Below are 57,671 nucleotides of genomic sequence, written 5' to 3' on the forward strand. Positions count from 1 at the left end.
GGCCCCGGCGCGCCCCTGCCGCCGCCCGGTCCCGGCATGCCTCCCGGCGCCCCCGGTGCTCCCGGCATGCCCGGCGCCCCGCAGCCGATGCCGCCGGGTGCGGTACCGCCGGGTGCGGTGCCGCCGCAGGGCGGGCCGATGCCGGGGCAGCCGCAGGCGTACGGCTATCCGCAGCCGGGGCAGCCGACGGTGGGGCCGGGTTATCAGGCCGTGCTGCGCTACCGCGCGCAGGACGGTTCGGAGCAGCAGCTGATCCGGCGTTCGGCGCCGGGGACGCCGCACCCGGAGTGGCAGATCTTCCACGAGCTGCGGGCGATGAACGTGCCGCCGGACCAGGTGCTGGAGCTGCACACCGAGCTGGAGTCGTGCGAGCTGCCGGGTGCGTACTGCGCGCGGATGATCCGGGAGCAGTGGCCGCAGGCGCGGATCGCGAGCATCGCGCCGTACGGCACGGACCACGCGAGCCGGCAGCAGGGCATGCAGCAGTTGCTGGCGCACCAGGGAGAGCTGCACCAGGTGGCGGACGGTCCCGCTCGGCCGGCGCCGGTGCGGGCTCCGTTGGCGCCGGTGCAGGCCGCCCCGCCGGTACCGCCGGAGACCGTCGCGCAGGAGCTGGCGGCGGCGTTCGGGCCGGGGGTCTTCCGGTTCGAGCAGCAGGCGGTGTCGCGTCAGGGGGTGCCGCCGGTCGTGGCGCACACGCTGGTGGTGGCCGGTCTGCCGGTCGACATGGGTCCGTTCTTCTGGGCGCAGGCCCAGCCGGGCCGTCCGGTGCCGACGCTGGCGGAGCTGGCGGCCGAGCGCGGGGTGCAGCCGGCCGCGGACGCGGGCTCGTACCTGGTGATGGGTACGGACTTCGGTAAGGCGCTCTGTGTGCAGTACGGGACGGCGCACATCGTCGCGGTGCCCGTGGAGGCGGGTCCGGGCGGTGCGCCGGTGCCGCCGCAGTTCGTGAACACGGGGCTGCCGGAGTTCGCGCGGTGCCTGGCGCTGCTGGGCCGGATGTGGCGGCTGAGGTTCGGTCTCAACCAGGAGCAGGCGGGCCGCTGGACGGTGGACTTCCAGGCGCAGCTGGCCGCCCTGGACCCGGCGGCGCTGGGTTCGCCGGAGAGCTGGTGGTCGGTGCTGCTGGAGCAGATGTGGGACGGCCTGCTGTAGCGGGCGCGACCGGAGCCTGATCGCGGCCCGCGTCCGGCCGGGCGCGTCCGATCGCCTCATGCCCTTCACGCCTGAGCGTGAAGGGCATGAGTTTTTTGTCGGGGGTGCGCGGCCCGCTCCGACCGGAGTTGCCGCATGTCGGAGGTTCGCGACCGCGACTTGCGCACGGAGTGTCGCGTTATGACCGCTTGTGCCAGATCCCTCAGGATGTGCGCCACATGACGTGGTGTGCAGGTCCGGCGGAGAGGGGTCCCCAGGGTGAGCAGCGCAGTGACGCCGCACCGTTTCGCGACGGTCCGGGGGCGTGCCTACCGTCCCGCCCAGGTGGACGCGTACCTGGCGGCGCTGGGGCGGGACCGGGACGCCTCCTGGGAGCGGGCCGCGCGGCTGACCGTGCTGGCCAAGGACATGGAGGCGGAGGCCGCGCGGCTGCGTGAGGCGGTCGCGCGGCTGGAGCCGCAGACGTACGAGACGCTCGGCGAGCAGGCGCGGGAGCTCTTCGGGCTCGTGCTGCGGGAGGCGGCGGCCGTCCGCGAACGTGCCCGGCGCGAGGCGGGGGAGTGGCGCGCGCGGGCCGAGTCGTACGCCCAGGAAGTCGGCGAGGCGGCCCGGGAGGACGCGCGGGTGCTGCGCGCGGAGGCCGAGGAGCATGCCCGCCGATGCCTGCTCGCGGCGCGTGCCGAGGCCGACGAACTGCGGGTCGGCGCCCGGCGCGAGGTGAAGGAGGGGCGCGGGGAGACGCTCGGCGCGCTGCGCGAGGTGCGGCAGCGCACCGCGGGCGTACTCACGGGAATGACCCGGGAGCACGCCGAGCGGTGGGCCGCGGCGGAACGGGAGGAGGCCGGACGGCTGGCCGCGTTCGAGGCGGCCCACGCCGAGCGGACGGCCCGGGCCGAGGCCGCCCTGGCCGCGGCGGAACGCGAACTCGCCGGGGCCCGGGAGTCGGCGCGCTCCCGCGAGGAGGAGGCGCGGGCGCACGCCGCCGTGCTGCTCGCCGAGGCGCGGGCCCGCGAGGAGCGGATCTCCCGGGACACCGAGCGGGTGCTGCGTGAGCACGGCGAGACCTGGGACGTCGTGCAGACGCAGATGGACTCGGTGCGCGACAGCCTCGTCTCGCTGACCGGCCGGGCGGTCGTGGAGTAGCGGCGGCGCCCGCGGTCGTGCCGCTCATTCGCCCTCGTGTACCGCCCCCGCCAGGATCCTGCCCTCCACGGCCTCGTACTGGTTCCGTTGCTCCTCCGCCCTGCGGCGGCCGGAGGCGACCGTGCCGAGCCAGCCGAAGAAGAAGCCGGCCGGGATGGAGACGATCCCGGTGGTGGTGAACGGGAACCAGTTGAAGTCGGCGTCCGGGAAGGCGGAGACGGGCGAGCCGGAGACGAGGTTGGTGCCCGGCATGAGCAGCAGCACGGTCAGCGAGCCGCCGATCAGGGTGCCCATCAGCCCGGCGCGGGTGTAGCGGCGCCAGAAGAGGCCGTAGACCAGGGCGGGTGCGAGGGCGGAGGCGCCCAGGCAGAAGGAGAGGGTCACCAGCGGCTGCAGGCTGTGGTGCTGCGCCAGGGTGGCCAGCAGGATCGTCGGCGCTCCGATGGCGAGGGCGGAGAAGCGGGCCAGGAGCATCTCCCGACGGGCGGGCATCCGCCGCACCCAGCTCGCGAACACGTCGTGGGCGAGGGAGTTGGCGCAGGCGAGGATCATCCCGGCCACCGAGGCGAGCAGGGTGAGGAAGATCGCCGTGGTCACCAGGGTGAAGAGGAAGGTCTCGCCCGCCGACACGTCGGTGCCGAACGCGGCCCGTGAGCCGATCAGGTAGGCGGTGTTGCCCTGCGGATCGGCGGCGCCGATCGCCGCTCGGCCGACGAGGGCGGTGGCGCCGAACCCGACGACGGTGAGGACCAGGACGAACAGGGCGACGAGGGAGACCGCCCAGGACAGTGAGCGGCGCACCTGGCGGGCGCTGGAGGCGGTGTACATGCGCATGGTGATGTGCGGCAGGCAGGCACCGCCGAGCACGATGGTCAGCTCCGAGCTGATCATGTCCAGGCGGGCGCCGGAGTGCCCGGTGAACTGGAGCCCGGAGTGCAGGAAGGCGGGTCCGGCGCCGCTCTGTCGCGCGGCCGCGGTGAACAGGGCGCCCGGGTCCCAGTCGAAGCGGCTCAGGATCAGTACGGCGACGGCGGCGCCGGATCCGACCAGCAGCACGATCTTCGCGATCTGGATGAGGGCGGTGCCCTTCATGCCGCCGATGGCCGCGTAGCTGATCATCAGAGCGCCGACGCCGATGACGCAGCCGGTCTTCAGCGACTCGTTGGAGAAGCCGAGGATGAACGCCATGAGCTGCCCGGCGCCCGCCAGTTGGACGAGCATCATCGGCAGCAGCGAGGCGATCGTCACCGCGCAGGCGGTGATCCGTACGGACCGGCCCGGCATCCGGCGGGCCAGCGCGTCGCCCATGGTGAACCGGCCCGCGTTGCGCAGCGGTTCGGCGAGCAGGAACATCAGCAGGAGCAGCGAGAGGGCCGTGCTGAGGGCGAGGACGACCCCGTCGTAGCCGCACAGGGCGATCACTCCGCCGGTACCGAGGACGGTGGCGGCGGAGATGTAGTCACCCGCGATGGCCAGGCCGTTGCGCAGCGGGGACAGGGAGCCGTAGCCGGTGTAGAACTCGTCGAGGTCGTCGCCGTCGGGGCCCGTCATCACGCACAGCAGCAAGGTGAGGGTGGCCACGGCGCAGAAGGCGACCAGGGACATGGTCTGGGCCGAGCCGCTGAATCCGGTGATGCCGGCGGGGGCGGGGGCGGCGGTCATCGGGTGGCTCCCCGGCGCGCGTTGAGTTCGGTCTCCTTGCGGATGCGGTCGGCGAGCGGGTCCACGTGGCGGCGCGCGGTGTGTTCGTACAGGGCGATCGCCAGCCAGGTGACCGGGAGTTGGAGCAGGGCGAGCAGCAGGCCCGCGGGGACGCCGTCGGCGACCGTCCGGGTCATGACGCCGGGTGCGAACGCGGACAGGACGAGGAACAGGGTGAAGTAGCCGAGCGCGGTGAGGGTGGCGGTGCGGCGCTGCCAGCGGTAGGCGCCGCGCAGCACGCGCAGGTCGCTGTGGTGTCCGAGGGGTTCGCGGACCGGGGTGCGGTACGGCCGGGGCGGTTCGGGCGGCGGGGGCTGCCAGGGGTAGGTGAGGTGGGTCGGCGGGCGCGGCGGGTCGTAGGACATCCCGTTGGCTCCTTGCGTGGCTCGGGTCCGTGGCGGCGGACCGCAGGGAGGTTGGGGGGCGGAGCCACGCACGCTACTCGCGGGCCGGGGAACGCGTGGCGATTTCCCCGAACTGGCCGGTCGGTATGCGCTTACTTCGCGGGAGCGGGGTCCGACCTGGGGGGTTACCCGCCTTAACCCGGGGTGCCGGGGCTCATTCCGGCCGTACCGGGAACCGCCGGGGCGCCACCACGAGCAGCACCACGAACGCCAGGGCCGCCGCGCCGGCCGCGCCCAGGTACACCGCGTGGACCGCGGCGGCGATCGCGCGGCGGGTGGTCTCCGGCGCCGTGCCGGCATCCAGGGCGCGGGTGACGGACTCCAGGTCGCCGGCTCCGCCGAGGCGCGCGGCCAGCACGCCGTTGGCGACGGCGCCGAACACGGAGGCGCCCACGGTCTGCCCGGTCTGCCGGCAGAACAGTACCGACGCCGTGGTCGTCCCGCGCTCCGCCCAGCCCACCGTCGACTGCACCCCGATGATCAGCGGCAGCTGGAACAGCCCCAGGGCCCCGCCGAGCAGCAGCATCAGCAGCATCGGCTGCCACCAGGAACCCGGGTAGGGCAGGAACGGGAACGCGAACAGGATCAGCGCGCCCAGGCCGATGCCGAGCAGGGCGGTGTCGCGGAAGCCGATGCGCCGGTACACGTGCTGGCTGAGCGCCGCCGACGCCGACCAGGTCAGCGTCCACACGCACAGCACCAGACCGGCGGCCGCCGGGCCGAGCCCCAGCACCGACTGGGCGTACGTCGGCAGGAACACCGAGGGCGCCACCATCAGCAGTCCCAGCGCGCCCAGCGCCAGATTGACGGCCGCGATCGTACGGCGCCGCCACACCCACCCGGGGATGATCGGCTCCGCCGCCCGCCGCTCCACCCCCACCACGACCCCGGCCAGCGCGAGCCCGGTGCCGGCCAGCGCCAGCGAGGGCGCCGACAGCCACGGCCAGGCCACCCCGCCCTGCACCAGCGCGGTCAGCAGCACCCCGCCGCAGGCGAAGACCGCGAGCGCGCCCGCCCAGTCCACGCGCACCCGGGCCGCCCGCTCCCGCGCGGGCTCGTGCAGATGACGGACGACCAGCCACAGCGCCACCGCGCCGATCGGCAGGTTGACCAGGAAGATCCAGCGCCACCCCGCGTACGCGGCGAGCACCCCGCCCAGACCCGGCCCGGCCACCGCCGACACCGCCCACACCGTGGACAGCCGGGCCTGGATGCGCGGGCGTTCCTTCAGCGGGTACAGGTCGGCGGCGAGTGTCTGCACGGTCCCCTGCAACGCCCCGCCGCCCAGGCCCTGCACGACCCGGAACGCGATCAGCGCCCCCATGTCCCAGGCGCCCGCGCACAGCAGCGAGCCCAGCAGGAACACGGCGGCCCCGGCGACCAGCACCGGCTTGCGGCCGAAGGTGTCGGACAGCTTGCCGTAGACGGGGAGGGTGACGGTGACGGCGAGCAGATAGCCGGAGAACAGCCACGAGAAGACGGAGAACCCGCCGAGGTCGCCGACGATCTGCGGGACGGCGGTGGAGACGATCGTGGCGTCGAGCGCGGCCAGCGCCATCGAGAGCATCAGCGCGGCGACGACCGCGCCCCGGCCCCGGCCGCCCCGCCGCGCGGTGGCGCCCTCACGTGTCGCGGGTGTCGTGCTGCCCACCGGATCCCCTTCCCCCGTACCCGGCACCCGCGTTGCCGCGCGCGCCTGCCCGCACCCCGCGTCCCGCGAGGTGGAGTGCCCTGCGACAGCTTCGCACTTGACCCTGACGCGGCGGGAGGGTGGAGCCTTTCCGGGCCGGAGGGTGGAGCCGCCCCCGAGAACCTCTCCACCCGGCGGTGGACCACCCCTAGGGGTACCTCCGTACCAGGGCTCGGGGAGGGTTCGTCCCGCCGGAGGACGAGAAGGGCCCGGTGCCGTCCTTAATCTGGCTTTACGCCGCTGGGGGGCGGCCGAACGAACCGGCGGGGGTGGGGTTAGCCCCCGTACAAGAGGGGTCCTCACACCAGCGCGCGGCCCGCCGCCGCACGCCAGACTCATCGACGTACCCAGAACGACGCACCGGCTCGCCGGGGCACATCCGCGACTTGCCGACCGATATAGGAGACATACCGTGACATCGGCTGTGACCATTCCCAGGCACGGGGGCACTGGAGGAACGACGGCCGTTGCCGCGAGGGCCCGGCAGGTCGTGAAGGCGTACGGGTCCGGCGAGACCCGGGTCGTCGCCCTCGACCACGTCGACGTGGACATCGCCCGCGGTCAGTTCACCGCGATCATGGGCCCCTCCGGGTCCGGCAAGTCCACCCTGATGCACTGCCTCGCCGGTCTCGACACCGTCACCTCCGGGCAGATCTACCTGGACGAGACCGAGATCACCGGCCTGAAGGACAAGAAGCTCACCCGGCTGCGCCGGGACCGGATCGGCTTCATCTTCCAGGCGTTCAACCTGCTTCCCACGCTGAACGCGCTGGAGAACATCACGCTGCCCATGGACATCGCCGGCCGCAAGCCCGACCGGGCCTGGCTGGACCGGGTGGTGGAGACCGTGGGGCTCGCCGGGCGGCTCAAGCACCGGCCCACCCAGCTCTCCGGCGGCCAGCAGCAGCGCGTCGCCGTGGCCCGCGCGCTCGCCGCCCGCCCGGAGATCATCTTCGGTGACGAGCCCACCGGAAACCTCGACTCGCGCGCCGGCGCCGAGGTCCTCGGCTTCCTGCGCAGGTCCGTCGACGAACTGGGCCAGACCATAGTGATGGTCACCCACGACCCGGTCGCCGCCTCCTACGCCGACCGCGTGCTCTACCTCGCCGACGGCCGCATCGTGGACGAGATGTACCAGCCGACGGCCGATCAGGTCCTCGACCGCATGAAGGACTTCGACGCCCGGGGGCGTACGTCATGACCGTCCTGAAGACGTCCCTGCGCAACTTCCTCGCGCACAAGGGCCGGATGGCCCTGTCCGCCGTCGCCGTCCTGCTGTCGGTCGGGTTCGTCACCGGCACCCTGGTGTTCACCGACACGATGAACACCACCTTCGACAAGCTCTTCCAGGCCACGTCCTCGAACGTGACGGTCAGCGCCAAGGGCTCCTCGGACACCGGCGAGACCACCTCCCGCACCGGCAAGCCGCCGGTCATGCCCGCCTCCGTGCTCGGCGAGATCCGCAAGGCCGCGGGCGTCCGGTCGGCCGAGGGCACCGTGTTCTCCACCTCGGTCACCGTCGTCGACGGGCACAACGACAAACTGTCGCCCACCAGCGGCGCCCCGACCATCGTCGGCAACTGGAACCACAACGACGCCCGCACCATGAAGATCACCTCCGGCGCGGCGCCGAAGGACGCGGGCCAGGTCATGCTCGACGCGGACACCGCCAAGAAGCACCACCTGAAGCTCGGTGACGACATCGGCGTGATCACCGCCCTCGGCACGCACCACGCGCGCGTGTCCGGCATCGCCACCTTCACCGTCACCAACCCCGGCGCGGCCATCTTCTACCTGGAGACGAAGACCGCCCAGCAGACCCTCGTCGGCCGCACCGGCGTGTACACCAACGTCAACGTCACCGCCGCCAAGGGCGTCACCGACGCGCGGCTGAAGAAGAACGTGACCGCCGCCCTCGGCGGCGGCTACAAGGTGCAGACCGCCAAGGAGGTCGCCGACGCCAACCAGAAGGACGTCGAGAGCTTCCTGAACGTCATGAAGTACGCGATGCTCGGCTTCGCCGGGATCGCCTTCCTGGTCGGCATCTTCCTCATCATCAACACCTTCTCGATGCTGGTCGCCCAGCGCACCCGCGAGATCGGCCTGATGCGCGCCATCGGCTCCTCCCGCCGCCAGGTCAACCGGTCCGTGCTCGTCGAGGCCCTGCTGCTCGGCGTCATCGGCTCCGTGCTCGGCGTCGGCGCCGGCGTCGGCATCGCCGTCGGCCTGATGAAGCTCATGGGCAGCATGGGGATGCACCTGTCCACCGACGACCTGACCGTCGCCTGGACCACCCCCGCGCTCGGCCTGCTGCTCGGCGTGGTCGTCACCGTCCTCGCCGCCTACCTGCCCGCCCGCCGCGCCGGCAAGGTCTCCCCGATGGCCGCCCTGCGCGACGCCGGCGCCCCCGCCGACGCCAGGGCCGGCATCGTCCGGGCCGTGATCGGCCTGGTCCTCACCGGCGCCGGCACCGCGAGCCTGTACGTCGCCGGCACCGCCGACAAGGCCACGGGCGGCTCCGCCTGGCTCGGCCTCGGCGTGGTGCTGACCCTGATCGGCTTCGTCGTCATCGGCCCGCTGCTGGCCTCCGGCCTGATCCGCGTCCTCGGCGCCGTCATCCTGCGGGTCTTCGGCCCCGTCGGACGCATGGCCGAACGCAACGCGCTGCGCAACCCGCGCCGCACCGGCGCCACCGGCGCCGCCCTGATGATCGGCCTGGCCCTGGTGGCCTGCCTGTCGGTGGTCGGCTCCTCCATGGTGGCCTCCGCCACCGACCAGCTCGACAAGACCGTCGGCACCGACTTCATCATCCAGGAGGACCACGGCCAGGTCATCAACCCGCAGGCGGTCAAGGCCATCAAGGCCACACCCGGCCTGGAGCGGGTCACCGAGTACCGCGGCACCGTCGCCGACTACACCACCCCCGACGGCCGCACCCTCAAGGACACGGACATCACCGCGGCCGACCCGACCTACGCACGCGACCTGCGCAAGAAGACCGTCGCGGGCAACCTGGAGGACGCCTACCGGCCCGACTCCATGTCGGTCCACCAGAAGTTCGCCAAGGCCCACGGCATCCACCTCGGCTCGAAGATCACCGTCGCCTTCAAGGACGGCTCCACGGCCCACCTGACCGTCCGCGCCATCACCAGCAGCGACGAGGTGATCGACCAAGGTGCCATGTACACCTCCATCGCCACCCTCGCGAAGTACGTGCCCGCCGACAAGATGCCGCTCGACCAGCTGGTCTTCGCCACCGCCGAGGACGGGCAGCAGGCGGCCGCCTACAAGGCGCTGAAGTCGGCCCTGCACGACTACCCGCAGTACACCGTGCGCGACCAGACCGACTACAAGAAGGCGCTCAAGGACCAGATCGGCCAGCTCCTCAACATGATCTACGGCCTGCTGGCGCTCGCGATCATCGTCGCGGTGCTCGGCGTGGTGAACACCCTCGCCCTCTCCGTGGTCGAGCGCACCCGCGAGATCGGCCTGATGCGGGCGATCGGCCTCTCCCGCCGCCAGCTGCGCCGCATGATCCGCCTGGAGTCCGTGGTGATCGCCGTCTTCGGTGCCCTGCTCGGCCTCGGCCTCGGCATGGGCTGGGGCGCCACCGCCCAGAAGCTGCTCGCCCTGGAGGGCCTGAAGGTCCTGGACATCCCCTGGCCGACCATCATCACCGTCTTCGTCGCCTCGGCCTTCGTGGGCCTGTTCGCCGCCCTGGTCCCGGCCTTCCGGGCCGGCCGGATGAACGTCCTGAACGCCATCGCGACCGACTAGCCCGACGGCACGGCCACCGTACGACCGCCGCACACGGGGGTTGCGGGGGAAGGCCCGGTGCCGGGAAGTCCTGCCAGGACTTCCCGGCACCGGGCCGTTTCCGCGCCCCGGATCCTCCACCCGCCCGCAGTTGTCCACAGGCTCGGGCACCCGCGAGCCCGGAGACGTAGGCTGGAGACCCCCCGGCCCTCACCCGAGTCGGGCTCTTCGCGTTGCCCACACCCGGACGGAAAGCCTCCTCCATGAGCCTGCACGGTCTGCTCGACGCCGTCGTCAAGGACCCCGCCCTCGCGGAAGCGATCGAGGCGGCGGCGGACGGCAACCGCATGCACGTCGACCTCGTCGGTCCCCCGGCCGCCCGCCCCTTCGCCGTCGCCGCCCTCGCCCGCGAGGCCGCCCGCCCGGTGCTCGCGGTGACCGCGACCGGCCGCGAGGCCGAGGACCTCGCCGCCGCCCTGCGCTCGCTGCTGCCCGAGGAGGGCGTCGTCGAGTACCCCTCCTGGGAGACCCTCCCGCACGAGCGGCTCAGCCCCCGCAGCGACACCGTCGGCCGCCGCCTAGCCGTCCTGCGCCGCCTCGCCCACCCCCGCCCCGACGACCCCGAGACCGGCCCGGTCTCCGTCGTCGTCGCGCCCGTACGATCCGTGCTCCAGCCGCAGGTCAAGGGCCTCGGCGACCTGGAGCCGGTGGCGCTGAGGACCGGCCAGACCGCCGACCTGAACGAGATCGTGCAGGCCCTCGCGGCCGCCGCCTACGCGCGCGTGGAGCTGGTCGAGAAACGCGGCGAGTTCGCCGTGCGCGGCGGCATCCTGGACGTGTTCCCGCCCACCGAGGAACACCCCCTGCGCATCGAGTTCTGGGGCGACGACGTCGAGGAGATCCGCTACTTCAAGGTCGCCGACCAGCGCTCCCTCGAAGTCGCCGAGCACGGCCTGTGGGCCCCGCCCTGCCGCGAGCTGCTGCTCACCGACGACGTGCGCGCCCGCGCGCGTGCCCTCGCCGAGGAGCACCCGGAGCTGGGCGAACTGCTCAACAAGATCGCCGAGGGCATCGCGGTCGAGGGGATGGAGTCCCTCGCCCCCGTCCTCGTCGACGACATGGAACTGCTCCTCGACGTCCTGCCCAAGGGCGCCATGGCCGTGGTCTGCGACCCGGAGCGGGTCCGCACCCGCGCCGCCGACCTCGTCGCCACCAGCCAGGAGTTCCTCCAGGCGTCCTGGGCGGCCACCGCGGGCGGCGGCGACGCCCCGATCGACGTGGGCGCCGCCTCCCTGTGGTCCATCGCCGACGTCCGCGACCGCGCGCGCGAGCTGGACATGATGTGGTGGTCCGTCTCGCCGTTCGCCGCCGACGAGGAACTGGACGCGGACACCCTCAAGCTGGGCATGCACGCCACCGAGACCTACCGCGGCGACACCGCGCGGGCGCTCGCCGACACCAAGGGCTGGCTCGCCGACGGATGGCGCACGGTCTTCGTCACCGAAGGCCACGGCCCGGCCGCCCGCACCGTCGAGGTGCTCGGCGGCGAGGGCATCGCCGCCCGCCTGGACGTCGACCTCGTCGACCTCGGCCCCTCCCTCGTCCATGTGTCCTGCGGCTGCATCGACTACGGCTTCGTCGACCCGGCGCTGAAGCTCGCCGTTCTCACCGAGACCGACCTCACCGGCCAGAAGGCCGCCGGCCGCGACGGCGCCCGCATGCCGGCCCGCCGCCGCAAGACGATCGACCCGCTCACCCTGGAGCAGGGCGACTACATCGTGCACGAGCAGCACGGCGTCGGCCGCTACATCGAGATGGTGCAGCGCACCGTGCAGGGCGCCACCCGCGAGTACCTGGTCGTGGAGTACGCCCCCGCCAAGCGCGGCCAGCCCGGCGACCGCCTCTACATCCCCACCGACCAGCTGGAGCAGGTCACCAAGTACGTCGGCGGCGAGGCCCCCACCCTGCACCGCCTCGGCGGCGCCGACTGGGCCAAGACCAAGGCGCGCGCCAAGAAGGCGGTCAAGGAGATCGCCGCCGACCTGATCAAGCTCTACAGCGCCCGCATGGCCGCCCCCGGCCACGCCTTCGGCGCCGACTCCCCCTGGCAGCGCGAGCTGGAGGACGCCTTCCCGTACGCGGAGACCCCCGACCAGCTCACCACCATCGCCGAGGTCAAGGAGGACATGGAGAAGTCGGTCCCGATGGACCGCCTGATCTGCGGCGACGTCGGCTACGGCAAGACCGAGATCGCGGTCCGCGCCGCCTTCAAGGCCGTGCAGGACGGCAAGCAGGTCGCCGTGCTCGTCCCCACCACCCTGCTGGTGCAGCAGCACTTCGGCACCTTCTCCGAGCGGTACTCGCAGTTCCCGGTGAACGTGCGGGCCCTGTCCCGGTTCCAGACCGACACCGAGGCCAAGGCCGTCCTGGAGGGCCTGAAGGACGGCGCGGTGGACGTGGTCATCGGCACTCACCGCCTGTTCTCCTCCGAGACGAAGTTCAAGGACCTCGGCCTGGTCGTCGTCGACGAGGAGCAGCGCTTCGGCGTCGAGCACAAGGAGCAGCTGAAGAAGCTCCGCGCCAACGTCGACGTGCTGACCATGTCGGCCACGCCGATCCCGCGCACCCTGGAGATGGCGGTCACCGGTATCCGCGAGATGTCCACGATCACCACCCCGCCCGAGGAGCGGCACCCGGTGCTCACCTTCGTCGGGCCGTACGAGGAGCGGCAGATCGGCGCGGCCATCCGGCGCGAACTGCTGCGCGAGGGCCAGGTCTTCTACATCCACAACCGGGTCGAGTCCATCGACCGGGCGGCCGCGCGGCTGCGTGAAGTCGTCCCCGAGGCCCGCATCGCCACCGCCCACGGCCAGATGTCCGAGTCGGCGCTGGAGCAGGTCGTCGTGGACTTCTGGGAGAAGAAGTTCGACGTGCTGGTGTCGACCACGATCGTCGAGTCCGGCATCGACATCTCCAACGCCAACACGCTGATCGTGGAGCGCGGCGACACCTTCGGCCTGTCCCAGCTCCACCAGTTGCGCGGCCGCGTCGGCCGCGGCAGGGAGCGCGGATACGCGTACTTCCTCTACCCGCCGGAGAAGCCGCTGACCGAGACCGCGCACGAGCGGCTCGCCACCATCGCCCAGCACACCGAGATGGGCGCGGGCATGTACGTGGCGATGAAGGACCTGGAGATCCGCGGCGCCGGAAACCTGCTCGGCGGCGAGCAGTCCGGGCACATCGCGGGCGTGGGCTTCGACCTGTACGTCCGCATGGTCGGCGAGGCGGTCGCGGACTACCGGCGGCAGCTGGAGACCGGCGAGATCGAGGAGGAGCCGCCGCTCGAGGTCAAGATCGAGCTGCCCGTCGACGCGCACGTCCCGCACGACTACGCGCCCGGCGAGCGGCTGCGCCTGCAGGCCTACCGGGCCATCGCCTCCGCCAACTCCGAGGAGGACGTCAAGGCCGTCCGCGAGGAGCTCACCGACCGCTACGGCAAGCTGCCCGAGCCGGTGGAGAACCTGCTGCTGGTGGCCGGGCTGCGGATGCTGGCGCGCGCGTGCGGCGTCGGCGAGGTCGTGCTCCAGGGCACCAACATCCGGTTCGCCCCGGTCGAGCTGCGCGAGTCGCAGGAACTGCGCCTCAAGCGGCTGTACCCGGGCACGGTCATCAAGCCGTCCGTGCACCAGGTGCTGGTCCCGCGCCCGAAGACCGCCAAGGTCGGCGGCAAGCCGCTCGTCGGCCGCGAACTGCTGGGTTGGGTGGGCGAGTTCCTCGCCTCGATCCTCGGTTCGTGACGCCCGGCCGGCCGTGACCGGCGACTCCCGGCGACCGCCGCCGGCGTCATGACCACCGAAGCCCCGGATCCACCGGATCCGGGGCTCCGGCCGTACCGGCCCGCTCCCCGTGTCCCCGCTCACGGCAAGTCAGGTCCGCCTTGACCCGGTTGACCCCTTATCGGGCCATCTGCTGGACGGCGTGGGCCCGTTACCGTGGAACCAGGAACGGTCCGCCCGTACAGCAGGGCGGGCCAGCGTGAGCGAGGGGGACGCACCGTGACGCGTCTGAGGGGTGGGACGATCACCGCGGTGGCCGTCATGGCGGTCGCTGTGACCGGCTGCAAGGACGGCCAGATCACGGGATCCTCCGGTCCGCGGGAGGCCGGGCGCGGGGGAGCCGCCCTGGCCGCCGCCGACGCGCTGACCGTCAAGGGCCGCGCCCCGAAGACCGGTTACGCGCGCGAGCGCTTCGGCACCGCCTGGGCCGACACCGACTCCAACTCCTGCGACACCCGCGACGACATCCTCAAGCGCGACCTGAAGGAGGTGAGGTTCACCGGCGGCACCTGCAAGGTCGGCTACGGCCTGCTGGAGCCGGACCCGTACTCCGGCAAGGACGTCACCTACCGGCGCGGCCGCAGCCAGGTCGACATCGACCACGTGGTCGCCCTCTCGGACGCCTGGCAGAAGGGCGCGAAGTACTGGGACGCCGGCAAGCGGATAGCCCTGGCCAACGACCCGCTCAACCTCATCGCGGTCGACGCGAGCACCAACCGCGGCAAGGGCGACGGTGACACCGCCACCTGGGTCCCGCCCAACAAGTCCTACCGCTGCTCCTACGTGGCCGCCCAGGTGGCCGTGAAGAAGAAGTACGAGCTGTGGGTCACCCCCGCCGAGAAGGCCGCGATGAAGAAGGTCCTCGCCGCCTGCCCGGACCAGAAGCTCCCGTCGGGCGGTAACCCCACCGAGGCGCCCAAGCGGTTCCGGGCGCGGTGAGCCGGGGTGGGGGAGCCCGGGTGGGCGGCCCCGAAATCCGGTTCCCCGGCCCGGACCCCGCGGTCTAGCGTGGCCCGCATGGACGTGCGTGTGAACAGCCTCGCCGAGCGGCCCGACCGGCTGCCGGCGGTGCTCGGGATGGCCGACACCTGGCCCGAGTTCGTGACCCAGGACCCCGTGGGCAACGCCCACTACGGCCGCATCCCCACCGAACTGCCCGAGTACGCGCTGTTCGCCGAGGACGAGCGGGGCGAGATCCTCGCGCACGCCTTCAGCGTGCCGTTCCGGCTCGGCGCCGAGGGCCGGGGCGCCCTGCCCGCCCGGGGCTGGGACCAGATCCTGCTCTGGGCCTTCTCCGACCTGCGCCACGGCGTACGGCCCGACACGGTCAGCGCGATCTCCGTCGTCGTGTCACCGGCGGCCCAGGGCCGCGGCCTGTCCGCCGTGATGCTCTCGGCGATGCGGGCGAACGCCGCAGCCCGCGGATTCCGCGAGGTCGTCGCCCCCGTACGCCCCAGCGCCAAGCACCGGGAACCGCACACCCCGATCCACGAGTACGCCCACCGGGTCAGGCCCGACGGCCTCCCGCACGACCCGTGGCTGCGGGTGCACGCCCGCGCCGGCGCCACCATCGACTCCGTCGCCCCGGCCTCCATGACCGTGGGCGCCTCCCTGGCCGAGTGGCGCCGCTGGACCGGTCTGCCCTTCGACACGCCGGGGGACGTCGAGGTGCCCGGCGCGCTGGTCCCGGTCCGCTGCGAACCGGAGCGCGGGTACGCCGTCTACGTCGAGCCCAACGTATGGATGCGCCACCCGCTCTGACCGTGCGCCGGGCCGCCGCCCGGCTCAGCCGCCCAGGGCGTCCAGGTCGATGACCTTCCCGGCCGGCTTCTGCGCCGGGACCGGCTTCTCGTAGTCGGTGAAGGACAGGTGCACCGGCTCCTTCGCACCGGAGGAGCTGTCCACCCGCAGCAGGTACGGCTTGCCCTCGGTCGCCACGTACAGCGTGTAGCGGTCCTTGCCGTCCTTCTCGTGCAGGACGATCGCCGGGGTGCCGTCGACGGTGGTGGTCTTGCCGCGGGTGGCGTCCGAACTGACGTCGCCCGCGCCGCCGAGGACCGAGTCCAGGTCGCAGAAGCCCGCGATGTCCTTGGCGTCCTGCCCCTTCACCGCCATCTTGGCCCACTTGCCGGCCAGCATGCTGACGGCGGCGTCGGTGTCCGCCTTGGACTCGCCGTCGCTCTGGGCGCGCAGGAACGCCTCGTCGTACTTCATGTAGACGGTGCCGCCGCTCTTGACCAGGTCGGCCTTGCCCTGACCACCCATGCTCATGGCGCCCGCGCACTCGCCCTTCTTGTTCAGGGCCATGTCGAGGGCGATGGTGCCCTTGCTCTCGTCGTCGGCGACGTCACCCTTCATCCGCAGCGACGAGGCACCCGTGGTGGCCTTCATCGCCCGGTCGGCGATCTGCCCGCCGCTCAGCCCGGCGAACGGGCCCTTCGGCTTGCTGTCCGCCTTGTCCTGCCCCGACTGGCAGCCGGTGAGCCCCGCGGTGGCCGCGGCGGCGAGACAGAGGGCGGCGATTGCGGTACGGCGCATGGGAGTTCCTTGCTGCGAGAAGTGAATGAGGTGAAGTGAGGTGAGGTGCGGACGAGCGGTGCCGGGCGAGACGTCGGGCAGGCGGAGTGGTGACCCTCGGGGTCAGCCCGTCTTCTTCCAGTCGCCGCAGCCGGTCGTCTTGAAGTAGGCGTCGATGGCGCGGACGGTGACCACGGCCGTGCCGGTCACGTTGTCGTTGGCGATGATCGAGTCGAGGCTCTGCTCGGCGTCCTCGGTGCGCTCCCAGGAGCAGGAGCCGTCACCCACGACTCCCACGACGGCGCTCAGTGCGATCTTGCTCTTCATGCCCATGACGGACCCCCTCCGACACAGCGGCCGCCCCCTCCGGCCGGCCGCTCGTTCGCTGGGTCAATAAGAACAGAGGCTGTGAACCGAGTCAACACGGTTCACACTTCGAGTCGAGTACACGATCGTGAAGGCATGGATCTTGTGTACGCCGGTATGCTCGGCGCACACACGGGACGAGGGGAGCGGGGCCGGTGCACGACAACGCGACAGAGGTGACCGCCGCCGGTATCGCGCGGCTCGCCGGGGTGGGCCGGGCCGCGGTCAGCAACTGGCGTCGCCGGCACGCCGACTTCCCCAAGCCGGTGGGCGGCACCGAGACCAGCCCGTCCTTCGCGCTCGCCGAGGTGGAGGCGTGGCTGCGCCGGCAGGGCAAGCTCGCCGAGGTCCCGCTGCGCGAGCGCGTCTGGCAGCAGCTCGCCGGGCACCCCGAGGGCCCGGCCACCGCCCTCGCGTACACGGGCTGCGTCCTGCTGCTCATCCACGAGCGCCCCACCGTCTGGCTCGACGTGAGCGCCGGCTCCGACGAGCGGCTGGCCGAGTTGCTGCCCGGCGCCCTGGAGCAGGTGCTCACCCCGCGCTTCGGCGCCCCGGGCGCCGCCGGTGTTCACGCCGGAGGAAGTGGTGCTCACACCGGCGGGGCCGGGGAACCCTCATCGGCTGCGGGCAGCGGTCCCGCTGTGCACACCGGCCCGACGCCTCCGGCGCCCCCGGCGAGCCCCGCGCACGCCGCGAGCCCCGCGCACCCGGCGGACCCCGCGCCCGCCGCCGTACCCACCGCGCCCGCCGCGGCGCCGCTCGCGCCCGCACCCGCGACCCCCGCCCCCGCGATCCCCGTCCCGGCCGGTGACCGGCTCCTCGCCTCCGCCCCCCTGCTGCGCGGGGCCGCCGAGCTGGCCGCCGGGACGGGGGCGCGGCAGACCTTCGAGTTCCTGCTGGGCCGGCACCTGGACGCCAACCCGCGCCAGTACACGCTCACCCCGGCCGAGCTGGCCCGGCTGATGGCCGACCTCGCCGGGCCCGCCCGCACCGTCCTCGACCCGGCCTGCGGCACCGGCGCCCTGCTGCGCGCCGTGGACCCGCGCCCCGGCCAGGAGCTGTACGCCCAGGACAGCTCCGCCGACCTCGTCGCGCTGACCGCGCTGCGCCTCGCCCTGCGGTCCCGGGCCACCGTCCGCGCCGTCGCGGGCGACACCCTCCGCCGTGACGCCCACCCCGGGCTGCGCGCCGAGGCCGTTCTGTGCCATCCGCCGTTCAACGAACGCAACTGGGGCCACGACGAACTGGCCTACGACCCCCGCTGGGAGTACGGCTTCCCCGCGCGCACCGAGTCCGAGCTGGCCTGGGTCCAGCACGCGCTGGCGCGCCTGGCCGACGACGGCACCGCCGTCCTGCTCATGCCCCCGGCCGCCGCCTCCCGCCGGTCCGGGCGCCGGATCCGTGCCGACCTGCTGCGCCGGGGCGCGCTGCGGGCCGTGGTCGCGCTGCCGGTCGGCGCGGCACCGCCGTACAACATCCCGCTCCACCTGTGGGTGCTGCGCAGGCCGGGCCGGACGCCCGCGGCGCCCGAGGTGCTGCTCGCCGACACCGGGCGGTTCGCGGGCGAGGCGCGCGGCGGCCCGGACTGGCAGGCGGTGCGGGACGCGGTCCTGGACGCCTGGCGCGCCTTCGCGCGCGGGGAGCGGTCGGCGGAACGGCCGGGCCTGGCGCGTGCCGTGCCGGTCATCGAACTGCTCGACGACGACGTGGACCTCGCACCCGCCCGCCACCTGCCGCCGTCCGCGCCGGCCGACGGCGTCGAACAGCTCACCGCGGTGCGCGAACGCCTCGGCGCGACCCTGCGACTGACCGCCGACCTCACCCCGCCGCCCGCCGAACCGGTGCCGCCCGCGCGCCGGCCGCTCACCACCGTCGGCGAACTCGCGCGCGGGGGCGCGTTGGTGCTGCGCACCGGCGGGACCGGCGGCCGCACGCGCGTGCCCGTGCTCACCGACCACGACGTGCTCGCCGGGACGGCACCCTCCGGGACGCTTCCGGAGACCGACGAGGAGGCCGTGCTGACCGAACCGGGCGACGTCGTCCTGCCGGTGCTCGGCGGCGGCTCGGTGGCGCGTGTGATCGACGGGGCGACCGGGGGTGCCGCCCTGGGCCGCAACCTCGTGCTGCTGCGCCCCGATCCCGCGGCGCTCGACCCCTGGTTCCTCGCCGGCTTCCTGCGCGGCACCGCCAACCACCGCCGGGCCAGCAGCTACGTCTCCACCGCCACCCGCCTGGACGTCCGCCGGCTCCAGCTGCCCCGGCTCCCGCTGGACGAACAGCTGCGCTACGGCGCGCGCTTCAGGGCGCTCGACGAGTTCGAGCGGGCGCTGCGTCACGCGAGCCGACTGGGGGAGCAGTTGGTGCGCGGGATGTACGACGGGCTCACGGACGGCACCGTCGCGCCGGATTGACGGCGGCGGCCGGACAACGGTTCGGTACAACCCGGACCGCTTGTCCGTGTCGGGCCATATGCTCGGTGCGACCATCGCACGAGTGGTGTCGTCGGCCCGGTGGAGCACACCGGGCGGACAGGTACGCCCATTTCAGGCATCAGGAGCAGCCATGCAAGGCCACGGCTACGCACAGCCGGCGAAGCAGCCACCGCACCCCGCGTGGCTCGTCTTCCTGCGTGTGCTGTTCGTCGCGGTCGGGGTCTTCAGCATCGGCTTCCTGGCCTGGGTGATCCTGCTGCGGCTGGCCGTCGTCACGCGCAAGTCGCTGGACTGGGGCCTGTTCGTGGCGGTGCTGGCGGCCGACATCCTCAGCATCGTGCTGCTGGGCAGCGAGCCCGGCGACGAGATCCACACCGCCGGCGGCTACCTGGGCCTGAGCATCCTGCTCATCACCCTGGCCCTGGCGGTCGTGTACTACCTGGTGGCCGAGAGCCGGCACTACCAGGGCCTGCGCGCGGCCCACGGACCCGGCCCGGCCTACGGCTACCCGCAGCCGGCGTCGCCGTTCACCGCGGCGACCGTGCCGCACAACCCCGGCCCGCTGCAGGCGCCGCCCGCCACGCCGCCCATGACGCACACCCCCGTCCCCGGGCCCCCGCCGCAGCGGCCGGCGCCCGCCCGGATCGACCAGGTCCGCGCCGAGCTGGACGAGCTGAGCGACTACCTGCGCCACCACGACGGACACCAGGGCGGCCACCACGACGGGCAGCCGGGCGCCGGTCACGAGGGCGGACGGTGAGCGTGGCGGCAGGACGTGTCGTCGCCGGTCGCTACGAGTTGTCCACCCTCATCGGCCAGGGCGGCATGGGCCAGGTCTGGACGGCGTACGACCAGCGACTGGACCGGCGGGTCGCGGTGAAGCTGCTGCGCCCCGACAAGGTGGCCGGCCAGGAGGCCGACGAACTGCGCCGCCGGTTCGTGCGCGAGTGCCGGGTCACCGCCCAGGTCGACCACCCCGGACTGGTCACCGTGCACGACGCCGGCAGCGAGGGCGAGGAGCTGTTCCTCGTCATGCAGTACGTCGACGGCGCCGACCTCTCCGACCACCTCGCCGAGCACGACCCCTACCCGTGGCAGTGGTCGGTCGCCGTGGCCGCGCAGCTCTGCGCCGTGCTCAGCGCCGTGCACGCGGTGCCGATCGTGCACCGCGACCTCAAGCCGCGGAACGTGATGGTCAAGCAGGACGGCACCGTCACCGTCCTCGACCTGGGCGTGGCCTCCGTGATGGACACCGACACCACGCGCCTGACCCACACCGGCTCACCCATCGGCTCGCCCGCCTACATGGCGCCCGAGCAGGCGATGGGCGGCGCCGTCGGCCCGTACACCGACCTGTACGCGCTCGGCGTGCTGCTGCACGAACTGCTCAGCGGCGAGGTGCCGTTCGCCGGCTCCACGGCGCTCGGCGTGCTGCACCGGCACCTGTACGAGCCGCCGGTACCCGTGCGGCGCATCCGCCCGGAGGTCCCCGAGGCCCTGGAGGCGCTCGTGCTGCGCCTGCTCTCCAAGGACCCGCAGCACCGGCCGGCCTCCGCGCAGGAGGTCTACGAGCACCTCGAACTGCTGCTGCCCGCACGGGGCATGCCGACCGGCGCGCCCCTGGACCCCACCCGCCCCTTCCTGCGCCCGCACGCTCCCTGGCCGGACCGCGCCCGGACACCAGCGCCGCAGCCCGCACCCGTCGCGCCCGCGCCGGCGGTGACCGGCAAGCCCGACGTGGCCGCCGCCGTCGACGAGATCAAGCGGCTCCTCGGCGAGGGCCGGATCACCCAGGCCGTGGACATCCTCGGCGCCATCCTGCCCACCGCGGCCGAGCAGCACGGCGAGCACTCCCCGGTGGTGCGCACCCTGCGCAAGCAGTACGCGGCCACCCTCATGGACGACGGCCAGTACCGGCGCGCGCTGCCCGAGCTGCGCCGGCTGGCCGACGAGCGCGCCGCCGAGGCCGGCCAGGCCGACCCGCAGTCCCTGCGCTACCGCTACGAGGCGGCCCAGTGCCTGGAACAGCTCGGCGAACCGGCGGCCGCGCTCGCCGAGTACCGCGCCCTGCTGCCGTACTACGAGAACCAGTACGTCTCCGGCGACCCGCAGCTCGCGCACGACGTCCGGCGCCGCATCGGCCACCTGCTGCTCGCCGTCGGGGACCGGCCCGCCGCCCACGACACGCTCGCGCGGCTGCTCGTGGACGTCGAACGCTTCCAGGGCCCCGGCCACCCGCTGGCCGGGGAGATCCGCCGGACCCTCCAGTGGCTGGGACAGGTGCGCGGATAGTTTTTGCCGTTCCCCGGCTGATTCTTGTGATCTCCGGGGGATCGCGTTTTCCGAAGTCGGCAACGGCACGGGATAGGTTGCCGTTCGTTTTGCCACGGCACGCACGAGCAAGGGTGGGGTTTCATGGCCGGCCATCGCCAGTCGAAGAAGCGCAGGTACGTCACGTGGGCGGTGGCCGGGGCGGCGGTGGCCGCCGGCGCCGGCATCGCGGCACAGACCTCCATGGCCGCCACGGCCTGGCCCGCGCAGAAGACCTTCACCGGCCGCGCCTTCGACACCTGCACCGCGCCCTCCCAATCCACCATGAAGGCCTGGCACACCGGCTTCTACGGCGCCGCCGCCGTCTACGTGGGCGGCAAGAACCGCGGCTGCGCCCAGCCCAACCTGACCTCCTCCTGGGTCAAGTACGTCAGCGGGCTGGGCTGGAAGCTCGTCCCGATCTACGTCGGCGCCCAGCCGCCCTGCCAGTCCGGCTCCGACCCCGAGAAGCTGACCGCCTCCACCGCGGCCTCCCTCGGCGCGACGGACGCCGCCGACGCCGTGGCCAGGGCCGCCGCGCTCGGCATGAAGGCGGGCAGCGCGATCTACCTCGACATGGAGGCGTACGACAGCACGAACACGTCGTGCAACAACGCCGTGCTGGCCTACGTGCGCGCCTTCGACAAGGGCCTGCACGCCAAGACGTACCGCGCCGGCTACTACGGCTTCACCAGCTCCAGCGCCAAGGCGATCGCCACCGCGACGAACCAGACGGACCTGCCGGGCAACCTCTGGTACGCGCTGTGGGACAAGAAGAACACCACCACCACGGACTGGCCGTGGGGCGCCACCCGGTTCACCGGCCACAGCCGGGCCCACCAGTACATGGTCAACAGCAAGGAGGCGCACGGCGGTGTGACGCTCACGGTCGACCGTGACGCGTGGGACGCGCCGGTGGCCATCACCGGCTGATCCGGGCGGGACGCGCGGCGGTGCCCGAAGCGCGCGTGAATCGTTGGTCGAATGGGTTGGCCACAGCGTGCCGACTGCCTACCATCGATCACCGCAAGACTTTGTGCACCGCCGCACAATCTCCCCTTGGAGGTCTCCTTGCACCGCCGTCGCACCGCGCTCGTCCTCTCCGCCGCGCTCGCCGCGGCGGCCCCCCTGCTCACCGCGTGCGGAAGCGAGGCGCACCCGGGCGCGGCCGCCGTGGTGGGAGGACAGCGCATCACCGTCGCCCAGCTCGAGGGCCGGGTCAACGAGGTACGCGAGGCACAGCGGGCCGCGGTGCCGGACGAGACCCAGTACCAGCAGGTCCTCGCCTCCACCGGCAGCCTCACCCGCGACACCCTGCACAACATGGTCCTGGACCGGGTGCTGCACCGAGCCGCGCAGGACGAGGGGATCGCGGTCACCCGCAAGGAGGTCCTGCAGATGCGGGCGGGCCTGGAGCAGCAGGCCGGCGGTGCCAAGGGGCTGCAGACGACCTGGCTGCAGAAGTACGGCATCGCGCCCGAGCGCCTGGACGACAACCTCCGCCTCCAGCTGGAGGCGCAGAAGCTCGCCGCGAAGCTCGGCACCGACACCAGCCAGCCGGCCTTCTGGAAGGCCCTGTCGAAGGCCTCCGGCGAGCTGCACATCGACCTCAACCCGCGCTACGGCTCCTGGGACGTGCAGAAGAGCAGCCGCGTGGACGCCGGCACGCCGTGGGTGCACGAGGTCACGACCACCGCGCAGCAGCAGCCGGCGTAGCACTGCCGGTCCTACGATCACACGGTGATCCCGGCCCTGTGGACAACCGATCCCGTGCGTCCGTGCCGTGGGTTACGTTCGGATGGTGAACGCAACCAGCCCCGAAGCCGTCCCCGGCCGCATCGTCCTGCTCACCACCAGCCATCGTGTCGCCCCCGGGCTGCTGTCCTGGCCCGCGTGGCAGGCGCTGCGCGCCGCCGACACCGTGCTGTGCGCGGACGGCGCGCATCCGCAGCTGCCCTACCTGCGGGAGGCCGGGATAGCGGTGACGGAGGCGTCCCCCACCGCGCAGGAGCTGGTCGACGCGTGCGCCGGCGGGCGGACCGCGGTGGTCGTGGCCACGGGCGAGGGGGAGCCCGCCCTCACCGACGGACTCGCCCGTCTGGCGGGCTCCGGCAGGGTGCGCATGCCCGAGCTGGAGCTGCTGCCCGCCTCCTACGACCTGCCCGGCGCCCGCCTCCTCGACCTCGTCCAGGTCATGGACCGCATCCGCCTCGAATGCCCCTGGTCCTCCCGGCAGACCCACGAGGGCCTGGCCAAGTACGGCATCGAGGAGGCGTACGAGCTGGTCGAGGCGATCGAGGCCGGCGACCGCGACGAACTGCGAGAGGAACTGGGCGACGTGCTGCTCCAGGTCGTCTTCCACTCCCGCATCGCCGAGGAGGACCCGGACGCGCCTTTCTCCGTGGACGACGTGGCCGGCGGCATCGTCGCCAAGCTGATCCACCGCCACCCCCACGTGTTCGGCGAGGAGACGGCCGAGACCCCGGAGGACGTCAAGGAGCACTGGCTGCGCACCAAGGCCGAGGAGAAGCGGCGCAGCTCGGTCACCGAGGGCGTCCCCCTCGGCCAGCCCGGCCTCGCCCTCACCGCCAAGCTCGCCTCCCGCGTGCGCACGGCGGGCCTCGACGTCCCACTGCCCCAGGGCGACGGCATCGGCTACGAGCTGCTGGCGCTCGCGGTCCGCGCCGAGGCCGACGGCGTGGACCCGGAGGCGGCACTGCGCGCGGCGGCCCGGGTGTACCGGGACGCGATCAGGCAGACGGAGGGCCAGGGCACCGGCGGCGCCGGGGACTGACGACGGGGGACCCGGACGGGCTGTCGCCCACGGACGCCCGCGGCGCGAGTCCCGGCGGGCCGGATACCGTCGGGGAGTGACCGACCAGCCCCACCCCCCGACGGCCCCCGAACTCTTCACGTGGGAGTTCGCTGGCGACCCGTACCCCGCCTATGCCTGGCTCCGCGAGCACGCGCCCGTGCACCGCACGCGGCTGCCCAGCGGGGTGGAGGCCTGGCTGGTCACCCGGTACGCCGACGCCAAGCAGGCGCTGGCCGACCAGCGGCTGAGCAAGAACCCGGCGCATCACGACGAGCCCGCGCACGCCAAAGGCAAGACCGGTATCCCGGGTGAGCGCAAGGCCGAGCTGATGACGCACCTGCTGAACATCGACCCGCCGGACCACACCCGGCTGCGCCGGCTGGTCAGCAAGGCGTTCACCCCCCGCAGGGTCGCCGAGTTCGCGCCCCGGGTGCAGGAGCTGACCGACCAGCTCATCGACCGGTTCGCCGCGACCGGTTCGGCCGACCTCATCCACGAGTTCGCCTTCCCGCTCCCCATCTACGCGATCTGCGACCTGCTCGGCGTCCCGCGCGAGGACCAGGACGACTTCCGGGACTGGGCGGGCATGATGATCCGGCACGGCGGAGGCCCGCGCGGCGGTGTCGCGCGGTCCGTGAAGAAGATGCGCGGTTACCTCGCCGAGCTGATCCACCGCAAGCGCGAGGCGCTGCCCGACACCCCGGCCGCCGGCGAGGACCTGCTCTCCGGGCTCATCCGCGCCTCCGACCACGGCGAGCACCTCACCGAGAACGAGGCCGCGGCCATGGCCTTCATCCTGCTGTTCGCCGGGTTCGAGACCACGGTGAACCTGATCGGCAACGGGACGTACGCGCTGCTCACCCATCCCGGTCAGCGTCACCGGCTGCAGGACTCCCTGGCCCGCGGTGAGCGCGGCCTGCTGGAGACCGGCGTCGAGGAACTGCTGCGCTACGACGGCCCGGTGGAGCTGGCGACCTGGCGCTTCGCCACCCGTCCGCTCACCGTCGGCGGGCAGGACATCGCCGCCGGGGACCCGGTGCTCGTCGTGCTCGCCGCCGCCGACCGGGACCCGGAGCGGTTCGCCGATCCGGACGTGCTCGACCTGTCGCGGCGGGACAACCAGCACCTCGGGTACGGGCACGGCATCCACTACTGCCTCGGCGCCCCGCTCGCCCGGCTGGAGGGCCAGACAGCGCTCGGCACGCTGCTGACCCGCCTGCCCGACCTGAGGCTCGCGGTGGATCCGGCGGAGCTGCGCTGGCGCGGCGGACTCATCATGCGCGGTCTGCGCACCCTGCCCGTGGAGTTCACGCCCGCCCCCTGACGCAGTGGTACGGGCCGACATACATGCGGTGTTCAACTCTGTGATCTTCACGTGATCTACGCGGCATTAACTTGTGACAAGTGATCGTCTGCCTATACGTTCACCCATCAGCGTGGCGCGGAGTTCCTTGCGCCGCGCCGGTCCTGCTGTCGCACGAAAGGTCTCCGCATGCTCTCCGGGAACGGCCGCCATCGTCGCCCCCGTCAGGCCCCGGCTCTGCTCGTAGCGGCGGGGGTGACCGGGTCCGCCATCGCGATCCCGCTCCTCGGCGCCGCGAGCGCCAACGCGGCCGACGGCACCACTTGGGACAAGGTGGCCGAGTGCGAGAGCGGCGGCTCCTGGAGCGCCGACACGGGCAACGGTTACTACGGCGGTCTCCAGATATCCCAGGACGACTGGGACAAGTACGGCGGCGGTCAGTACGCCTCCAGCGCCGACCAGGCCAGCCGTTCGCAGCAGATCGCCGTCGCCGAGAAGATCCTCGCCGACCGGGGCACCACCCCCTGGGCGACCTGCGCCCTGCTGTCGGGCCTGACCTCCAACTCCGGTTCGGTGAACGTCGACACGGGCGTCGGCGGCTCCGGCGAGGGCTCGTCGGGTCAGGGTGACTCCGGATCCACGGACGACTCGCAGGGTGATTCCGGCGCGGATTCCGACTCGTCCGGCCTGCCGGATTCGCCCACCTCGTCCGGCCCCTCCTCGTCCCCCGACTCCTCGCCTTCCGTCGACGCCAAGCCGTCGTCGGGCAAGAGCAAGGGCAAGGACAAGGCCGGTGACGCCCACGGTTCCGACAAGGGGGCCGACACTCCCAAGTCGGACAAATCCTCCTCCCCGGACTCCGGTGGCACGCAGGAGACCGGGTCCTCCCCTGTGGAACCCGCCACGGACGACTCGGACAATTCGTGGCAGGCCGGGAGTTCTTGGAGCCTGGTCGACACCGGTGCGGTGAGCAGCGGCGGGCGTCACCGCGGCACCAGTGCGGACGAAAGCGTGACAAACGGTCAGAGTGACTCCTCTTCCGGCCGTCACGCCTCCCGCGCCGCCGACACCTACACGGTCCACGAGGGGGACAGCCTCGCCTCCATCGCCGACTCCCTTGACGTCGACGGCGGGTGGCACGCGCTCTACGACCAGAACAAGAAGGCGATCGGTGCCGATCCCGACGACATCAGTGCCGGTCAGACCCTGCGAGTAGGTGCCGAAACGGGCGAATAGTGGCGGGAGTTGACGCCCCACTTCACTCACTAATGTCCGGTTTGGTGAAAGTGTGGGATGAGTCTCAGAAGCCCTGATCGTCTTTGAAATTCCGTCGATCGCCTGTCTACGGTCAAGGCCGCTCGTCACCACGAGCCCCGGCAGTCGCAACGCCGAATCCTGCCAGCGGTTGCCCGGGAACAGTCGTCGCGTCACGCGCCGCAGGCAGGAGCGGGGGACCCAAGGTAAGTGCCGGGCCCAGCAGTCGAGCTGGAACCGGCTAGGGGTGGAGCCGTGCCTCCCAGGGAGGCACGGCCGGGCAACTCAACCGGCCCGAACCCGACAGCTCACCTCGCAGGCGTCGGTGAGGGGATCGATCCATGCTGTTTTCCGGCAAGGGCAAGCACCGTCGTCCGTCCAAGGCCGTCCGCGCCATCACGTTCGCCGGTGTCACCGGCGCCGTCGTCGCCGCTCCGCTGATGGCGGCCGGCAACGCCTCCGCCGCCACCGCCTCCGAGTGGGACAAGGTCGCCCAGTGCGAGTCCGGCGGCAACTGGTCCATCAACACCGGCAACGGCTACTACGGCGGTCTGCAGTTCTCCGCCTCCACCTGGGCGGCGTACGGCGGCACCGCCTACGCCGCGCAGGCCAACCAGGCCAGCAAGGCGCAGCAGATAGCCGTCGCCGAGAAGGTGCTGGCCGCGCAGGGCAAGGGAGCCTGGCCGGTCTGTGGCACGGGCCTGTCCGGCACCCCGTACTCCGGTGCCGCCGCCTCGGCCGGTACGAGCAAGAGCACCACCACCACCCGCTCCACCGACCAGCAGGCCGCCAACCGCTCGGCCACCCGCACCGCCCCGTCGGCGAGCAAGACCGTCACCACCCCGACCGGCAAGAAGGTCAAGAAGGGTGACGGCGAGTACAAGGTCGTCAAGGGCGACACCCTCAGCCTCATCGCCGGCAAGCACCACGTCCAGGGCGGCTGGAAGAAGCTCTTCGAGCTGAACAAGGACATCGTCCAGGACGCCAACCTCATCTACCCGGGTCAGCAGCTCCACCTGAAGTGACCCCCGGCTCCCTCAGGGAGCACCGCGCTCTCACCCCCGGGTTCCGGCCCTGAGGCCCCGTGAGAGTCGTCCCCCGTCCCCACGGGCTCCCCGCCCCGGCGCGTCGTCCCCCGTACGCGCCGGGGCGGGGTTCTGCTGTTTCCCGGGTGTTCGGCCGGGCCTCACGCGCAAGCCCCTTTGTTCCGGACGGAAACAATGGGTACGGTTCCCCCTGTCCCTCCCAGTCCTCGCCTGTCCACGGGACGGTCGGTCGGTGGCCGACGCCCCTTGGACGGTTAGGCTCTAGGCGCGCGGCACACCAGCCCCGCACAACCAGCGTCACATCCATGAAGGAGATGCTCGTGCCGTCCATCGACGTCGTCGTAGCCCGGGAAATCCTGGACTCCCGAGGCAACCCCACGGTCGAGGTCGAGGTCGGCCTCGACGACGGCAGCACGGGTCGTGCCGCCGTTCCGTCCGGCGCCTCCACCGGCGCCTTCGAGGCCATCGAGCTGCGCGACGGTGACCCGAACCGCTACCAGGGCAAGGGTGTCGAGAAGGCCGTCCTCGCCGTCATCGAGCAGATCGGCCCCGAGCTGGTCGGCTACGACGCCACCGAGCAGCGCCTGATCGACCAGGCCATGTTCGACCTGGACGCCACCGACAACAAGGGCTCGCTCGGCGCCAACGCCATCCTCGGCGTCTCCCTCGCCGTCGCCCATGCCGCCTCCGAGGCCAGCGACCTGCCGCTGTTCCGCTACCTGGGCGGCCCCAACGCGCACCTGCTCCCGGTGCCGATGATGAACATCCTGAACGGCGGCTCGCACGCCGACTCCAACGTGGACATCCAGGAGTTCATGATCGCCCCGATCGGCGCGGAGTCCTTCTCCGAGGCCCTGCGCTGGGGCACCGAGGTCTACCACACGCTGAAGAAGGTCCTGAAGAGCAAGGGTCTGGCCACCGGCCTCGGCGACGAGGGCGGCTTCGCCCCGAACCTCGGCTCCAACCGCGAGGCCCTCGACCTCATCCTCGAGGCCGTCAAGGAAGCCGGCTACACGCCCGGCGAGCAGATCGCCCTCGCCCTCGACGTCGCCGCCTCCGAGTTCTACAAGGACGGCAAGTACCTCTTCGAGGGCAAGGAGCGCTCCGCCGCCGAGATGACGGAGTACTACGAGGAGCTCGTCGCGGCCTACCCGCTCGTCTCCATCGAGGACCCGCTGTTCGAGGACGACTGGGCCGGCTGGAAGGTCATCACCGACAAGCTCGGCGACAAGGTCCAGCTCGTCGGCGACGACCTGTTCGTCACCAACCCCGAGCGCCTCGCCCGCGGCATCGAGGAGGGCACCGCCAACGCCCTGCTGGTGAAGGTGAACCAGATCGGCTCGCTCACCGAGACCCTGGACGCCGTCGAGCTGGCCCAGCGCAACGGCTTCAAGTGCATGATGTCGCACCGCTCCGGCGAGACCGAGGACGTCACCATCGCCGACCTGGCCGTCGCCACCAACTGCGGCCAGATCAAGACCGGTGCCCCGGCCCGCTCCGAGCGTGTCGCCAAGTACAACCAGCTGCTGCGCATCGAGGAGATCCTCGACGACGCCGCCGTCTACGCCGGTCGCAGCGCGTTCCCGCGCTTCCGCGGCCACGTCGAGGTCTCCAAGGGCTGACCTCCCACCGGGCTAAGTCTTAGCCAGTCGTACGTACGTCCCCGTACCCGGTCCCGTACCGTGTCCGGGGACGTACGCACGTGGAAGGGGAGGCGGCAAGCCACATGGCCGTGAAGGACCGGGACCGTTTCTCCACCGCGACCAGGCTGCGGCTGCTCGGCGAGCAGACGGCGGCCCGGGTCTACCGCTCCCAGACCAAGCGGCAGGCGCGCCGCTCCCGGCTCACGGGCCGCGCGGCCCTGCTCGCGCTGGTCCTGTGCTCGATGATCGTCGCGCTCGCCTACCCGATGCGGCAGTACGTCTCGCAGCGCGCCGAGATCGCCGACCAGCAGCGGCAGCAGGAACAGGCCCGCAGACGCGTCGAGCAGCTCCGCGACCTGAAGGCGCGCTGGCAGGACGACGCCTACGCCGAACAGCAGATCCGGCGCCGGTTGCACTACGTGATGCCCGGGGAGACCGGGTACGTCGTGATCGACCCGGGCGCGGCCAAGCAGTCCCGCGCCGACCTCGGGGCCGCCCGCCGGCCCTGGTACGCGAACGTCTGGGACGGGGTCGACAAGTCCGACGCCTCCGACCAGTGAGCCGGCCCCCGGCCGGTGACCGACAGAAAGCCACCCTGAAAGCAGTCATGGAAACGCCTCCGCCGCCCACTCCGCACACCGAGCCCACCGACGCGGACGTCGAGGCCTTCGAGCAGCAGCTCGGCCGCCCGCCGCGGGGCCTTCGGGCCATCGCGCACCGCTGCCCCTGCGGCCAGCCGGACGTCGTGGAGACGGCACCCCGCCTGCCCGACGGCACGCCCTTCCCGACGACGTACTACCTGACGTGCCCGCGCGCCGCCTCGGCGATCGGCACGCTGGAGGCGAACGGCGTCATGAAGGAGATGACCGAGCGGCTGGCCACCGACCCGGAACTGGCCGCCGCCTACCGCGCCGCGCACGAGGACTACATCCGGCGCCGCGACGAGATCGAGGTCCTGGAGGGCTTCCCGAGCGCCGGCGGAATGCCGGACCGGGTGAAGTGCCTGCACGTGCTCGTCGCCCACTCGCTGGCCGCGGGGCCGGGCGTGAACCCGCTGGGCGACGAGGCCATCGCGATGCTGCCCGAGTGGTGGGCCAAGGGGCCGTGCGTGACGCCGGCCGAGGCCGCCGAGCCCGCCGAGGGGGATGCCAAGTGACCCGCGTCGCCGCCATCGACTGCGGTACGAACTCCATCCGGCTCCTGGTCGCCGACGCCGACCCCGCGACGGGTGAACTCGTCGACCTGGACCGGCGCATGACGATCGTGCGGCTCGGCCAGGGCGTCGACCGCACCGGCCGGCTCGCCCCCGAGGCGCTGGAACGCACCTTCGCCGCGTGCCGCGCGTACGCGGAGATCATCAAGGAGCACGGCGCCGAGAAGCTCCGCTTCGTCGCCACCTCCGCCTCCCGCGACGCCGAGAACCGGGACGACTTCGTCCGCGGGGTCGTGGACATCCTCGGTGTCGAGCCCGAGGTCATCACCGGCGACCAGGAGGCCGAGTTCTCCTTCACCGGTGCCACCAGGGAGCTGACGGGCCGTGACGACCTCGCCCGGCCCTACCTCGTCGTGGACATCGGCGGCGGCTCCACCGAGTTCGTGGTCGGCGACGACCACGTGCGGGCCGCCCGCTCCGTGGACGTGGGCTGCGTGCGGATGACGGAACGGCACCTGGTGCACGACGGCAAGGTGAGCGACCCGCCCACCGAGGCGCAGGTCGCCGCGATAAGGGCCGACATCGAGGCCGCCCTCGACCTCGCCGAGCGGACGGTCCCGCTGCGCGAGGCGCACACCCTGGTGGGCCTCGCGGGCTCGGTCACCACGGTGTCCGCGATCGCCCAGGACCTGCCGGAGTACGACTCCGCGCGCATCCACCACTCCCGGATCTCCCACGACCGCGTCCGCGAGATCACCGAGGGGCTGCTGCGCTCCACGCACGCCGAGCGCGCGGCGATCCCGTCGATGCACCCGGGCCGGGTCGACGTCATCGGGGCGGGCGCCCTCGTGCTGCTGGCGATCATGGAGCGGATCGGCGCCCGGGAGGTCGTCGTCAGCGAGCACGACATCCTCGACGGCATCGCCTGGTCGGTGGCCTAGCTCTCTTTCGTTACTGACTGGTAGCCATCGGCTGAGCAGGTCGGATAACGTCTGAGCGGGTCCGAGGGGCCCTCGCGGGGCCCCTCGGGGACGGTCGCCCGGGAAAGTTCGTGAAGTTCTTCACAAGGAATTCCGCCTCGCGGAACCGAGAAATGGGGCCGACAGGCCCTTCCGGGGGCTCCCGAGCTGTTTGAACATGTTCAGGCAGTGAGCGCGAGGGTCCTGCGGAGGGGGGTGTTCCGGGGGTGTCACGCAAGGCTCACCGCTCCTCCGGGGAGCAAGAGAGGCAGCTCACGCGGCCTTGACAACGGGTCAGACCGCCCGCCGGTTCCCGATCGTGACCATGACCTGCGTCACGCGGGTCGCGGAGTTTAGCACAGGCCCTGTCCAACCTTGTGAAGGGGCGCACGAGCACCCCTGCCGAGGCAGGTGGATACTCGATGGCATGAGCACCACGGAGCGTCCCAGGATCCTCGTAGTAGGCGGTGGGTACGTAGGCCTGTACGCAGCTCGGCGCATTCTCAAGAAGATGCGCTACGGAGAGGCGACCGTCACGGTCGTCGACCCCCGGTCGTACATGACCTACCAGCCCTTCCTCCCCGAAGCCGCCGCCGGCAGCATCTCCCCTCGGCACGTCGTCGTCCCGCTGCGACGCGTGCTGCCGAAGGCGGAGGTCCTCACCGGCCGGGTCACCACCATCGACCAGGACCGCAAGGTCGCCACGATCGCCCCGCTCGTGGGCGAGGCGTACGAGCTGCCGTTCGACTACCTGGTCATCGCGATGGGCGCGGTCTCCCGCACCTTCCCGATCCCCGGCCTCGCCGAGCAGGGCATCGGCATGAAGGGCATCGAGGAGTCCATCGGCCTGCGCAACCACGTCCTCGAGCAGCTCGACAAGGCCGACTCCACGACCGACGAGGAGATCCGCCGCAAGGCGCTCACCTTCGTCTTCATCGGCGGCGGCTTCGCGGGCGCGGAGACCATCGGCGAGGTCGAGGACATGGCCCGGGACGCGGCCAAGTACTACAAGAACGTCTCCCGCGAGGACATGCGGTTCGTCCTCGTCGACGCCGCGGACAAGATCCTCCCCGAGGTCGGCCCCAAGCTCGGCCAGTACGGCAAGGAGCACCTGGAGAGCCGTGGTGTGGAGATCTACCTCTCCACGTCCATGGACTCCTGCGTCGACGGCCACGTGGTGCTGAAGAACGGCCTCGAGGTCGACTCCAACACCATCGTCTGGACCGCCGGCGTCAAGCCGAACCCGGCCCTCGCCCGCTTCGGTCTGCCCCTCGGCCCCCGCGGCCACGTCGACTGCGAGCCCACACTCCAGGTCAAGGGCACGGACTACATCTGGGCCGCCGGCGACAACGCCCAGGTCCCGGACCTCGTCGGCCGCAAGGCCGGCAACGAGAACGCCTGGTGCCCGCCGAACGCCCAGCACGCGCTGCGCCAGGCCCGCGCCCTCGGCGACAACGTGATCTCCGGCATGCGGGGCTTCCCGCAGAAGGAGTACGAGCACGCCAACAAGGGTGCGGTCGCCGGTCTCGGCCTGCACAAGGGCGTGGCGATGATCGTCATGGGCAAGATGAAGATCAAGCTCAAGGGCCGCCTCGCCTGGTACATGCACCGCGGCTACCACGGTCTGGCGATGCCGACCTGGAACCGCAAGATCCGCGTCTTCGCCGACTGGACCCTCGGCATGTTCCTCAAGCGCGAGGTCGTGTCCCTGGGCGCCATGGAGAACCCCCGCGAGGAGTTCTACGAGGCCGCCAAGCCCGCGCCGGTCGCCGCCGCGAGCAAGACCGAGGAGAAGGCCAAGGCCTCCTGACCCCTCCCGGTCGCGCACGAACCGAACGAACCGAAGGGCCTCCCGCCATCCGTGGTGCGGGAGGTCCTTCGGCGTGTCCGGGCCTATTCCGGCCTCTGCCCGGGCCCCGTTCGCGCCCGATTTACATGTGCGGTGCATCCTTTTTGCCCACTTGTAACTCCTTTGCGGGACTGCGCTGAGCGCTCCGCGGTGTTTACGTGGTGAACGGACATCCGGGATCGTCGTCTTGGAGGTGTGCGCCATGGCCGACGCCGCGTCGCGGCTGAGGAGTCTTGCCGAGCGGATGCTGGGAGCACCGCTCCCGTTGCGGATCCGCGCCTGGGACGGTTCGCAGGCCGGCCCGCCGGGGGCCCCGGCCCTCGTCATCCGCAACCGCCGCGCCCTGCGCCGAATGCTGTTCAAACCCGGTGAACTGGGCATGGCCCGCGCCTGGGTCGCCGGGGACCTGGACATCGAGGGGGACCTGTACACGGCCCTGGAGGCCGTGGCCGGGTCCGTCTGGGAGCGCGGCGAGGACGCCCGCACCCTGATCCAGGCGCTGCGCGACCCCGAGGTGCGGGCCGCCGGACGCGAGCTGCTGCGGCTCGTCGGACCGCCGATCCCGCCCGCCCCGCCGCGCGAGGAGGTCCGCAGACGCCGCCATCTGCACACCCGGCGCAGCGACAGCCGGGCCATCAGCCACCACTACGACGTGGGCAACGACTTCTACGAACTCGTCCTCGGACCGTCCATGGTCTACTCGTGCGCCTACTGGGAGGACGGCGGTTCACTGGAGTCCGCCCAGCGCGACAAGCTCGAACTCGTCTCCCGCAAGCTCGGCCTGACGCCGGGACAGCGGCTGCTGGACGTCGGCTGCGGCTGGGGCTCGATGGCCATCCACGCGGCGCGCGAGCACGGCGTGAGCGTCGTCGGGATCACCCTCTCGCAGGAGCAGGCCGCCTACGCCCGCAAGCGGGTCGCCGACGAGGGGCTGACCGACCGGGTGGAGATCCGCGTCCAGGACTACCGGGACGTCGTGGACGGCCCTTACGACGCCATCTCCTCCATCGGTATGGCCGAGCACGTCGGCGCCGAACGCTATCTGGAGTACGCGAGCGACCTGCACGGCCTGCTGAGACCGGGCGGCCGGCTGCTCAACCACCAGATCGCCCGCCGTCCGCAGCGCGACGAGTCGGCGTACGAGGTGGACCGGTTCATCGACGCCTACGTCTTCCCGGACGGTGAGCTCGCGCCGATCGGCACCACCGTCACCCTGCTGGAGCGGGCCGGCTTCGAGGTCCGGGACGTGGAGTCCCTCCGCGAGCACTACGCCCGCACCCTGCGCCGCTGGGTCACCAACCTGGAGGACGACTGGGGCCGCGCGGTCCGCCTCACCAGCCCCGGCCGCGCCCGTGTCTGGCGCCTCTACATGGCCGCCTGCGCGCTCGCCTTCGAACGCAACCGCATCGGCGTCAACCAGGTCCTGGCCATCCGCACCCCGGACCCGGGCGCCTCGGGGCTGCCGCTGCGCACCCGCACCTGGAACACCTGACCTCGTCCCCTGGCACGCCGAGGGCCCCGCTCCGGTCACGGAACGGGGCCCTCGGTGCGGTCGTGCCGCTACTCGGCCTTGATCGCCGTCAGCATGTTCAGCCGGGCCGCGCGCCGGGCCGGCCACAGCGCGGCCAGCACGCCGACCAGCGCCGCCAGCAGCAGGAAGAGCGCCATCCGGGCCCAGGGCAGGACCAGTTCGTACGTCGGCATCTTCGTGCCCAGCAGCTCACCGGCCGCCCAGCCGAAGAACACGCCGAGGCCGATGCCGAGGACACCGCCGAACAGGGAGATCACCAGGGACTCCAGGCGGACCATCCGCTTGACCGCCTTGCGGTCCAGGCCGATGGCGCGGAGCATGCCGATCTCCTGGGAACGCTCGAAGACCGACATCGCCAGGGTGTTGATGACGCCGAGGACCGCGACGATCACCGCCATGCCGAGCAGGCCGTAGAGCATGTTCAGCATCGTCGTGAACATCTTCGCGATGTCGTTGGAGATGTCCTGCTTGTCCTGGATCTTGATCGCCGGGTTCAGGCCGAGGGCCTTGGTCAGCGTGTTCCTGGCCGCCTCCGAGGTGCCGCCCGCCGTCCTGACCATGACCTGCATGTCGGCCGGGTCCTTCAGGTGCGGGGTGAGGACCCTGTTGTCGAGCATGATCCCGTTGATCATCTCGTTGCCCTCGTAGATCCCGGCGACGGTCAGCCGCCGCGCCTTGCCGTCCTCGAAGTGCGCGGTGAAGTGCGAGCCGGTCCTCCAGCCGTAGTCCTTCGCCCGGTCCTTGTCGACGACGACCCGCGAGCCGCCGACCTCGAAGGCGCCGTCGTCCACCTTCAGGTCCGTCAGTTTCCCGATGGACGAACCGTTGACGCCGGTCAGGAACTCGGTTCTGCCGTCGATGCGGGACTCGGCGTTGCGCAGCGGGCTGCTGGCGGTCACGCCGTCGGCGGCGGCGACCTTGTCCGCCACGTCGGGGGAGAGCGGGCCGCGGTTGGCCATCGAGACGACGTAGTCCGCGCGGATCGCGGAGGAGGCCATCTTGTCGATCGCCGTCTGCAGGCTGCCCGCCATCACCGTCATGCCGGTGATCAGGGTCAGGCCGATCATCAGCGCGGAGGCGGTGGCCGCCGTACGGCGCGGGTTGCGCACCGAGTTCTGCCGGGCCAGCTTGCCCGACACCCCGAAGACGCGCAGCACCGGGGCGGCGGCCGCGATCAGCGGCCGGGACAGCAGCGGGGTCAGGATGAACACGCCGATGATCAGCAGGACGGCGCCCAGGCCCATCGGGGCCTGCGCCGCGTCGGCGTTCATCGTCGTGGCCCCGAGGACCGTGGCGACACCGGCCGCCGAGAACAGGGCGCCGAACGTGTTGCGCAGCACCAGGGACTTGGTGGTGGCCTTGGCGTGCACGCTGCTCATCGCCGCCACCGGCGGGATCTTCGCGGCCCGGCGGCCGGGCAGCCAGGCGGCGAGCATGGTGATGAGGATGCCGACCGCGAGGGCGGCGACCACGGTGCCGGGGGTGATCACCAGCGGCCCGTCGGGCACGCTCGCGCCGAAGGAGCCGAGCAGGGAGCGCAGGCCCGCGCCGATGCCGATGCCGGCCGCGAGTCCCGTCACACCGGCGACCGCGCCTACCGCGAACGCCTCGATGAGCACCGAGCGGGTGACCTGGCGGCGGGAGGCGCCGACCGCACGCATCAGGGCCAGTTCCCGGGTGCGCTGGGCGACCAGCATGGTGAAGGTGTTGGCGATGATGAAGGTGCCGACGAACAGCGCGATGCCGGCGAACACCAGCAGGGCCTGCTTCAGACCGCTCATCGAGGCGGCGATCTGCGTGGCCTGGTCGTCGGCGAGCTTCTCGCCGGTGGTGGTCTCCACCAGGCGGGCGGGCAGTGCCTTGTCCAGCTCGGACTTCAGCGCGGCCTGGCCGGTGCCGGCCGCGGCCCGCACGTCGATCTCGTCGTAGGTGCCCTTCTTGCCGAACAGGGCCTGTGCGGTGGGGGTGTCGAACAGGGCGAGGCTGCCGCCCGCGGAGACGTTGCCGTCGTCGGTGGTGAAGACGCCGGCGAGGGTCGGGGTGAGGACCGGTCCGTCCACGGACAGCCGCACGGTGTCGCCGACCTTGTAGCCGCCGCGCTCGGCGGTCCTGGAGTCGAGCAGTACCTCGTCCTTGCCGTGCGGGGCGTGGCCGTCGACCAGCGGGTACCGGGCGTCCTTCGTTCCCCAGTAGTTGCCGCCGGCGGACTGCCAGTCGCCGCCGACCAGCTTGCCGTCCTGGTCGGCGACGGCGGTGAAGCCGCTGACGACACCGGTCGCGGAGGCGGCGCCCGGGACGTGACCGGCCCTGTCGAGCACGGCCTGGGTCAGGTCGGCCCTCCCGCCGACCCGGTCGCCCTCGGAGTCCTGGTACTTGGGCGTCACGGCGACGTCGACCCGGTCGAAGCCCTTGGCGGAACTCCGCTGGTAGGCGTCGGAGATGGTGTTGGTGAAGACCAGGGTCCCGGAGACGAACGCCACGCCGAGCATGACGGCGAGCACGGTCATCAGGAGCCGGGCCTTGTGCGCGAGTACGTTGCGCAGGGCGGTGCGGAACATCAGCTGGTACGGCCCTTCGCGTCGAACTGCTTCATCAGGTCGAGGACGGAGTCGGCCGTGGGTGCGTGGATCTCGTCGACGATCCGGCCGTCGGCCAGGAAGACGACCCGGTCCGCGTAGGCGGCGGCCACCGGGTCGTGGGTCACCATGACCACGGTCTGGCCCAGCTCGCGCACGGAGTTGCGCAGGAAGCCCAGCACCTCGGCGCCCGAGCGCGAGTCGAGGTTTCCGGTGGGCTCGTCACCGAAGATGATGTCGGGCCGGGAGGCGAGCGCACGGGCCACGGCGACCCGCTGCTGCTGGCCGCCGGACAGCTGGGACGGCCGGTGGCCGAGCCGTCCGGACAGCCCGACCATCTGGATGACCTGGTCGAGCCATGCCTTGTCCGGCTTCCGCCCGGCGATGTCCATCGGCAGGGTGATGTTCTCCAGCGCGGTCAGCGTCGGCAGCAGGTTGAACGCCTGGAAGATGAAGCCGATCTTGTCGCGGCGCAACTTGGTGAGCTGCCGGTCCTTCAGGGAGCCCAGCTCCGTCTCGCCGATCCGCACCGAGCCCGAGGAGAAGGTGTCCAGGCCCGCCACGCAGTGCATCAGCGTGGACTTGCCGGAGCCGGACGGACCCATGATCGCGGTGAACTCGGCCTGCCGGAAGTCGACGGAGACCCGGTCGAGGGCGACCACCCGGGTCTCGCCCTGCCCGTAGATCTTCGACAGCTCCGTGGCGCGTGCGGCCACGGCCGTGGTTCGGCCGGCGGTGGGTGTGGTGGTCACGGGAAGGTGCTCCTGTCGGGACGGCGTCGGTTCGTGGGGACCGATCCATCGTCCCGGCCGCCTGCGCCCGTGTAGTCAGTCGCTGATCCGGTTCCGGAGGGCGACTGCGGTCGGACGGGAGGGGCCCGTGTCATACCTGGGGAGGACGGGCGACCCTGACGGCCGCGAGGTTCAGAACAGGTGGACCGCCCTCGTTCGGTAGGTGAAATTCCGTCATTCCGCGTACGCGCGCGCCCACGCCACGTCACGCTATTGGCAAGTGCTGATGGCCCGTTCCGCGGACTGATGCACCCTCAGACGTCAATAAAATAAGACAACATCGGGCCGTCCCCTCCGCTGTTCGAGGGATGCGTCCCGATAGGCTCGGACCCTCGACGCGGTGCCCATGGCCTGCCCGGATGGTGGAATGCAGACACGGCGAGCTTAAACCTCGCTGCCCCTTCGCGGGCGTGCCGGTTCAAGTCCGGCTCCGGGCACTTCCTCGCCTGCGACCGAGGGCGCGGGCGCTCTCCGAACCGGTCCGGCAGCGGCCCGCCGGTCGCACCTCCGGTGGTGTTCACCCCTCCGCTCCCGTGCCGGTTCCTCTCGGTCGTCCCCTGGCCGGATTCGCCCGACCGCGGCGGCGGTGACGGCCGGTCAGCGGTAGGCGGCCAGGAAGGCGGCGACACCGGCGGTGGCGTAGCGGTCGAGCTCGGCCTGGGTGTGCCGGGGTCCGCCGTGGAACATCGCCCTGTTCACGGGGATCCAGAGCAGCAGGCCGGAGAAGTGGTGGGCGGCCAGCAGGGGGTCGTCGACCCGGAGCAGCCCCTCGTCGGCGAGCCGCCCGAAGGTGAGCGCCAGAGTGGCGAGAACTCGTTCGAACCCCTGCTCGTACCAGGACGCGCCCAGCTCGGGGAAGACGTCGGCGTTGGCGATGACCAGACGCCGCAGCCGGAGCACCTCCGGCTGGGTGAGCGCGGTCAGGAACCGGCCGGCGAGCCGGGTGAGGTTCTCCTCCAGGCGGTCGGCGTCCGCCGGGATGCCCGCCACCAGGTTGACCATGGCCTCGACCTGGCCGGTGGTGGCAAGGACGATCTCGGCGAACAGCTTCTCCTTGTCGGCGAAGTGCTTGTAGACGGTCTGCTTGGAGACCGCGGCGAGCTTCGCGATGTCGTCCATGCTGGTCCCCGAGTAACCCTTGGCCAGGAACGCCTGGGTGGCGGCGTCCATGATCGCCTTGTGTTTGCGGGCCGACCGGCTCTGTTCGATCGCTTCCATTCCGACTCCTCGATGAGGGCTGGGCAGATCCATTTTTTAGTACTGGACAGTCTAGTTCTGTCGGGGCTACTGTAACGCCAGGCCGCGACGAGTACTACACCGTCCAGTTCCGTCTTGGGGGAGACTCACCATGACCCAGACCGTCCACGCTTCGGTCACCGCCACCGCCACCGCCACCGCCACCGCCACCGCTCCGGCATCGGCACCGGCCCGGCTCCCGGCCCGCACACTGTCGGCCGGCGGCCTCGTGGCCGGCCCGCTGTTCCTGGGTGTGGGCGCGATACAGGGGCTGACCCGCGACGGCTTCGACTTCACCCGCAACGCGATCAGCCAGCTCAGCCTCGGCGCGCTGGGGTGGATCCAGGTGACCAGCTTCCTGCTGACCGGCGTGCTGGTGCTCGCGGGCTCGGCGGGCCTGCGCCGCACGCTGCGCGACGCGCCAGGCGGGGTCTGGGCACCGCGGCTGACCGGTGTCTTCGGCGCCTCGTTCCTGCTGGCCGCGGTGTTCACCGCCGACCCTGGGGCCGGCTTCCCCGCCGGTGCCCCCGAGGCCCGCGGTACCGCGCTGAGTTGGCACGGCACCCTCCACATGCTCAGCGGCATGGTGGGCTACCTGGCCCTGTGCGCGGCCTTCGTCGTCCTGGCCCGCCACTTCGCCGCCCGGGGGCTGCGGGGCTGGGCCGTCGGCTGCCGCGTGACGGCCGTCGCGGTCCTCGCCGGCTTCGCCGGCTCCGGCGCCACCGTGGTCGCCTTCACCGCGGGCGCCGGCCTGGGTCTGCTGTGGCTGGCCGCGGTCACGGCCCGCCTGATGAGGGCATGAACGGTCCGCACGAGCGCCGGACAGGCACAAGCCGATCAGACTCACGAACGTCACACAAGGGAGAGGAAACCGAGATGAGCGCACCGGTGAAGGGCCCCGCCAGCTACTTCCCCTCGATCGAGAAGAAGTACGGCCGCCCGATCGCGGAGTGGAAGGAACTGGTCCGCAGCTCGCCCCTGACCAAGCACATGGAACTGGTCGCCTGGCTCAAGGCCGAACACGGACTCGGGCACGGGCACGCCAACGCCCTCGTCGCCCACACGCTCGCGGAGGACAGCGGCGAGTGACCCGGTGACACGGTGCCCCGGGCGGCGGAGCGACGCCCGGGGCCACGCACAACCATCGGTTCCCGCGGGGTGTCTCACAGGCGACGCTCATCCGTGCGCTCGCGCTCGACACCGCTCGCGCTTCAAGGAGGACCCGTGGGCTTCCGCAGACCGGCCGTCACGGCCGCCGCAGCCGCCGCTCTGATCGGGGCGGTCACCGTGCCGCTCACCGCGCACCCGGCGTCCGCCGCCGTGGGCACGGCGACCGTGCGCGAGGACTTCGACGGGGACGGCTACCAGGACCTAGCCGTCGCCGTCCCCGCCGCCAAGGTGGGCGGCCACTCCTGGGCCGGCTACATAGCCGTCAGCTACGGCTCGCCGGCCGGTCTCGGCAGGGCCCGCACCACGGTCCTCACCCAGGACAGCCCGGGCGTTCCCGGCGCCTCCGGCGACAACCACGGCTTCGGCTACGAGCTGATCCCCCGTGACCTGGACGGCGACGGCCTGACCGACCTGGCGGTGGCGACGCACGAGTACCGGCCCGCGGACAACGTCGGCGGCTCGGTGATCATCCTGTGGGGCCGGCGGACGGGCCTCTCGGGCCAGGACGCGGTCCGGGTCCCGGCGCCCGCCAACGCGTTCGTCGGCGACGACATCACCGCGGGCGACTTCGACGGCGACGGCCACCAGGACCTGTTCCTGCGCGACTCCGAGGACTTCGACTACCACGACGTGCTCTACGGCCCCTTCGGCCGGGACGGGGCGCCGGCGCGCGACCAGCGGCTGACGGTGTACAGCACCGACAACACGATCTGCACCACCGCCGCGGGCGACTTCAACGGCGACGGCATCGAGGACCTGGCGACCTTCTACGTCTACGAGGACCACGCCGAGGGCGGCAAGCTCTGGCTCGGCACGCGGCAGGGACTGTCCACCGTGCCGCGGCGGCTGCCCTCGGCCAACGCCACCGCCGTCGGCGACTTCGACCGGGACGGCTACGCCGACCTCGCCACCCGGGTCTACCCGAACGGCCTGACCGACCTCGGGGAGGACGCGGGGACGGTCAAGATCTACTACGGCTCGCCCGACGGACCCGGTACGACCCGGACCAGGACGATCACCCAGGAGACCGCGGGCGTCCCCGGTGTGAGCGAGAAGAGCGACCAGTTCGGGGCGCGGCTCGCCGCGGGCGACGTCAACGGCGACGGATACGCGGACCTGGCCATGGGCGACCCGGGCGAGGCGATCGGCCGGGTCGTGAAGGCCGGCTCGGTGGTGCTGCTCAAGGGTGGCCGGGGCGGGCTCACCGGTACGGGCGCGCAGGCGTTCCACCAGGGCACCCCGGGTGTGCCGGGAGCCGTGGAGAAGGGCGACCTGTTCGGCGGCTCGCTGCGGCTGCTGGACGTGACCGGGGACGGGAAAGCGGACCTGGGGGTGGGCGCGCCGGGCGAGGACCTGGGCCGGGTCGTGAACGGGGGTGCGGTGTGGCTGCTGCGCGGCACCGCGTCCGGCGCCACCACCGCGAAGGCCTACGCCGTCAACCCGGTGGACCTCGGTGCGCCGGCCGCGGGAGCGGAGTTCGGGGAGAACCTGGGCGGTGACAACGGCCCGCTGCTGGTGATCCCGTAGCCCCGCACCTCCCCGCCCTTTTCCAGGGCCACCTCCGTCCCCCTCGCGGTGCGTTCCCCGTCCGTCTCCCGCCTCCACCTCCAGGTGCCCGCCGGGACGGAGGCCGGCGCGTGGGACGACGAGCTGATCTGGGACGAGTTGGAGCGGCGCCTGGAGACCGACGACGACTGGCGGCTCGAGCGCGGCCCGATCACCCAGAAGTCGGTCACCCCGATGCGGTCCTTCGTGCACGAGCCGATGCGCCACGGCCGGCTCTTCCTCGCCGGCGACGCCGCCCACATCGTGCCGCCGACAGGCGCCAAGGGGCTGAACCTGGCCGTCGGTGACGTCGTCACCCTCGCCCGGGCGCTCGTCCACGAACGGAGCACCGGCTCACCGGACCTGCTCGACGCCTACTCCGCGACCTGCCTGCGCCGGGTCTGGCAGGCCGAGCGGTTCTCCTGCGACATGACGGCCCTGCTCCACCCCGCCCCGGACGCCGGTGACTTCGAGGGCCGTCTCCAGCTCGCCCGGCTGGAGCGGATCGCCACCACCCGGTCGGCCGAGACCGACCTCGCGGAGGCGTACACGGGATTCCCGCTGGGCTGACCGGGCAGGTGCCGGGCCCGAGGGGGAATGGGGGCCTGCGTGACCGGGAATGAGGCTTCCGCGTAGCGTGTTGCGCCGCAGGAGGACGAGGGAAAGATCCTCCCCAGGTATCACGTCGTTCTTTTGCCAATCCATTACCCTTGAGGCCAAGGCCGCGCAGAGTGGCCATGGAGGAGTGAAATGAGGAGCAGTAACCCGGTCTTCTCGCGACGGGGGTTCAGCCGCGACAACGGCTACGCCGGCTTCAACACCGCAGCGCAGGCCGGGTACGCACAGGGCAACCCGTACGCGCAGAACCCCTACGCGCAGAACCCGTACGCCCAGCAGGGCGTGCAGCACGGCGCCCCGCCGCAGGCCCCGGCCACCACCGACCGGATGACGATGGACGACGTCGTCACCCGTTCGGCCCTGACGCTCGGCACGGTCGCCGTCGGCGCCGTCCTCGCCTGGACGCTGCTGCCGGTCTCCGGGACCAGCTACGCGCTGGCGTTCGGCGCCGCGATCGTGGCGATGGTCCTGGCGCTGGTGCAGAGCTTCAAGCGCACCCCCTCGCCCGCCCTGATCCTGGGTTACGCCGCCTTCGAGGGCGTCTTCCTGGGTGTCATCAGCGAGATGTTCAACACCCGCTGGAGCGGCGCCCCCTTCCAGGCGGTGCTCGGCACGCTGGCCGTCTCGGCCGCCACCCTGCTGGTCTACAAGGCCGGCTGGATCCGCGTCACCGCGCGCTACGCCCGCGTCGGCATGGCCATCGCCATGGCGTTCATCCTCGTGATGGCGGTCAACCTGCTGCTGGTGGCGTTCGGCGTCGCCGCCGACGGTGGCCTGCGCAGCTTCGGGCCGCTCGGCGCGATCGTCGGCATCATCGCCATCCTGCTCGGCGCGTTCTTCCTGACCCTCGACTTCAAGCAGATCGAGGACGGCATCGCCTACGGCGCCCCGCGCAACGAGTCCTGGCTCGCCGCGTTCGGCCTCACCATGACCCTGGTGTGGATCTACGTGGAGATGCTGCGACTGGTGGCGATCTTCAGCAGCAACGACTAGCGCTACCCCGCACGCGCGGAAGGGCCCCGGGTTCGCCCGGGGCCCTTCCGGCGTCTCAGAGCAGCTTGCGGGCCGCCCTGCGCAGGTCGTACTCGTGCACGATCGCCTTCGCGTGGCCGTACGCGAGGTCGTACTCGTGCCGGAGCCAGCTGACCTTCTCCTCGAAGCGGAACAGGGCGGGGCCTTCTTCGACGGTGCGCAGCCAGTCGGAGACCTCACGACCGGTGCAGTGCGGGATGCGGGCGAGCAGGTTGCGGTGGGTCTCCTCGGAGAAGAGTTGGGACATCGGCGCCTCCGAACGCAAAGGGGATGTAAGCCGGTCCTTCACGTCACCGTGCCTGAGCGTTCGCGTATTGGCAACAGTGCGGCGCGTTACGCTCGGCGCGTGGTTGATACGACGCCGTTGACCCGAGCAGTGGATCATTTCGCCGACCGTCTGCGGGCGGCACCCCAGAGCCGCCTCCAGCGCAGCGCCGCCGCCGAGGCGCTGGCGCTGGCCAGGGAGTTGGCGCGGTGGGCGCAGCACGTGGAGGAGCCGTCCGCCGAGCCGCGGGAGATGCCGGACGCGGGGATGTTCGCCGCCGCCGACCAAATCCTGGTGGCCGCGCACGACTTGGCCGTGGTGCTGGAGAGCGACGACGAGGTCGCCGAGGCCGTGCGGCTGGTGGAGGAGGCGCGCAAGAAGGCGGGGGTGTGAGACGTCCCGGCGGACACCGGGACGCGACCGCGGTCACAGGGACGCGATGACCCGGTCCGCCAGGATGTAGACCGTGTCCTCGCCGCACGCGAACGTCAGCGTGTAGGCGCCCGAGATGCCCGAGCCGCCGAGCAGGTACGGCGTCTCGCCCTTGCCCAGGGCCGCCGCCAGGCGCTCGGCCGTCTCGCGGTGGCCCGGCGTCATGCACAGCGTGGTGCCGTCGGCGAAGACGTAGACGTCGAGGGTGCCGAGCGGGCCGGGGCGCACGTCGGACAGCTCGACCTGCTCGGCAGCCAGCTGCTCCAGGGCGGTCACCGTGCGCTCGTGGTCGTTCACGGCAGGCGACTGCACCGGGACGAAGTCGGGGTGCGAGGGGTGGCGGCGGCGGGCCGCGGCCAGCTCGGCGGACTCCGTCGGGGTGCCGCCCTGGGCGAAGTCCCTGGCGGAGAGCTCGTCGGCCTCGGCGGACGGCCCGGTGATCGGCTCCAGTCCGGAGAAGTCCGTCTGCCGGGGCAGGAACAGGTCGCTGTCGGGCAGGCCCAGCAGGGAGGGCGCGTCGGAGGCGTCACGGGCCTCCTGGGCGGCCCAGAAGGCGCGCGCCTCGGCGAGCTCCCGCTCCCGCTCCTCGGCGAGCGCCTCGGCGACCGCCGCGCGTATCTCGTCGGCGTCCGCGGCGCGGGCCGCGGGCAGCAGGGCGCCCACGGCCGCGGCCTGGTCACCGGTCAGCTGGGCCTGCAGCTCGGTGAGCTGGCGGCGCAGTTTCAGCACGGTGCGCAGGACGGCGACGCCCACGGCGCCCGTGGCGGCCGTGGTGAGCAGCAGGGCGATCGGCATGGCGCTCACTGACGTACTCCCAGGTTCAAAGTCGACCCCCGACTTCCTACATCAGCTTGAAGGGCGGACTAAGCAGCTGTCAGTGCGTAACGTCACGAAACGGACGGGACTTTGGGTCCGTGGCTTCGTGGGTCGTCCCGCTGACCTGCGCTGACCTGCGGTGTTCTCCCCGGTGAGGGAGATAGGTCACATCCTGAGGGAGATTGGATCACAAAACGGCCCAGAACCCTGGCGTTTTCCGGGTTCCGGGCCGTTCCGTGACCTGCCGTGCCCGGCCGGTCACCGATGGTGGATCGGTGGTGTGCGGAAGCGGTGGATCAGCTGAGGCGCTCGATGACCATCGCCATGCCCTGGCCGCCGCCGACGCACATCGTCTCCAGGCCGAACTGCTTGTCGTGGAACTGGAGCGAGTTGATCAGGGTGCCGGTGATGCGGGCGCCGGTCATGCCGAAGGGGTGGCCGACGGCGATGGCGCCGCCGTTGACGTTCACCTTGTCGAGGTCGAAGCCGAGGTCCCGGTAGGAGGGGATCACCTGGGCGGCGAACGCCTCGTTGATCTCGACCAGGTCGATGTCGCCGACGGTGAGGCCGGCGCGGCGCAGCGCCTGCTGCGAAGCCTCGACCGGGCCGAGGCCCATGATCTCGGGGGAGAGGCCGGAGACGCCGGTGGAGACGATCCGGGCGAGCGGGGTCAGGCCCAGCTCGCGGGCCTTGGTGTCGCTCATGACGACGACGGCGGCGGCGCCGTCGTTGAGCGGGCAGCAGTTGCCGGCGGTGACCAGGCCGTCGGGGCGGAAGACCGGCTTGAGGCCCTGGACGCCCTCCAGGGTGACGCCGGCGCGCGGGCCGTCGTCCTTGCTGACGACCGTGCCGTCCGGGAGGGTCACCGGGGTGATCTCGCGCTCCCAGAAGCCGTTCTTGATGGCCTGCTCGGCGAGGTTCTGCGAGCGGACGCCGAACTCGTCCATGTCCTGACGGGTGACGCCCTTCCAGCGGGCCAGGTTCTCCGCGGTCTGGCCCATCGAGATGTAGGCGTCCGGGACCAGGCCGTCCTCGCGCGGGTCGTGCCAGGTCGTGCCCTCCTGCTCGGCGACGGCGGCGGTGCGCGCCTCGGCCTCGGCGAAGAAGGGGTTGTGCGTGTCGGGCAGGCTGTCGGAGTTGCCCTTGACGAACCGGGAGACCATCTCGACACCGGCCGAGATGAAGACGTCGCCCTCGCCGGCCTTGATGGCGTGCAGGGCCATGCGGCTGGTCTGCAGCGAGGAGGAGCAGTACCGGGTGATCGTGCAGCCCGGCAGGTGGTCCATGCCCATCTGCACGGCGACGATCCGGCCGAGGTTGTTGCCCTGCTCGCCGCCCGGCAGGCCGCAGCCGAGCATCAGGTCGTCGATGTCCCGCGGGTCGAGCTCGGGGACCTTCGCCAGCGCCGCCTGGATGATCGTGGCGGTCAGGTCGTCCGGGCGCAGGTCCTTCAGGGAGCCCTTGAAGGCGCGGCCGATCGGGGAGCGGGCGGTCGAGACGATCACGGCTTCGGGCATCACGGCTCCAGAGGACGGGATTTCGGGCAGGGCCGGTTCGGAAGTTACCCGTACGTATGGCCCGGGTCACCGGTGTTGCGGTGTGACACTGACCGCAATTTACTAAGCGCTTGCTTGGAGACGCTTCGGGGGACGGCGGGCCGCGCCCCGCCCGCGGGCACGGCGAGGGTCACAGCGACGGGCGGGCGGGCTCGGCCTCCGGCACCCGGCGCCGCCGCCTGCGCTTGAGCAGCGCCCATGGCCCCCGGGGCCCGGTGGGCATCGCCGCCGTGACCTCGGTACCCGCCTCCGACGCCGCCTCGGCGGCGGCGCGGGCGACGGGCAGGAAGCCCTCGCGGCGGGACGCGTCCGGCCGCTCCTCCTCCGCCGGCCACAGCCCCAGCGCCGCGCACACCGTCGGCAGCACCGCCATCGCCGCCGTGGCGTACCCCTCGGCGGAGGGGTGGTAGTTGTCCGGCCCGAACAGCTCCCGCGGGTTCGCCTCGAACTCCGGCCCGAGCAGGTCGCCCAGCGACACCGTGCGACCGCCCTGCTCGACCACCCCGATCGTCTGGGCCGCCGCGAGCTGCCGCGAGGCCCGGCGGGCCAGCCACCGCAGCGGCTGCTGGACCGGCTCGATGGTGCCCAGGTCGGGGCAGGTGCCGACGACCACCTCCGCGCCCGCCGTGCGCAGCCGCCGTACCGCCGCCGACAGATGCCGCACCGAACGCGTGGGCGGCATCCGGTGCGTGACGTCGTTCGCGCCGATCATGATCACGCAGATGTCCGGGAGCGGGTCGGGGGACGAGAGGACCAGCGCCACTTGACGGTCCAGATCGTCCGACTGGGCCCCGGGAAGGGCCACGTTCCGCAGTTCCACCGGGCGTTCCGCCACCGCCGCGAGACCGGAGGCCAGCAGCGCCCCCGGTGTCTGGCCCGCCCGGTGCACGCCCTGCCCGGCCGCCGTGGAGTCCCCCAGCATGGCCAGCCTGAGCGGCGGTTCACCGGGCACGTCGTACGCGTGCCCGTACACGCCCTGCGCCGTCGGCACCCGGCCGCCGCTGCCGTTCCCCACATGGCGCCGGGCCAGCCGCACCTCCGCCAGCAGCAGGCCCACCGCGGCCGCCCCGACCAGTCCGGCCCCACCGCCGCCGTACGCCGCTCCGGCCGCGATCCGCCGGGCCACCCTCGCCCTCGACATGCTCGTCATACGTCGCCGCCACCTCCTCGTAGCCGTACATCCACTCCTTGCCCCGTACGGACCGTGCGCCAATCTCAACGGGGAGTGAACGCCCGCCCGGCTTCACCCGGGGGCCTTAGGCTGGCGACACCAACTACGACCACTGTTTTTTTGCAAGCGACCGGAGACAACGGTGCGATTCCACGACTCGATGATCAGCCTCGTCGGCAACACCCCGCTGCTGAGGCTCAACAGCGTGACCAAGGGCATCCAGGCCACCGTCCTGGCCAAGGTCGAGTACTTCAACCCGGGCGGCTCCGTCAAGGACCGCATCGCCCTGCGCATGATCGAGGCCGCCGAGCAGAGCGGGGAGCTGAAGCCGGGCGGCACCATCGTCGAGCCGACCAGCGGCAACACCGGTGTGGGCCTGGCCATCGTGGCCCAGCAGAAGGGCTACAAGTGCATCTTCGTGTGCCCTGACAAGGTGAGCACCGACAAGATCAACGTGCTGCGCGCCTACGGCGCCGAGGTGGTCGTGTGCCCGACCGCCGTCGCGCCCGAGCACCCGGACTCGTACTACAACGTCTCCGACCGGCTGGTGCGGGAGACCCCCGGCGCCTGGAAGCCCGACCAGTACTCCAACCCCAACAACCCGCTCTCGCACTACCACTCGACCGGCCCCGAGCTGTGGGAGCAGACGGAGGGGAAGATCACCCACTTCGTCGCGGGCGTCGGCACCGGTGGCACCATCTCCGGCACCGGCCGCTACCTGAAGGACGTCAGCGACGGCAAGGTCAAGGTCATCGGCGCCGACCCCGAGGGCTCGGTGTACTCCGGCGGCTCCGGGCGCCCGTACCTCGTGGAGGGCGTGGGCGAGGACTTCTGGCCGAGCGCCTACGACCGGACCGTCGCCGACGAGATCGTCCCGGTCTCCGACAAGGACTCCTTCCAGATGACCCGCCGCCTGGCCAAGGAGGAGGGCCTGCTGGTGGGCGGCTCCTGCGGCATGGCCGTGGTGGGCGCGCTGCGCGTCGCCGAGCGGCTCGGCCCGGACGACGTCGTCGTGGTCCTGCTGCCGGACAGCGGCCGCGGCTACCTCAGCAAGATCTTCAACGACGAGTGGATGGCCGACTACGGCTTCCTCGAGGACGAGGGCCCCTCCGCCCGCGTCGCCGACGTGCTGGAGGACAAGGCGCACGGCAGCATCCCGTCCCTCGTCCACATGCACCCGGAGGAGACGGTCGGTCAGGCCATCGAGGTGCTGCGCGAGTACGGCGTCTCGCAGATGCCGGTCGTCAAGCCGGGCGCCGGTCACCCGGACGTGATGGCCGCCGAGGTCGTCGGGTCGGTCGTGGAACGGGAGCTGCTGGACGCCCTGTTCAGCAAGCGCGCCTCGCTGGAGGACCCGCTGGAGAAGCACATGTCCGCGCCGCTGCCGCAGGTCGGCTCCGGCGAGCCGGTCGGCGACCTGATGCAGGTGCTGGGCTCGGCCGACGCGGCGATCGTGCTGGTCGAGGGCAAGCCGACCGGCGTGGTCAGCCGGCAGGACCTGCTGGCCTTCCTGGCCAAGGGCGGGAACAAGTAGCGAACCCGCGGTGCGGAAGCGGTACGCGGGTGTCACGTGCGCGCAGCACCGGCTTAACACGGGTCCGGCACAGTAGTTGACGTCGGCAGGGCGGTGGGGGGTGTACCTCCCAGGCGTTAAGCACGGGGGTGGCTCCCCGCCCCGGCCGGCGCCGAACGGCGTCAAGGGCCTCCGGAGCGGCTCCCGGACTTCCATGGACGCCACGGACGCGTGATGCCCGGCCCTGACCCGGCCCGCGTCCCCCGCGGGGACCGCCGTCGTCCCGCCCCCCGGTGACGGGGGTGCGGCGGTCCCCGCGCACACCCCTGCCCCGGGCGGTCCGCCCGGTCCGTCGGGGCCGCTCAGTCGTCGTGGGCGGACCGGCCGCGGCGCCCGGACACGATCTCCGGGTTGAGCCGTACGGCCTGGGCCGCGTTGACACCGACGATGCCGACCCAGGCGGCCACCATCCCGGACATCCCCGCGAGCGCCCCGCCGATCGCGGACAGCGGGATCGCCAGGACCAGCGTGATGACGGCGAAGCCGAACCGCTCGGCCCAGTTCTCGGCCCCCTTCGGCCGCCGGGCGCCGCGCACGTCCACCATCCGCTGCTCGGCCAGGTGCCGGCGCACCCGCCGCTCCACGGTGTCGTCGATGCGCTGCTCGACCTTCTCCAGGAAGGAGTCGACGAGCGCGGAGTCGTACTCCTCGCCCAGTTCCCTGCGTGCCCGTACGGTGGCGTCCAGATCCTTCTTGAGGTCGACGTCCCGGGGGTCCAGTGCGCTCATGCGCTCCACCCTAGGGAGCGGCCCCGCCCGCCGCACTGGGGACAACCCCCCTGTTCCCCTCAGGGCACCCGGGGGTGTCGCCGCAGCACCCGCCGGATCACGCGCCGCGTCACGCGCCGGATCATGAGACGTCCCTTGCCTCACTGCATAGGGTCATGCAGAGTTCTAGATGACTGAATAATCGAGGGAGTCTGGGCCTGATGTCGTCTCGCACCGTGGACGCGCCGGAGTCCGCGCGGACCGCGACGGTGGTCCTCGACGGCGCCGGACTCGGCGTCGAGGACGTCGTACGCCTCGCCGACGGCGCCGTCCGCCCAATCCCGCGGGCCGACGCGCTGCGACGGGTCGAGGCGTCCTGGCACGCCGCCCGGCGGATCGCGGCCACCGGCCGGGTCTACGGCCGTTCCACCGGCGTGGGCGCGAACCGGAACGTGGACGTGCCCACCGAGGCCGCCGCCGGCCACGGCCTGCGCCTGCTGCGCAGTCACGCGGGCGCCATCGGCGCGGAGCTGCCCGCCCGTCAGGTACGCGCGATGCTCGCCATACGCGCCAACCAGTTGCTGGCCGGCGGCGCGGGACTGCGGCCCGGCGTGGTCGGCGCGCTCTGCGAGGCGCTGGCGAACGGCGCCCACCCGGTCGTCAACGAGTTCGGCTCCGTCGGCACCGGGGACATCGCGGCGCTCGCCCAGGTGGGGCTGGCGCTCGCCGGCGAGCACCCCTGGCGCGGCACCGGCGCGCCCGCGCCCCAGTCCCTCGACAACAACGACGCCCTCGCCCTGATCAGCAGCAACGCCCTCGTCCTCGGCCAGTCCGCGCTCGCCCTGCACGAACTGCGCGGGCTGATCGGCGCCACCCAGGTCGTCGCCGCGCTGTCCCTGTTCGCCGTCGACGGCTCCCACGAGGCGTACGCGGCGCCCGTGCACGCCGCCCGCCCGCACCGCGGGAGCAGCGAGGCGGCCCGCCGGATGCGGGAGCTGATCGGCGCGGCGGACCGCCCGGCCCCGCCGCTGGGCCGGATCCAGGACCCCTACGGCTTCCGCTGCCTGCCCCAGATCCACGGTCCCGCGCTCGACGCGGCGGACGCCCTCGAACAGGTCCTGGACATCGAGGTCAACGCTGCGGCCGAGAACCCGCTCATCGCCGTCGAGGACCTGGCCGCCTACCACCACGGCGGCTTCTACCAGGCCCAACTGGCGCTCGCCCTGGACCACTTCAGGCTCGCCGTGACCCAGGTGGCCCGGCTCTCCACGTCCCGCCTGTCCACCCTGAACGAGCCCGCCTACACCCGGCTGCGCCCGTTCCTCGCCGACCACGAGCCGGCCGCCTCGGGCGTGATGATCCTGGAGTACGCGGCCGCGGCCGCCCTCGGCGATCTGCGGGCCGTCTCCGCCCCCGCCTCGCTCGGGCACGCTGTACTCTCCCGGGGCGTCGAGGAACAGGCGAGCTTCGCCTCGCTCGCCGCGCGGCAGACCCTGCGCGCGTGCGGTGCGTACCGTCTGGTGGTCGGCTGCGAACTCGTGGCCGCCGTCCGGGCCCTGCGCCTGCGCGGCCTGCGGCCCGATCCCGGGCTCGGGGCCGGGCGGGCGTTCGCGCTCGCCGACGCGGCCCTCGACGACGACCCGGCCGACCGGCCGCTCACGGACGACGTGACCACGGCGTCCGTACTGCTCGACCGGTTCACCGACATCTGGAGGGGGAGCACGTCATGAGCGTGGACAGGAGCCCGGCCGCCGCGCCGGGCACGACGGACAGTCCGGCCACCCGGCTGCAGGCCCTCTTCGAGGGGCACCGGCTCACACCGACCCAGCGCCGCATCGCGCACAGCATGGTGCGGCGGGCCGCCGACGTGCCGTTCCTGTCGAGCGTGGAGCTGGCCGAGCTGGCCGGGGTCAGCCAGCCCTCGGTGACCCGGTTCGCGGTCGCCCTCGGCTTCGACGGCTACCCCGCCCTGCGCAAGCACCTGCGCGAGGTGGTGCCCGCAGAACCGGCCGCCGAGGCGGGCTCGTACAACGAGTACCAGCAGGCCGTCGAGGCCGAGATCGAGAACCTCAGGCACCTCGCGGAGCTGCTCGCCGACCCGCGCCCGGTGCAGAAGGCCGGCCGGATCCTCGCCGCCTCCCGACCGCTGCCCGTGCTCGGCCTGCGCGCCGCCGCCTCCCAGGCGTACGGCTTCGCGTACTTCGCCGCCAAGGTCCACCCCGACGTCCGGCTGCTCAACGAGGGCGGCACGATGATCCACGACCGCATCGACGCGGCCGTCCGGGCGGGCGCCACGGCCCTGCTGTGCTTCGCCCTGCCCCGGCACCCGCGCGAGGTCGTCGACACCCTGGCCTACGCCCGGGAGGCGGGCCTGACCGTGGTCACGGTCGCCGACTCCGCGTTCGCGCCGGTCGCCCGCCACTCCGACCTGTTGCTGCCCGCCGCCGTCGGCACCGGGCTCGCCTTCGACACCGCGTGCGCGCCGATGCTGCTCGGACGGGTGCTGCTGGAGGCCCTGTGCGACGATCTGCCCGACGCGCAGGCCCGGTTGGAGGACTTCGACGCGCACGCCGCCGCCCGGGGGCTGTTCGTGGAGTGACCCGACGCGTTCTCAGACTCGTCTCACGTTCCGCCGCTAGCCTCGTGCCCAGTCCCAGGAGCTGGGTGGACACGTGACACGGGAGGCCGACGTGGCGCGCGCGGAACGCGGACGTGACGGACGCGAAGGACGCGAGGAACGCGGAGGACGCGGAGGACGGGGGCTGGCCCGGGTGGCCGTCGTCGTACGGGCCGGGGCCGCGCCCCTGTGCTGGTTCGGGGTGTTCGCCGCCGGGATCGGGGTCCTGGTACCCGGGTGGACCGGGCGCCGGATCGGGGTCCTCGCGGGGGCCGCGCTGTTCCTCGTGACGGCGGCCGTGGTGGCGCTGGTGCGGCGCGGGCGGTACACCGCCCTGGCCCGCGGGGCGGTCCGCGCGGGCCGGTACGACGTCCTGCAGGACCGGGCGGTGACCGTGCGCGTCTGGCGTCGCGGACACCGCTGGTGGCTGCTGCTGGCCTTCGCCGCCGCCCTCGGCAGTTCCCTCGCGGTGCCCGCCGCCGGTGGCATGCTGCTGGCCGGTGCCGGCACCGGGCTGCGGCTGAAGGCCGCCTGGCTCGGCCGCCGGGAGCGGGCCGGGGACGCGCTGCTGTGGGTGCGCGTGGACTGGCTGGACGCGCGGGGCGGGAGCCCCGCGGGCAAGGCCGTGAAGGGCCTGCGCGGTACGGGCATCGCGGCAGGCGACGCGGCCCCGGGTGGGGCCCGCCGCCGAACCGCCGAACTGGTCTGACCCGGGGGCCGGAGCCGCCCGGGGACCGCCTCAGACCTCCAGCTCCTCCTCGATCTTCTTCAGCTGGTGCCGGGCCATCGCCAGGTTGGCCCGGGAGTCCAGCACCAGGTAGAGGAACAGGCCGTTGCCGCCGCGGCCCTTGAGCAGGCGGATCAGGTGGTACTGGTCCGACAGCGTGATCAGGATGTCGTCGATCTCCGCCTTCAGGCCCAGGTGCTCCATCGTGCGCATCTTGGCGCGGATCACGTCCGTGTTGCCGGCGGCGGCCACGTTCAGGTCGAAGCTCTTGCTGCCGCCCATCGTGCCCAGCGCCATGCCGCTGGTGTAGTCCACGAGCGCGACGCCGGTCGCGCCCTCGATGGTGGTCAGGGCTTCCTTCAGTGCGGTCTCGGTGTTGGCCATGGTGGTCCTCTCAGCTGTCGGTTGCAGTGCGCGCTTCGGTGGCCGTGGTGTGTGGCACGCGCGTCGTTCGGTTACGTGGTGGGGGTGCGGGCCGGGCGACGGGCCGGGCGGCCGCGGCCGCGGCCTCGGCGGCGTCGAGCAGCTCCCCGATGCGGGCGCCGGCCCGGCGGCCCTCCAGGTGCAGCCGGCCGACGTTGACCCGGTCCTTGGTGAGCAGCGTCAGCACGGCGGTGCGGCCGGCCGCGTACGTGGCGACGTAGCCCTGCGCGCCGCGCACCAGCAGCTCCCGGAAGTCGCCGTTGCCGGTGGCGTCGGCGACCCGTACGGCCACGCCCAGCGAGGCCGCGGTGAGCGCCGCCAGGCCCTCCGGGTCGAGCCCGGGGGTGTCGTGGGCGACGACGAGACCGTCGACGCCGGCCGCGAGGGCGCCGGTGAGCTGCGGGACCCTGGTGCGCAGCCGGTGCAGTTCGTCGCGGACGGCGGCCAGGTCCTCCTCGGGCACCATCAGTTCTCTCCCTTCGGCGGGGCGGTGCCGTTCAAAGCGCCTCCAGCGCATCCCTGAGCCTCTTCAGCAGCGCGATGTCGGGGTCGGTGACCGTCAGTGGGGGAGCGGGCGGACCCGGTGGCGGCGCCGGGACCGCGACCGCCGGCCGGACGAGCCCGGCCGCCGCGAGCCGGCGCACGTCCACCAGCGTGTGGAACGCCTGCCGGCCCAGCTCGCGGGCGATCCGCGGAGCCGTGCGCACGCCGTCCACCAGATCCATCACGGCCCGCTGGCGGGGCGTGACCGGCGCCGAGGCGGCCGGGGCGGTGCGGACCAGCGGGGCGTCGTCGGCCGCCGGGTCTGGCCACAGCCGGTGCAGCAGCAGCCGCCGACGCAGCGTCTCGCGCTCCAGCGCGACGACCGGCACCGAGGGCAGCGGTCCGAGGCGGGGGCCGCTGTCGTAGCGGAACCGGCCCGGGGTGCTGCTCGGGGTCAGCGCGAAGTACCCCGCGTCGTACAGCGCGTCCAGGTGGCACAGCTCCAGGGCGCCCTCGGGCAGCAGCCCGGCGGCCAGCAGCCTGCGGGCCGCCTCCCGGGCGTCGCCGGTCTGCCCTGCGGCCTGCTGCCAGGCGGCGCCCGCCAGCGTGCCGTGGGCCGTGAGGAGCACGTCGAGGCCGGGGGCGTGCGGGCTCTCGGCGTGCACCACCCGGCCCTCGGCGAGGTGCAGGGTGCCGTGCTCGCGGACCAGGACTCCGGTGGCCTGCTCCTCGGCGAGCCGCCGGAGCATCGGCGACAGCGCGCCGGCCGTCCGCTCCTGCGCGGTGGTTCTGTCCCGCACCGGCAGCGGCGGGGGCGTTCCGACCATGGTCATCCCAGCACCAGCCGGGACGCCATGTCGCCGAGCCGTATGCGGGCGAGGGCGAGGTTGCCCTCCTCGCGGCCGAGCCACAGGTGGAGGAAGACGCTGCTGTCGAAGGACGTGTCGACGAACCGCAGCAGGTGGTAGCTGTCGTGGTTGCTGACGATCACGTCCTCCACGGGCGGGCGCCCGTCCGGCGCGCCCCCGGCCGCGAAGGCGCCGTGCTCCGCGGCCAGTCGGGCCAGTTCGGCGGCCTCGGCCGCGGTGGTCTCGTGGTCACCGCCGGGGGCTTCCCCGACCGTGCCTAGGGCCAGTCCGCTCGTCCAGTCCACCAGCGCGGCCCCCCGGGCCCCGGGCAGCCGCATGGCTTCCAGTAGGCACTCGTCGATTCCGGGCACCGTGGCTCCCCTCCCGCCTGTGACTCCGGTTGAGTGACAGAGACACTACGCAACGTGTGCGAGAGGGGTGAGTGCTTTGGCATTTTCCAGTGGAACGTGCGCCGGGCGTACTAGTGTTGGCCGACTGAGGACTGTTTTCAGGCGGTTAAACCATTTGTTCGAGAAGCGGCCGGAGCGGGTCAACGGCTCGCGGAGGCGCGCAAGGTGGTGAGCGCGGAGGCGTGCGCCCCTCCGGATTCGGCCACGATCTCCGCCGGGGTCTGCGGCTCGCGCACCGTCGCGAAGGCCACGCCGCCCGAGCCGTCCGGCGCGAAGCCGTAAATGCCGGGCCGCGCAAGGGAGTTGTAGGCGTAGTGCTGGGCGAACCCGTACGCGCCCGTGTCCAGGGCCGCCACCAGGTCGCCCGGCTCCAGCGCGGGCAGCGTGCGCCCCTCGGCCAGCAGATCGCCCGAGAAGCAGGCCGGACCCGCCACGTCCTGCACCACCCCGGGCCCCCGCTTGGGCCGCCCCTCGGCGTCGTACGCGGCGATCCGCAACGGCCAGGCGTCCGGCACGTACACGGTCCGCGCGGCCACCTGCACACCCGCGTGCGTCACCGCGATCCGCCGCCCGCCCGCGCTCTTGGCGTACTCCACCCGCGCCACCAGAGTGCCCTGCTCGGCCAGCAGCGACCGCCCGAACTCGGTCACCAGCCCGTACCGCCCGTCGAGCAGCCCCGGCACCTCGCGCGCCAGCAGCCGCGCGTACGCCGCGTGGGTCGGTGCCGTGCGCTCCGCGGCGAAGTCGACCGGCAGTCCGCCGCCGATGTCGAGCGTGTCGATCTGGGGCCGCCCGATCCGCGTGTTGATCTCCTCCGCGAGGGCGTACGTCTCGGCCACGCCCCGTGCCATCAGCGGCAGCGGGACGCCCTGCGAGCCGGTGTGCGCGTGCAGCCGGGTCAGCCACGGCCGGGCCGCGTACGCCCGCACCAGCCACTCCCGGGCCCCCTCGTCCCGCAGCGCCACGCCGAACTTCGAGGTCCGGGTCGCCGTCGAGGTCGCCCCGATGGTGCCCGCGCCCACCTGCGGGTTGACCCGGACGCCCAGCGGGGACCGGGTGGCCGCCGACCGGACCAGCCCGTCGAGCCGGTCCAGCTCCTGCGGGTTGTCGGCGTTGACGGCGATGCCCAGGGCCAGGGCCTCGCGCAGTTCGGCCGGTGTCTTGGCGGGCGAGTCGAGCACCGTCCGGTCCGCCGGCACCCCCGCGGCCCCCGCCAGGGCCAGCTCGCCCGGGCTGGCCACCTCCGCCCCGACGCCCTCCTCGTGCAGCAGCCGCAGCACTGGCACGAGCGGGGTCGCCTTCACCGCGAAGGCGTGCAGCACCGGCGTGCCCGGCGCCACGACCGCCTCGAACGCCGCCCGCAGGCCCGCGGCCGCCTCCCGGATGCCCGTGACGTCCAGCAGGCCCACCACGGGCGAGCCGGGACCGATCAGGCCCCGCTCCACCGCGCCGCGCACCGCACGGTCCCGCCGGGCGGCCCGCTCCCGGGCCTCGGCGTCGGTGCCGGCGCGTGTGTCGTGCCGCACGGCCTCTCCCTCCTGTCGGCCGCCGGGTACTTCCAGCCAAACACCCCGCGCGCGCGGACGCGGCCGTCCCGACGTATTGACTAGTTCTATTCAGGAGTTCAGGATGTGAATAGACGCAGCAACATCAGGAGGCAGACGATGTCGGGACCCCGCCCCGTACGAGCACCGCGCGGCACGGAACTGAGCACCCTGGGATGGCAGCAGGAAGCCGCCCTGCGGATGCTCCAGAACAACCTCGACCCCGAGGTCGCCGAGCACCCCGACAAGCTCGTCGTCTACGGCGGCA

50 protein-coding genes, 1 tRNA gene, 1 pseudogene and 1 riboswitch (1 of these 53 running past the window's edge) are annotated in these 57,671 nt (G+C 72.5%); of the genes and pseudogenes, 34 read left to right on the forward strand and 18 right to left on the reverse strand.

Going from position 1 to position 57,671, the window contains the following annotated elements; translation table 11 throughout:
• Together PV343_RS23180 and PV343_RS23185 are read left to right on the forward strand one after the other, a co-directional pair.
• Positions 1-1,155, forward strand: a 1,155-nt coding sequence (locus PV343_RS23180; protein ID WP_319148875.1) for an SUKH-4 family immunity protein, incomplete at its 5' end; no start/stop codon positions are given.
• 258 nt (positions 1,156-1,413) lie between these two features.
• Positions 1,414-2,298, forward strand: coding sequence for a cellulose-binding protein (locus PV343_RS23185; protein WP_319148876.1), 885 nt, complete (start codon positions 1,414-1,416; stop codon positions 2,296-2,298).
• 24 nt (positions 2,299-2,322) lie between these two features.
• Here the strand turns inward: PV343_RS23185 and PV343_RS23190 are convergent, their stop codons facing one another.
• From PV343_RS23190 to PV343_RS23200, 3 genes are all read right to left on the reverse strand, one after another.
• Positions 2,323-3,960: a cation acetate symporter gene (locus PV343_RS23190; protein ID WP_319148877.1), complete on the reverse strand. Its 1,638-nt coding sequence runs from the start codon at positions 3,958-3,960 to the stop codon at positions 2,323-2,325.
• Positions 3,957-4,364 (reverse strand): DUF485 domain-containing protein, encoded by a 408-nt coding sequence (locus tag PV343_RS23195; protein ID WP_319148878.1) that lies wholly within the window; start codon positions 4,362-4,364, stop codon positions 3,957-3,959. The genes PV343_RS23190 and PV343_RS23195 overlap by 4 nt, the downstream gene beginning before the upstream one ends.
• Positions 4,365-4,557: 193 nt before the next feature.
• Complete coding sequence (locus PV343_RS23200; protein WP_319148879.1) at positions 4,558-6,054, reverse strand: MFS transporter; 1,497 nt, start codon at positions 6,052-6,054, stop codon at positions 4,558-4,560.
• Positions 6,055-6,505: 451 nt separating this feature from the next.
• On the opposite strand from PV343_RS23200, the gene PV343_RS23205 reads away from it, so the two are divergent.
• From PV343_RS23205 to PV343_RS23225, 5 genes are all read left to right on the forward strand, one after another.
• The gene (locus tag PV343_RS23205; RefSeq protein ID WP_020940515.1) at positions 6,506-7,294 is read left to right on the forward strand and encodes an ABC transporter ATP-binding protein; all 789 of its coding nucleotides are present in this window, start codon (positions 6,506-6,508) and stop codon (positions 7,292-7,294) included.
• Positions 7,291-9,870 (forward strand): ABC transporter permease, encoded by a 2,580-nt coding sequence (locus PV343_RS23210; protein ID WP_319148880.1) that lies wholly within the window; start codon positions 7,291-7,293, stop codon positions 9,868-9,870. Before PV343_RS23205 ends, PV343_RS23210 begins: the two co-directional genes overlap by 4 nt.
• 242 nt (positions 9,871-10,112) lie before the next feature.
• A complete protein-coding gene (gene mfd / locus PV343_RS23215) occupies positions 10,113-13,646 on the forward strand; it encodes a transcription-repair coupling factor (RefSeq protein WP_319148881.1) in 3,534 nt (1,177 codons plus the stop codon).
• Between the two features lie 258 nt (positions 13,647-13,904).
• Positions 13,905-14,624 (forward strand): HNH endonuclease family protein, encoded by a 720-nt coding sequence (locus tag PV343_RS23220; protein WP_319148882.1) that lies wholly within the window; start codon positions 13,905-13,907, stop codon positions 14,622-14,624.
• A gap of 78 nt (positions 14,625-14,702) precedes the next feature.
• Positions 14,703-15,446, forward strand: coding sequence for an N-acetyltransferase (locus PV343_RS23225; protein ID WP_319148883.1), 744 nt, complete (start codon positions 14,703-14,705; stop codon positions 15,444-15,446).
• Positions 15,447-15,470: 24 nt separating this feature from the next.
• On the opposite strand, the gene PV343_RS23230 is transcribed toward PV343_RS23225, so the two are convergent.
• A complete protein-coding gene (locus tag PV343_RS23230) occupies positions 15,471-16,223 on the reverse strand; it encodes a hypothetical protein (RefSeq protein WP_319148884.1) in 753 nt (250 codons plus the stop codon).
• A gap of 102 nt (positions 16,224-16,325) precedes the next feature.
• Complete coding sequence (locus PV343_RS23235) at positions 16,326-16,535, reverse strand: hypothetical protein (protein ID WP_319148885.1); 210 nt, start codon at positions 16,533-16,535, stop codon at positions 16,326-16,328.
• A gap of 188 nt (positions 16,536-16,723) precedes the next feature.
• On the opposite strand from PV343_RS23235, the gene PV343_RS23240 reads away from it, so the two are divergent.
• The 15 genes from PV343_RS23240 to PV343_RS23310 all read left to right on the forward strand — a co-directional run bounded on the left by PV343_RS23240 (position 16,724) and on the right by PV343_RS23310 (position 34,824).
• Positions 16,724-18,979: an N-6 DNA methylase gene (locus PV343_RS23240; RefSeq protein WP_319148886.1), complete on the forward strand. Its 2,256-nt coding sequence runs from the start codon at positions 16,724-16,726 to the stop codon at positions 18,977-18,979.
• A gap of 151 nt (positions 18,980-19,130) precedes the next feature.
• The gene (locus tag PV343_RS23245) at positions 19,131-19,760 is read left to right on the forward strand and encodes a hypothetical protein (protein ID WP_319148887.1); all 630 of its coding nucleotides are present in this window, start codon (positions 19,131-19,133) and stop codon (positions 19,758-19,760) included.
• 38 nt (positions 19,761-19,798) lie between these two features.
• The gene (locus PV343_RS23250; RefSeq protein WP_319148960.1) at positions 19,799-21,292 is read left to right on the forward strand and encodes a serine/threonine-protein kinase; all 1,494 of its coding nucleotides are present in this window, start codon (positions 19,799-19,801) and stop codon (positions 21,290-21,292) included.
• A 123-nt stretch (positions 21,293-21,415) separates the two neighbouring features.
• A complete protein-coding gene (locus PV343_RS23255) occupies positions 21,416-22,243 on the forward strand; it encodes a glycoside hydrolase domain-containing protein (protein ID WP_319148888.1) in 828 nt (275 codons plus the stop codon).
• A 138-nt stretch (positions 22,244-22,381) separates the two neighbouring features.
• Positions 22,382-23,026: a SurA N-terminal domain-containing protein gene (locus PV343_RS23260; RefSeq protein WP_319148961.1), complete on the forward strand. Its 645-nt coding sequence runs from the start codon at positions 22,382-22,384 to the stop codon at positions 23,024-23,026.
• 82 nt (positions 23,027-23,108) lie between these two features.
• Positions 23,109-24,104 carry a nucleoside triphosphate pyrophosphohydrolase gene (locus PV343_RS23265; RefSeq protein ID WP_388236464.1) on the forward strand — a complete coding sequence of 332 codons (996 nt, stop codon included), beginning with the start codon at positions 23,109-23,111 and terminating at the stop codon, positions 24,102-24,104.
• Positions 24,105-24,180: 76 nt separating this feature from the next.
• Positions 24,181-25,449, forward strand: a complete 1,269-nt coding sequence (locus tag PV343_RS23270) for a cytochrome P450 family protein (RefSeq protein WP_319148890.1) — start codon at positions 24,181-24,183, stop codon at positions 25,447-25,449.
• 168 nt (positions 25,450-25,617) lie between these two features.
• Positions 25,618-26,664 carry a transglycosylase family protein gene (locus PV343_RS23275; protein ID WP_319148891.1) on the forward strand — a complete coding sequence of 349 codons (1,047 nt, stop codon included), beginning with the start codon at positions 25,618-25,620 and terminating at the stop codon, positions 26,662-26,664.
• A gap of 186 nt (positions 26,665-26,850) precedes the next feature.
• Positions 26,851-27,019, forward strand: a riboswitch (cyclic di-AMP (ydaO/yuaA leader).
• A 4-nt stretch (positions 27,020-27,023) separates the two neighbouring features.
• Complete coding sequence (locus tag PV343_RS23280; protein ID WP_319148893.1) at positions 27,024-27,707, forward strand: transglycosylase family protein; 684 nt, start codon at positions 27,024-27,026, stop codon at positions 27,705-27,707.
• Between the two features lie 335 nt (positions 27,708-28,042).
• A complete protein-coding gene (eno, locus tag PV343_RS23285) occupies positions 28,043-29,350 on the forward strand; it encodes a phosphopyruvate hydratase (RefSeq protein WP_319148962.1) in 1,308 nt (435 codons plus the stop codon).
• 104 nt (positions 29,351-29,454) lie between these two features.
• Positions 29,455-29,931, forward strand: coding sequence for an FtsB family cell division protein (locus PV343_RS23290; RefSeq protein ID WP_319148894.1), 477 nt, complete (start codon positions 29,455-29,457; stop codon positions 29,929-29,931).
• 47 nt (positions 29,932-29,978) lie between these two features.
• A complete protein-coding gene (locus PV343_RS23295) occupies positions 29,979-30,527 on the forward strand; it encodes a DUF501 domain-containing protein (RefSeq protein WP_319148895.1) in 549 nt (182 codons plus the stop codon).
• Positions 30,524-31,465: a Ppx/GppA phosphatase family protein gene (locus tag PV343_RS23300; protein ID WP_319148896.1), complete on the forward strand. Its 942-nt coding sequence runs from the start codon at positions 30,524-30,526 to the stop codon at positions 31,463-31,465. Before PV343_RS23295 ends, PV343_RS23300 begins: the two co-directional genes overlap by 4 nt.
• A gap of 445 nt (positions 31,466-31,910) precedes the next feature.
• Positions 31,911-33,293 carry an NAD(P)/FAD-dependent oxidoreductase gene (locus PV343_RS23305; protein ID WP_020940496.1) on the forward strand — a complete coding sequence of 461 codons (1,383 nt, stop codon included), beginning with the start codon at positions 31,911-31,913 and terminating at the stop codon, positions 33,291-33,293.
• Positions 33,294-33,534: 241 nt separating this feature from the next.
• Positions 33,535-34,824: a cyclopropane-fatty-acyl-phospholipid synthase family protein gene (locus tag PV343_RS23310; protein ID WP_319148897.1), complete on the forward strand. Its 1,290-nt coding sequence runs from the start codon at positions 33,535-33,537 to the stop codon at positions 34,822-34,824.
• 68 nt (positions 34,825-34,892) lie between these two features.
• On the opposite strand, the gene PV343_RS23315 is transcribed toward PV343_RS23310, so the two are convergent.
• A complete protein-coding gene (locus PV343_RS23315; protein ID WP_319148898.1) occupies positions 34,893-37,421 on the reverse strand; it encodes an ABC transporter permease in 2,529 nt (842 codons plus the stop codon).
• Positions 37,421-38,191: an ABC transporter ATP-binding protein gene (locus tag PV343_RS23320; RefSeq protein ID WP_319148899.1), complete on the reverse strand. Its 771-nt coding sequence runs from the start codon at positions 38,189-38,191 to the stop codon at positions 37,421-37,423. Before PV343_RS23320 ends, PV343_RS23315 begins: the two co-directional genes overlap by 1 nt.
• A 392-nt stretch (positions 38,192-38,583) precedes the next feature.
• Between PV343_RS23320 and PV343_RS23325 the strand changes: the two genes are divergently transcribed.
• A tRNA-Leu gene (locus PV343_RS23325) sits at positions 38,584-38,667 on the forward strand.
• Positions 38,668-38,827: 160 nt separating this feature from the next.
• Here PV343_RS23325 and PV343_RS23330 read toward each other — a convergent pair.
• Entirely contained in the window at positions 38,828-39,448 is a 621-nt protein-coding gene (locus PV343_RS23330; protein WP_319148900.1) for a TetR/AcrR family transcriptional regulator, read from the reverse strand.
• Positions 39,449-39,578: 130 nt separating this feature from the next.
• Between PV343_RS23330 and PV343_RS23335 the strand changes: the two genes are divergently transcribed.
• The 5 genes and pseudogenes from PV343_RS23335 (at position 39,579) to PV343_RS23355 (ending at position 43,792) form a co-directional block, all read left to right on the forward strand.
• Positions 39,579-40,268, forward strand: a complete 690-nt coding sequence (locus PV343_RS23335) for a DUF998 domain-containing protein (RefSeq protein WP_319148901.1) — start codon at positions 39,579-39,581, stop codon at positions 40,266-40,268.
• A 74-nt stretch (positions 40,269-40,342) separates the two neighbouring features.
• Positions 40,343-40,555: a DUF4287 domain-containing protein gene (locus tag PV343_RS23340; RefSeq protein WP_319148902.1), complete on the forward strand. Its 213-nt coding sequence runs from the start codon at positions 40,343-40,345 to the stop codon at positions 40,553-40,555.
• Between the two features lie 135 nt (positions 40,556-40,690).
• Positions 40,691-42,163 carry an FG-GAP and VCBS repeat-containing protein gene (locus PV343_RS23345; RefSeq protein WP_319148903.1) on the forward strand — a complete coding sequence of 491 codons (1,473 nt, stop codon included), beginning with the start codon at positions 40,691-40,693 and terminating at the stop codon, positions 42,161-42,163.
• Between the two features lie 42 nt (positions 42,164-42,205).
• Positions 42,206-42,751 (forward strand): annotated as a pseudogene (locus tag PV343_RS23350) (FAD-dependent monooxygenase); the annotation flags it as partial.
• A gap of 180 nt (positions 42,752-42,931) precedes the next feature.
• Entirely contained in the window at positions 42,932-43,792 is an 861-nt protein-coding gene (locus PV343_RS23355) for a Bax inhibitor-1/YccA family protein (protein WP_319148904.1), read from the forward strand.
• A 55-nt stretch (positions 43,793-43,847) separates the two neighbouring features.
• Here PV343_RS23355 and PV343_RS23360 read toward each other — a convergent pair whose 3' ends face one another.
• A complete protein-coding gene (locus PV343_RS23360; RefSeq protein WP_020940491.1) occupies positions 43,848-44,078 on the reverse strand; it encodes a DUF4287 domain-containing protein in 231 nt (76 codons plus the stop codon).
• 99 nt (positions 44,079-44,177) lie between these two features.
• On the opposite strand from PV343_RS23360, the gene PV343_RS23365 reads away from it, so the two are divergent.
• Positions 44,178-44,489, forward strand: a complete 312-nt coding sequence (locus PV343_RS23365; protein ID WP_166662790.1) for a hypothetical protein — start codon at positions 44,178-44,180, stop codon at positions 44,487-44,489.
• A gap of 33 nt (positions 44,490-44,522) precedes the next feature.
• On the opposite strand, the gene PV343_RS23370 is transcribed toward PV343_RS23365, so the two are convergent.
• The 3 genes from PV343_RS23370 to PV343_RS23380 form a co-directional block, all read right to left on the reverse strand.
• Positions 44,523-45,332, reverse strand: coding sequence for a hypothetical protein (locus tag PV343_RS23370; protein WP_319148905.1), 810 nt, complete (start codon positions 45,330-45,332; stop codon positions 44,523-44,525).
• A 308-nt stretch (positions 45,333-45,640) separates the two neighbouring features.
• Complete coding sequence (locus PV343_RS23375) at positions 45,641-46,861, reverse strand: acetyl-CoA C-acetyltransferase (protein WP_319148906.1); 1,221 nt, start codon at positions 46,859-46,861, stop codon at positions 45,641-45,643.
• Positions 46,862-47,030: 169 nt separating this feature from the next.
• Complete coding sequence (locus PV343_RS23380) at positions 47,031-48,050, reverse strand: SGNH/GDSL hydrolase family protein (RefSeq protein ID WP_319148907.1); 1,020 nt, start codon at positions 48,048-48,050, stop codon at positions 47,031-47,033.
• A gap of 163 nt (positions 48,051-48,213) precedes the next feature.
• Between PV343_RS23380 and PV343_RS23385 the strand changes: the two genes are divergently transcribed.
• Positions 48,214-49,605 carry a cystathionine beta-synthase gene (locus PV343_RS23385; protein ID WP_020940486.1) on the forward strand — a complete coding sequence of 464 codons (1,392 nt, stop codon included), beginning with the start codon at positions 48,214-48,216 and terminating at the stop codon, positions 49,603-49,605.
• A 341-nt stretch (positions 49,606-49,946) separates the two neighbouring features.
• Here the strand turns inward: PV343_RS23385 and PV343_RS23390 are convergent, their stop codons facing one another.
• Positions 49,947-50,372 carry an integral membrane protein gene (locus PV343_RS23390; protein WP_020940485.1) on the reverse strand — a complete coding sequence of 142 codons (426 nt, stop codon included), beginning with the start codon at positions 50,370-50,372 and terminating at the stop codon, positions 49,947-49,949.
• 200 nt (positions 50,373-50,572) lie between these two features.
• On the opposite strand from PV343_RS23390, the gene PV343_RS23395 reads away from it, so the two are divergent.
• The 3 genes from PV343_RS23395 (at position 50,573) to PV343_RS23405 (ending at position 53,677) form a co-directional block, all read left to right on the forward strand.
• The gene (locus tag PV343_RS23395; RefSeq protein WP_319148908.1) at positions 50,573-52,081 is read left to right on the forward strand and encodes an aromatic amino acid ammonia-lyase; all 1,509 of its coding nucleotides are present in this window, start codon (positions 50,573-50,575) and stop codon (positions 52,079-52,081) included.
• A complete protein-coding gene (locus PV343_RS23400) occupies positions 52,078-52,950 on the forward strand; it encodes a MurR/RpiR family transcriptional regulator (RefSeq protein ID WP_319148909.1) in 873 nt (290 codons plus the stop codon). The genes PV343_RS23395 and PV343_RS23400 overlap by 4 nt, the downstream gene beginning before the upstream one ends.
• Before the next feature lie 172 nt (positions 52,951-53,122).
• Positions 53,123-53,677 (forward strand): hypothetical protein, encoded by a 555-nt coding sequence (locus PV343_RS23405; protein WP_319148963.1) that lies wholly within the window; start codon positions 53,123-53,125, stop codon positions 53,675-53,677.
• Positions 53,678-53,707: 30 nt separating this feature from the next.
• Here PV343_RS23405 and PV343_RS23410 read toward each other — a convergent pair whose 3' ends face one another.
• The 5 genes from PV343_RS23410 to PV343_RS23430 all read right to left on the reverse strand — a co-directional run bounded on the left by PV343_RS23410 (position 53,708) and on the right by PV343_RS23430 (position 57,385).
• On the reverse strand, positions 53,708-54,079 hold the full coding sequence (locus tag PV343_RS23410; RefSeq protein WP_020940481.1) for a hypothetical protein: 372 nt from the start codon (positions 54,077-54,079) through the stop codon (positions 53,708-53,710).
• Positions 54,080-54,089: 10 nt separating this feature from the next.
• Positions 54,090-54,584, reverse strand: a complete 495-nt coding sequence (locus PV343_RS23415; protein WP_319148910.1) for a roadblock/LC7 domain-containing protein — start codon at positions 54,582-54,584, stop codon at positions 54,090-54,092.
• A 31-nt stretch (positions 54,585-54,615) separates the two neighbouring features.
• On the reverse strand, positions 54,616-55,434 hold the full coding sequence (locus PV343_RS23420; RefSeq protein WP_319148911.1) for a transcriptional regulator: 819 nt from the start codon (positions 55,432-55,434) through the stop codon (positions 54,616-54,618).
• A complete protein-coding gene (locus tag PV343_RS23425) occupies positions 55,431-55,820 on the reverse strand; it encodes a hypothetical protein (RefSeq protein WP_319148912.1) in 390 nt (129 codons plus the stop codon). The genes PV343_RS23420 and PV343_RS23425 overlap by 4 nt, the downstream gene beginning before the upstream one ends.
• Before the next feature lie 179 nt (positions 55,821-55,999).
• Complete coding sequence (locus PV343_RS23430) at positions 56,000-57,385, reverse strand: diaminopimelate decarboxylase (RefSeq protein WP_319148913.1); 1,386 nt, start codon at positions 57,383-57,385, stop codon at positions 56,000-56,002.
• Positions 57,386-57,523: 138 nt separating this feature from the next.
• On the opposite strand from PV343_RS23430, the gene hutU reads away from it, so the two are divergent.
• Positions 57,524-57,671 carry the 5' portion of a urocanate hydratase gene (hutU, locus tag PV343_RS23435; protein ID WP_319148914.1) on the forward strand. 1,517 nt of this gene lie beyond the right edge of the window, so 148 of the gene's 1,665 nt are visible here — the first part of the coding sequence; it begins with the start codon at positions 57,524-57,526; the stop codon falls past the right edge of the window.

The sequence above is a fragment of the Streptomyces sp. WI03-4A genome (assembly GCF_033792105.1).
In the GTDB taxonomy this organism is placed as follows: Bacteria; Actinomycetota; Actinomycetes; order Streptomycetales; family Streptomycetaceae; genus Streptomyces; species Streptomyces collinus_A.

Coding starts and splice junctions, on each gene's coding strand:
- PV343_RS23190 (WP_319148877.1), bottom strand. CDS start 3,960: ATGACCGCCGCCCCCGCCCCCGCCGGCATCACCGGATTCAGCGGCTCG.
- PV343_RS23195 (WP_319148878.1), bottom strand. CDS start 4,364: ATGTCCTACGACCCGCCGCGCCCGCCGACCCACCTCACCTACCCCTGG.
- PV343_RS23210 (WP_319148880.1), top strand. CDS start 7,291: ATGACCGTCCTGAAGACGTCCCTGCGCAACTTCCTCGCGCACAAGGGC.
- mfd (WP_319148881.1), top strand. CDS start 10,113: ATGAGCCTGCACGGTCTGCTCGACGCCGTCGTCAAGGACCCCGCCCTC.
- PV343_RS23225 (WP_319148883.1), top strand. CDS start 14,703: ATGGACGTGCGTGTGAACAGCCTCGCCGAGCGGCCCGACCGGCTGCCG.
- PV343_RS23230 (WP_319148884.1), bottom strand. CDS start 16,223: ATGCGCCGTACCGCAATCGCCGCCCTCTGTCTCGCCGCCGCGGCCACC.
- PV343_RS23235 (WP_319148885.1), bottom strand. CDS start 16,535: ATGGGCATGAAGAGCAAGATCGCACTGAGCGCCGTCGTGGGAGTCGTG.
- PV343_RS23245 (WP_319148887.1), top strand. CDS start 19,131: ATGCAAGGCCACGGCTACGCACAGCCGGCGAAGCAGCCACCGCACCCC.
- PV343_RS23255 (WP_319148888.1), top strand. CDS start 21,416: ATGGCCGGCCATCGCCAGTCGAAGAAGCGCAGGTACGTCACGTGGGCG.
- PV343_RS23265 (WP_388236464.1), top strand. CDS start 23,109: ATGGTGAACGCAACCAGCCCCGAAGCCGTCCCCGGCCGCATCGTCCTG.
- PV343_RS23275 (WP_319148891.1), top strand. CDS start 25,618: ATGCTCTCCGGGAACGGCCGCCATCGTCGCCCCCGTCAGGCCCCGGCT.
- PV343_RS23280 (WP_319148893.1), top strand. CDS start 27,024: ATGCTGTTTTCCGGCAAGGGCAAGCACCGTCGTCCGTCCAAGGCCGTC.
- eno (WP_319148962.1), top strand. CDS start 28,043: ATGCTCGTGCCGTCCATCGACGTCGTCGTAGCCCGGGAAATCCTGGAC.
- PV343_RS23290 (WP_319148894.1), top strand. CDS start 29,455: ATGGCCGTGAAGGACCGGGACCGTTTCTCCACCGCGACCAGGCTGCGG.
- PV343_RS23295 (WP_319148895.1), top strand. CDS start 29,979: ATGGAAACGCCTCCGCCGCCCACTCCGCACACCGAGCCCACCGACGCG.
- PV343_RS23305 (WP_020940496.1), top strand. CDS start 31,911: ATGAGCACCACGGAGCGTCCCAGGATCCTCGTAGTAGGCGGTGGGTAC.
- PV343_RS23310 (WP_319148897.1), top strand. CDS start 33,535: ATGGCCGACGCCGCGTCGCGGCTGAGGAGTCTTGCCGAGCGGATGCTG.
- PV343_RS23315 (WP_319148898.1), bottom strand. CDS start 37,421: ATGTTCCGCACCGCCCTGCGCAACGTACTCGCGCACAAGGCCCGGCTC.
- PV343_RS23330 (WP_319148900.1), bottom strand. CDS start 39,448: ATGGAAGCGATCGAACAGAGCCGGTCGGCCCGCAAACACAAGGCGATC.
- PV343_RS23335 (WP_319148901.1), top strand. CDS start 39,579: ATGACCCAGACCGTCCACGCTTCGGTCACCGCCACCGCCACCGCCACC.
- PV343_RS23340 (WP_319148902.1), top strand. CDS start 40,343: ATGAGCGCACCGGTGAAGGGCCCCGCCAGCTACTTCCCCTCGATCGAG.
- PV343_RS23355 (WP_319148904.1), top strand. CDS start 42,932: ATGAGGAGCAGTAACCCGGTCTTCTCGCGACGGGGGTTCAGCCGCGAC.
- PV343_RS23360 (WP_020940491.1), bottom strand. CDS start 44,078: ATGTCCCAACTCTTCTCCGAGGAGACCCACCGCAACCTGCTCGCCCGC.
- PV343_RS23375 (WP_319148906.1), bottom strand. CDS start 46,861: ATGCCCGAAGCCGTGATCGTCTCGACCGCCCGCTCCCCGATCGGCCGC.
- PV343_RS23380 (WP_319148907.1), bottom strand. CDS start 48,050: ATGACGAGCATGTCGAGGGCGAGGGTGGCCCGGCGGATCGCGGCCGGA.
- PV343_RS23390 (WP_020940485.1), bottom strand. CDS start 50,372: ATGAGCGCACTGGACCCCCGGGACGTCGACCTCAAGAAGGATCTGGAC.
- PV343_RS23395 (WP_319148908.1), top strand. CDS start 50,573: ATGTCGTCTCGCACCGTGGACGCGCCGGAGTCCGCGCGGACCGCGACG.
- PV343_RS23400 (WP_319148909.1), top strand. CDS start 52,078: ATGAGCGTGGACAGGAGCCCGGCCGCCGCGCCGGGCACGACGGACAGT.
- PV343_RS23410 (WP_020940481.1), bottom strand. CDS start 54,079: ATGGCCAACACCGAGACCGCACTGAAGGAAGCCCTGACCACCATCGAG.
- PV343_RS23415 (WP_319148910.1), bottom strand. CDS start 54,584: ATGGTGCCCGAGGAGGACCTGGCCGCCGTCCGCGACGAACTGCACCGG.
- PV343_RS23420 (WP_319148911.1), bottom strand. CDS start 55,434: ATGACCATGGTCGGAACGCCCCCGCCGCTGCCGGTGCGGGACAGAACC.